Here is a 56,858-nt window from a genome sequence, read left to right as displayed (position 1 = left end):
GGGCAGCTCGACGTGCGCGCCCAGCAGCGGGTGCTCGTCCCGGCCGCCGGCCGTCCGCTTGGAGTGGTCCACCCAGTACGACTCGTGCCGCCACGGCGCCGGCGGGACGTCGATCACGCCGCCGTCCACGGGCGCCGTCACCGTGTAGCCGTGCGCCGCCAGCACGCCGAGCTGGGCGTGGAACGTCAGCGCGTCGTCGGTCTCCTGGCCCTTGCGCGCCTTCTTGAGCGTGTGGGTGACGAGCGCGCCGGTTCCGTCGAGCGTCTCGCCGACCCCGTGCGCGAGGATCGGGTGCGCGTTGACCTCGACGAACGTCCGGAAGCCGTCCTCGGCCGCCGCCGCGACCGCGTCCGTCAGCCGGACGGGGTTGCGCAGGTTGGCGGCCCAGTACGCGGCGTCCAGCGGCGCCGGTGCGCCGTCCGGCTCGGCGAGCAGGGCGCGCGGGTCGTCCAGGGCCGTCGTGTAGAGGCGGATGCCGTCGGCCAGCGGGGTGCCGGGCTCGGCGCCGATCTCGGCCAGTTCCGCGCGCAGGTCGGGGAGCAGCGGGTCGACCTGCGGCGAGTGGCCGGCGCCCTCCGCCTGCACCATGCGGGCCAGCCGGCCCTCGGCCCCGGCGCGTTCCACCACGGTCGCGATCTGCGTGGCGTCGCCGGTCACGACCGTCTGCTTCGGCGAGGAGTGCACCGCCGCGTACACCTCGGGCAGGTCGTGCGCGAGCCGCGCCACCTCGCCGGCGGACGCGCCCAGCACGGCCATCGAACCGCCGCCGACCAGCCGCTCCAGCAGCCGCGAGCGGCGGCAGATGACCTTGACGCCGTCCGCGGCGGTCAGCCGCCCGGCGACGACGGCCGCCGCGACCTCGCCCATCGAGTGGCCGATCACCGCGCCGGGCGTGATGCCGTACGACCTCCACGTGCGGGCGAGCGCGATCTGCACCGCGAACAGCACCGGCATCGTCTCGCCGGGACCGGCCGGCTTGCGGCCCTGTTCGAGCAGGTCCCAGAGCTCCGGGCCGCCCTCCTCCTGGAACAGCGCGTCCAGGTCGTCGATCGCCTCCGCGAACGCCGGCTCCTCCTCCAGCAGCCGCTGCGCCATGCCGGGGCGCTGCGCCCCGTACCCGGAGAACACCCAGGCGGGACGGCCCGGGACGCCGAGCGCCGTACCGGTCACGACGCCCGGATGCGGGCGGCCCTCGGCCAGCGCGGTCAGGCCGTCGACCAGCCCGACCCGGTCGCGCGCCGCCACGGCCGCGCGGGACCGGCCGCGCGCGCCGCGCCGGTGCAGGGTGAGCGCCAGGTCGGCGAGCCGGACGCCGTCGTTCTCGGCGACCCAGCGGGCCAGCACGCCGGCGTGCTCGCGGACCCGGTCCTCGCTGGTGTCCGACAGCGCGTACGTGCGCACCGAGACGGGCTCGTCCGCGACCTTCTGCGGCGGCGCCTCCTCCAGGACGACGTGCGCGTTCGTCCCGCCGAAGCCGAAGCCCGAGACACCGGCGCGCGCCGGGTGGCCGCGGTCGGGCCACGGGGTCTCCTCCGCGACCACCGCCAGCCGCAGCTCCTCGAACGGGATGTGCGGGTTCGGCTCCTTGAAGTGCGCGCTCGGCGGGATCGTCCGGTGGTGCAGCGCCAGGACGGCCTTGATGAGCCCGGCGATGCCGGCCGCCGACTCCATGTGCCCGAGGTTGGACTTGGCCGAGCCGAGCAGCAGCTCGCGACCGGGCTCGCGGCCCGCCCCGAGGACCTCGCCGACCGCCTTCGCCTCGATCGGGTCGCCGAGGAACGTCCCGGTCCCGTGCGCCTCGACGTAATCGACCTCGTGCGGGTCGATCCCGGCCGCCGAATACACTTCGCGCAGGAGCGATTTCTGAGCGTCAGAATTCGGCGCGACGAGCCCATTGGAGCGGCCGTCGGAATTGACGCCCGATCCCCTCACCACGGCCAGTACGCGGTCGCCGTCGCGCAGCGCGTCCGAAAGGCGCTTCAGCACCACGGCGCCGCATCCCTCGGCCCGCACCATTCCGTCGGCGGACGCGTCGAACGGCTTGCAGTGGCCGTCCGGGGACGTCCCGCCGGCCTGGTCGAACGTCATCGTGATCGTCGGCGACAGCAGCACGTTCACGCCGCCGGCCAGCGCCACGTCCGCCTCGCCCGCGCGCAGCGCCCGTACCGCCAGGTGCGTCGAGACCAGCGACGACGAGCACGCGGTGTCCACGATCATGCTGGGGCCGCGCAGGTCCAGCAGGTACGACAGCCGGTTGGCGATGATGCTGAGCGCCGCGCCGGTCGCGGTGAACGCCTCCAGCGAGGCCAGGTCGGCGGCGGTGAACGCCGCGTACTCGGGCGCCGAGACGCCCACGAAGACGCCCGTACGGCTGCCGCGCAGCCCGGCCGGCGCGAGCCCCGCGTGCTCGAACGCCTCCCAGGCCACCTCCAGGACGAGCCGCTGCTGCGGATCCATCACCGCCGCCTCGCGCGGCGTGATCCCGAAGAACCGCGCGTCGAACCGCGACACGTCCTCCAGGAACCCGCCGAGCCGCGTCGTCCGCGCCAGCAGGTCGCCGACCTCGGGCGATCCGTCGTCGAACGGGTCCCAGCGGCCTTCCGGCACCTCGCGGATCGCGTCGCCGGAGCCGGTCAGGAAGCGCCAGTAGTCGCCCGGCCCGTTGAGGTCCCGTTCCCCGCCCGGGAAGCGGCAGCCGATCCCGATCACCGCGACGGGCTCGTCGGACTCCGTCCGCCGGACGGGCTCCGGCGCGGGCGCCGCCGTCGCCCCGGACGCCAGCGCCACGGACAGCCTGTTGATCGTCGGGTGCTCCCAGACCAGCGTCGCCGGCAGGGCGCGGCCGAGCATCTGCTCCAGCTCCCCCGCGATCGCCACCGCGTCGCGGGAGCCGAGCCCGAACTCCTCCAGGGGGCGGTCGGGGTCGATCTCTTCGGACGTGATCCGGGAGCGGCGCGCGATCTGGTCGATCAGGTGCCGACGAATCGAATCCTCGCTGATCCGCGTCTGGGCCTGCGCGGCTCCGGAACGATCGTTGCTGTGCATGCGGGTGGATCCCAATCGTTCGAAGCGGAGGGACCACTTTGTCCCACGGTGCCCGGGACCCGATGCGCATCCAGACCACTTTTCTCATCCTGGGCTTGTCACGGCGATGACAAGACTCGTAAGTAACCAATGTGGCGTGATGGCATAGTTGGGCGTGCCCCGCGAAAGACATGGGGCGGTAACCGCTCGCAAGCGAATAGTGACAATACCCACAAGGGGGAAGCGGCGATTTTCCGGCCGGGAACGCGCCGCGCGTACAGGTGACCCGGGGCCGATACCGATGGGCGCTGGCGGTGGTCGCCGTCAGCGCGTTCATGATCACCATGGACAACACGGTGGTCACCAACGCGCTGCCCACCATCATCCGCGAGCTCGGCCTGTCCAACGCCGCCAAGGACTGGGTGGCCACCGCGTACATCCTGATGTACTCGTGCCTGATGATCGCGGGCGGCCGGCTCACCGACATCTACGGCTGCCGGGTCACGTTCACGACCGGCATGGTCCTGTTCACCGCCGCCTCCGCCGTCTGCGGGCTCGCCCCCGACGACAGCGTGCTGATCCTCGGCCGGGTCGTGCAGGGCGCCGGCGCCGCGCTCGCGATGCCCGCGACGCTGGTCATGGTCACCGTCGGCCGTACCGACAAGCAGCGCTCGCTCGGCACGATCGTCTGGGTCGGCGCCGCCGGCGGCGCCACCGCCCTCGGCCCCACCATCGGCGGCATCATCGTCACCCACTGGCACTGGGGCTGGATCTTCCTGATCAACGTCCCGGTCGGGATCCTGGTGATCTGCCTGGGCACGGTCGTGCTGACGTCCAAGGGCGAGAACCGCGACGCCCGCGTCGACTTCCCGGGCGTCCTCATCTCCGCGACGATGGTGTTCGCGCTGGCGTACGGGCTGGAGTCCGGCCGCCAGCTCGGCTGGGCCGACCCCGCCGTACTCGCTGTTTTCGCGCTCTCCGCCATCGCGCTGGTCTGCTTCATCGTGGTCGAGAGCTGGGCGCCCGACCCGATGATGAACCTGCGGTTCTTCCGCAACCGCGTCTTCGTCGGCGGCCTGCTGTCCCAGATGATGTGGGGCATCGGCTTCAACGGCATGATCTTCTACTCGGCCACGTTCCTGCAGCGCTACCTCGGCTTCTCGCCCACCGAGTCCGGCCTGGTCATGCTCCCCTCGGCGATCGCCGTCATGGTGATGACGCCGGTCTCGTTCTGGCTCGCCGCCCGCCTCGGCCCGCGCATCGCCATCGGCGGCGGCATGGCCGCGATGGCGTTCGGCATGGTGCTGTTCTCGCTGCTGCGGCAGGACGACGGGTTCGCCGAGCTGATGCCCGGCGTCCTCATCGTCGGCGTCGGCTCCGCCATGTGCATGCCTCTCGCGATGTACGTACTCAAGGCCGTCCCCGAGCAGCAGGCGGGCCTGGCCAGCGGCATCCTGAACGTCATCCGCGAGGTCTCCGGCGCGTTCGGCATCGCCATCGTCGGCCTGCTCATCCACGAGATCCCGCCCGAGGGCGCCGACGCCGCCGCCCTGGAGTCGTTCCGCCACGGCACCGCGTCCGGCCTGGTCCTCGGCGCCTCCCTCGTCCTGCTCGGCGGCGTGATCAGCGCGCTGACGCTGCCCAGCCGGCGCGGCTGGCTCGGCCCGAAGCACGGCCGCCACTCGATCGTCACCCCGCGCCCGGCCCCCGCCCCGCCGAAACCCCGCGAACCCGTTCCGGTGGGCGCCCCCGTCGCGGACCTCACCGCCGCGGACGCCGCGCCGCCGCGCCCGTCCGGCTCGGGTCTCGCGGGGAACGGGGCGCCCGCCGCGGGAGGCTGGTTCGACAAGGGACCGCCGCGGCAAAGTGACCTGCCGCCTGCACCGGGCGTAGGTGCGGGGCTGTATCCGCTCGGCGGTCCGCACCCGGACGTCCGACCGCAGAGCACAGCCAGGAAGCCGCGGGAGACCGCCCGCGACGGGGGCCTACCGGCGTTCCCACCGGCGGAACGGGCCGGGAACGGCCACACGCCCCGCGACGGCCTCGCGGTGGTCGCCGACGGGCCCGTGCACACCGCGCCCGCGCGGTATCCGGCCCGCCCGGCGGAGGGGGACGGCGGCGCCCGGGAGGAGTGGCCTCCGCCGCCGCCAACCGGGTGGTACCGGCCGTACGTACCGGACGAGGACGATGGCGAGGCGCGGCCGCCGCGCCGGGACGCCTGGTGAGGAGGGCGCCGTGAGCCGGACCGTGGTCATCGTGGCGGCGGGATCGCGGGGCGACATCCAGCCCTGCGTGGCGCTCGGCCAGGCCCTGGTGGCGCGCGGCGACCATGTACGGCTGGTGGCGAGCGCCCGGTACGCCGGGATGGTCGAGAAGGCCGGGCCGATGGAGCTGGCGCCGCTCACCGCCGACCCGACCGAGATCCTCGACTCCGAGGCCGGGCAGGAGCTGCTGGCCGGCGGCCGCAACCCGGTGCGGTTCCTCGGCGGCTTCCGGCGCATCCTCGGCCCCATGGCCGAACGGCTGCTGGACGAGTGCCTGGGCGCCGCCAAGGGCGCCGGCCTCGTGCTCGGGCCCACGCTGGGGATGCTGTCGCAGCACCTCGGGGAGCACCTCCGGGTCCCGTGGGGGCTGATCCACTTCCAGCCGAGCGAGCCGACCGGGGCGTTCCCGCATCCGTTCCTGCCGCAGACGCGCCGCCTCGGCCCCTGGGGGAACAGGCTCGGCTACCACGCGATCGAGCAGGTCGCATGGCAGCTCGGACGGCCGTTCATCAACCCGTGGCGCCGCGACGTGCTGGGCCTGCCGGGCCTGCCACTGCACGGATCCATGCGGCGGGCGCGGGCCGAGGGCCGTCCCGTACTCGCCTGTTTCAGCCCTTCCGTGGTGCCGCGGCCGCGCGACTGGGCGCGGTACGTCCACATGACGGGCTACTGGTTCCTGGACGAGCCGCGCTGGGAGCCGCCGCCGGAACTCGCCGCGTTCCTCGGCTCCGGCGCCCCTCCCGTGTACGTGGGTTTCGGCAGCATGCGCCCCAAGGATCCGGACGCGACGGACGCCCTCGTCCGCGCCGCCCTGCGCAAGGCAGGGGTGCGCGGCATCGTGCAGGGGGATCCCGGAACATCCGACGATGATGTGCTCGCCGTACGGGACGTCCCGCACTCGTGGCTCTTCCCGCGCATGGCCGCCGTCGTCCACCACGGCGGCGCGGGGACGACGTCCGCCGGGCTGCGCGCGGGCGTTCCCACGGTGGTCTGCCCGTTCTTCGGCGACCAGCCGTACTGGGCCGAACGCGTCGCCGCCCTGGGCGCGGGCCCGCCACCGCTGCCGTTCGCCCGGCTGACCGCGGACCGGCTGGCCTCCTCCATACAGAAGGCGGTGGGAACCCCTCGCATGGCCGAACGCGCCCGGCACCTCGGCGACCGCATCGCGTCAGAGGACGGCGTCGCCCGCGCCTGCGAAGTCCTCGACGGCCTCCGCTGACACCGGGCTAACCCTTGCCGGCCTCGGCGCTCAGTTCCGCGCGGGCCTGGAGGAGCCTGCCCAGCGCCATCTCGGATTCGACACCGGCGTTGCGGCGGCAGGTCCAGGCTTCCAGCGGAAGCCCGCCCATCGACCGCTGCTGCCATTGGTAGGCGCGCCGTCCGCCGGGAGTGAGGATCAGTTCGGCCTCCCTGCGAAAGCTCTCGAAGTCATCGAGATCCGGATGGTCGGCGTGGTCGCACGCCGGAGCCTCCTCGCAACGCCGTGCGGCGGCCTCGTGGGCGGCGATGATCTCGTCGAGGACCTCGACGGAGTCGACCCGCTCGGAGATGGCGTACCAGACCAGCGCGCAGTTGGCGAACACCAGGCCCGGCAGCTCCGGCGTGTCCCGGCGCGCGGCCTCCAGCAGCTCGCGGGCGGTGTCGACGAGGGTCTCGTACGGGTCGCTGTAGGGATGGTCGTAGACCACGTCGGCGAGGTACTCCAGCCCCGACCCGACGCCCGCGGGGATCCGGACGGGGACGTCGTCGAAGCTGCCCGGGGACACGGCCTCGGCCGCTGTCCGCGCGAACCCGGCGACATTGCGCGGGCACCTCCACCGGCCCGGATCGTCCAGGGCCGGCCCGGCGCCCGCGACCGCCAGCGCCATGTCCTCCGGCCGGACGTCCCAGTCGAGGTCCTCGTCGTCGAAGTCCGTCAGGTACGGGTGGTCGGCGTGGTCGCAGGGCGCGCCGTCCAGCCGCTCGGCCACCGCGCTCAGAGCCGCCACGACGGGCGCCGCATCGGGCAGCGGGTCGCCGTGCAGCCGGTCCGCCAGCGTGAGGACGCCCAGCACCCACGCCGGCGCGTACGGTCCCTCCGGATCAGCGTCCAGGTGGGCGACCGCTCCCCGCATCAGCTCGGTATACCGCTGCGAGAGCACACCCGACGTGTTGGCCCACTCGTCGGCGAGGGCCCGCCAGGCGTCAGCCGAATCCGGAACGTTCGACACATCGATTTCGGTCATGCCGCATCCGACGAACCCCCCACCACCCCGGTTCCACCCGCAGCCCGCGAGGCCCCCCCCCCCGTCGCCCCGCCGTGTTGACTCGTGGCGTGTCTCTCTCCCGGAGCACCGCGAAGGACGGACACGCCACGAGTCAACATCCGGGCAACCCGGCGAGGGCATGTGGTCCGCGTGGAGGTCCCGTGCGGCCGGCGCGGCGCCACCGTACCGGGTGTCCCGCGCCGCCGAGGGTCCGTACGGGCGTCACGTGCGGCAGCGCCGTGGACGGCTTCGGCGGGTGCTCCTGGCCTCCGCCCCCTGAGAATTTTCGGTCACCGCCCTTCTGTGCGGCGGCCGGAAGATCCCTCGTGCGGGCGAGGCGATCATGACCGCTTCGGTCGGGATACTGGGGAGATGTCGGGTCGGTTCCGTTTTTCGGGTCTTCGGCCGCGGGCGGGGGCCGGACGTCTCGTGGACGTACTGGTGGCCGCGGCGGTCGCCGTTCCGGTGTTCGTGCCGTTCGGTACGGCGCCGGAGGTGACGCCGTTCGGTGTGCTGTTCAACCTCGGTACGGTCGTGCCGCTGCTGTGGCGGCGGCAGGCGCCGTTCGCGGTCGCGCTGGTGGTGGCGTGCTTCGCGATGGGGGTGTCGCTGCATCACCGGCCCGGCCAGGTGTTGCAGTACGGCGCGCTGGTCGCGATCTACACGCTGGCCGACCTGGGGCGGCACCGCTGGCAGCGCTGGGGCTTCATCGCGGCGCTGATGGCGACGATCCCGCCGGGCGCGCTGCTCATCAAGGGCAATGACGCGGGCGAGTTCATGTTCACGCTGCTGTTGCCGATGACGGCGTTCCTGCTCGGCACGCTGGCGCGTACGGCGCGGGAACGGTCGGAGGCGCTGGTGGAACGGTCCGCGCAGCTCGAACGCGAGCGGGAGGCCGAGGCGGCGCGGGCGGCGGCGGAGGAACGCGCTCGCATCGCCCGCGACATGCACGACGTGCTCGCGCACGCCGTCAGCATCATGGTCGTGCAGGCCGAGGCGGGTCCGGTGGTGGTCCGTACCGATCCCGACCAGGCCGAACGCGTCTTCGAGGCGATCACTGACGCGGGCCGGGACGCGATGGCGCAGCTGCGCCGGATGCTGGGCGTGCTGAAGGAGGAGCAGGACGTCGGGGTGCGCGCGCCCGCGCCGACCGTCAGCGCGCTGCCCGGCCTGGTCGAGCACGTCGACCGCACCCATGTCCGCGTGCGGCTCATGGTCGAGGGCGCCGGCCGTGACCTGCCTGCCAACGCCGACCTGGCGGCGTACCGGATCGTGCAGGAGGCGCTCACCAATACGGTGAAGCACGCCGGCGCGCGGACGGCCGAGGTCCGGCTCCGCTGGACCGACCACGAACTGGAGATCACGGTGACCGACGACGGGCAGGGCCACGACGGGAGCGAGCCGGGCTGGCGGCGGGGCGGCGACGGCCTGATCGGCATTCGGGAACGCGCCGCGTCCTGCGGCGGTACGGCGCAGGCCGGTCCGTTGGAGGGCGGCGGTTTCCGGGTGCTGGCGCGCCTGCCCTACGCCGCGGCGGTGACCGCGTGATCCGGGTGGTGCTGGCCGACGACCAGGAGCTCGTCCGCAGCGGTTTCGCGATGATCCTGGACGCGCAGCCCGACATCGAGGTGGCGGGCGAGGCGGGCGACGGCACCGCCGCGATCGCCGTTGTACGCCAGCACGACCCCGACGTCGTGCTGCTCGACATCCGCATGCCTGGCCTGGACGGCATCGAGGCCGCCAAGACCATCTGCGCCGAGACGCGGGCCCGCGCGATCATGCTGACGACGTTCGACCAGGACGACTACGTCTACGACGCGCTGTACGCGGGCGCGAGCGGGTTCCTGCTCAAGGACGTGCGCCGCGACGACCTCGTGCACGCGGTCCGGGTGGTGGCGGCGGGGGAGTCGCTGCTCGCGCCGGCCGTGACCCGCCGCCTCATCTCCGACATCACGCGCAACCGCCCTCGGACCGGCACGACCGCCTCCGACCGCCTGGCCGTGCTGACCGAACGCGAGCGCGAGACGCTGAGCCTGCTGGGCCGCGGGCTGTCGAACGCCGAGATCGCCGCGGCCATGGTCGTCAGCGAGCACACCGTGAAGACGCACGTGAGCAACGTGCTGGCCAAGCTCGGCATCCGCGACCGCGTCCACGCCGTGATCGCCGCGTACGAGACCCGGCTGATCGAGCCCTCCTGAGAGGCCGCCCTCGCCTGGCCTCTCGCGGGGCGAGGACGGCCTCAACGCCTGACGGGCGGCTCCGTCGCGCGGGGGAGCCGCACTCGCGTCATCCCCCGCGCCACCGATGGCCGAAGACCGCTCGCGGCGGCGATCCGCCGCACCGGCCGTTCCCCCGAAGATCGAGAACGTCGAACAGCAGGTCTCGAACTCCGGGAGAACCCCCATGACCAGGATCGCGTACCACCTCGCCCCTGCCCTCATGCTCACCTACGGCGCCGTCCGGCTGATCGACGGCCGCGACGGCCAGCACGGGCCAGGCCCCGCCTGGACGATCGGGCACCTCTTCTTCCTCGGCTCCCTGCTGCTGTACGGCGCGGTCATCGCGGGCGTGCACGCCCGGATCCGGGCCATCGCCGGCGGCGGCAGAGCGCAGCGGATCACAGCGGGCGTCATGGCGGCGGTCGCCGCCTTCGGGCTGGTGACGTTCGTCCGCGTCGCGATCATCGACATCGTGGTCGGCCTGCAAGCCGCGGACCCGGCGGAGAAGAGCATGCTCGGCGACCGGTACGCCGACGTACCCGCCGTACTCCCCCAGGCGGTCTACGAGATCGGCCCGGCGCTGTTCATGGTGGGCCTGCTCGCGCTGCTCGTCCAGTACGCGGCCGTCGCCCCGGGCCGAAAGGCGGTGGCCGCTCTCAGCCCCGTCCTGCTCCTGGTCGCCTTCGCCGCCATCACGGCGAATCTGGACCTGCTCCCGGTCGGCGCCGGGCTGATCTGGGGCGCGCTGGTGCTCTCCGCCCGCGAGCGGGGCGCGTCCTCGCCCGTGCGCTCCGAGACCAGGGCTCGCGTCGCGGCCTAGCCCGTGACCGACGCCGCGGCCCGGAGCCGGTCCGGGCTCCGGGCCGCGGTGGCCTGCCCGTCAGCCGACGCGCTTCGCGCCGAGCGTCTTCATCATGGACGGCCACGCGGTGTGCATCTCGCGCTTCCAGTACCGCCAGGCGTGCCGGCCGTCGCCGTAGATGTGCGCGGTCACCGGAACGCCCTGCGCCCTCGCCTCCCTCGCGAACGCCTGGACGGTCGGGCCGATGGCGCGCTCGCTCAGCAGCCCGATGTCCCACGGGGCGAGGTTCTGGGAGTCCAGCGGGCCCGGCTCGCCCGTCGTACCGGACGAGACGTAGAAGCGGGTGCCCTTCATCCGGGGCAGCAGCTGGAGCGGGTCGTGGGCGTCCCAGTTGGCCTTGTCGATCCAGGGCAGGCCCCAGATCGCGTACGGGTCGTTGCCGTTGCCGCTGTTGATGAACATCAGCAGCGACGGGATGCCGGGGTGCCGCATCGACAGCACGCCGCTGAAGCACGCCGCGTACCGGAACATGCCCGGCGCCCGGCCCGGGTACGAGCACGCCCCCTGAGCGCCGGACGAGACGCCCATCGTGGCGCGCGACCCGCCCGCGTTGTAGTTCCGCTCGACGAGCTGGCGCACCTCCTGGAGGTGGAAGTCCTCCCAGCGGGGGGTGCCGCCCTTGCCGCCGTTCCACCAGTTGGTGTACGAGCCGTTGGCGCCCTCGGGCATCACGACCATGACGCCCCACTTGCTCGCCAGCTGCTCGATGTCGGTGCTGCGGGTCCAGGAGACCCATTCGTCGTCGCCGCCGTGGAAGGCGTACACGACCGGCCAGCTCTGCTGCGAGCCGTACTTCCAGCCCTTGGGAACCAGCACGCGCACGTTCTGCGACGAGCCGAGGGCCGGCGACTTCACCGTGAAGTCGAAGGCGGTCTTGCCCTTGTTGAGCCAGCGGTAGGCGGTGATGGCGGCTCCGCCGTCCGCCTTCTTGAATCCGGCGCTCGCGGCCGCCGGGAGCGCGGTCACGGCGGGGGCCGACGCGCCCAGGGCGGCGGCGGCGATCACCGCCCCGATCCGCCGGACGGCACGCCACCGGGTTCCGGTCGTCATTCAGCTTCCTCCACTGTCCCGCCAGCGCCAGCCTGAGCCGTCTGGGTCGGGAACGATCTCGCGTCTGCTACGGGTGCTGTGTCTGGGTTTCGGCTGCGGCGGCCCGTTCGCCCAGGGAGCCCAGGGGGCCTCGGGCGACGTGGCGGGGGGCGGGCCGTGCGGTTCCCCCGAAGTCTGCGGACGCCCGTCCCCCGGCGCGCCCGCCGCCGGATTCCCGTACCGCGGCCGCCCCGGCGCAGCCCCGCCGACTCCCGTCCCAGGCGGAACGGTCACGGGAACCTGCGGCGCGGGCCGCGCCCCCTCAGGCCGCGGGTGCGGCGCCGCCTCGGTCCGCGAGGACCACGGCGACTCCGGTGCCGCATCGGCGAGCGCCGGATGCGGCGGTGCGGGCGGCGGCGGTTCCGGGCGAGCCGGACTCGGCTGCTCCCGACCGGCGGGTGGCGGCGTTGCGAGACGGGCTGGATGCGGCGGGGCGGGCGGCGTCGGCTCGACGCGTTCCGGACTCGGCGGCTCCGGACGGGCGGGTGGTGGTGATTCCAGGTGGGCGGGTGGTGGGTCGTGGCGGGTTGAGCGGCGGCGGGGCAGGGCTGGGGTCGTGGCCGCCGCCATCGCGGGTTGCGGGGGCTGGGGAGAGGCCGTGGGGGTCTCTTCCCAGCGGAGGGCGTACGGGAGGGGCCGGTCCGCATTCTTCGACGCGCCCGCCTCGGGGAGGATGTCGCGTTCGCGGAGGTCCATGCGGGCGTGCAGGCCCGCGAGGGGGCGCGGCAGCCACCAGTTCGCCGAGCCCATGAACCGCATCGTGGCCGGGACGAGCAGCGACCGGACGAGGAGGGCGTCCACGACGACGGCGACGAACATGCCGACGCCGATCAGCTTCACGACCGTGATGCCCGCGAGGCTGAACGCGGCGATGACGACGAGGAAGAGCAGGGCCGCGCTGGTGATGATGCTGCCGGTGCGCTGCATGCCGACCGCGACGGCCGTCCGGTTGTCGTGGGTACGGTCCCATTCCTCCCGGATCCGGCTGAGCAGGAAGACCTCGTAGTCCATCGACAGCCCGAACACCACGGCCAGGATGAGGATCATGCTGGTGGCCTCGACGCCGCCGGTCGGGGTGAAGTCCAGCAGGCCGGCCAGATGGCCGTACTGGAACCCCCACACGATCGCCCCGAACGAGGCGCCGATGGACAGCACGTTCATCACGATCGCCTTGAGCGGCAGCACGATCGAGCCGAAGAACATGAACAGCAGGACGAACGTCGCGATCCCGACCGCCACCGCCATCATCGGCAGCGTGCGCAGCAGGCTGGACATGAGGTCCATCTGGCTCGCCGTGCTGCCGCCGACGTCGATGTGCATCGGGTAGTCGCCCTTGGTGAGGTCCAGGGCGCGCAGGCGTTTCACGAGGTCCTGGGCCTGCTTGGCCATCGGGTCGTACTTGTGCGTGACCGAGATGCGCACGCCGCCGTACGTGCCGGAGTAGCCGGTGAACTGCGCGTCCGTCACGCCCGGCATGCCCGCCAGGCGCTTGCGGAACGCCTCCAGGTACGGCGGGATCTGCTCGCCCCTGCCCGGCATCCAGTTCCGCGGGATGAGGTCGCCGGAGACGACGACGTCGATCGGCTCGGTGGAGCCGCTGGGGAACTCGCGCTTGACCGTCTCGACCACGGCCCGGGTCTGGCTCTCCTTGGGCAGCACGCGCGCGTCCACGCTGCTGAACTGCACGTTCAGGAACGGCTGGAACAGCACCCCGAGGATCACCACGACCACCGCGAAGTACGGGACGGGGTGCTTCATCACGCTGTGCCCGAGCCGGTACCAGAAGCCGCTGTCGGGGTCGCGCTCCGCGCGCTTGGAGCCGGGCCGCCGCCACGGCATCCGGCCGCCCTCGACCTTGGGGCCGAGCAGCGCCAGCATGGTCGGCAGGAGGACGGTCGCGCCGAACACCGCGACCATCACGGTCGCGATGCCGGCCAGCCCGATGGTCCGCAGGAACATCTGCGGAAACAGCAGCAGCCCGCCGAGCGCGGCCGACACGGTGATGCCGGAGACGATGATCGTCCGTCCGGCGGTGCCCATCGTGCGGGCCAGCGCGGCCTGCCGGACGGGGTCGAGGGCGCGCTTGTACGCCTTCTTGTCGGCGCGGCGCCGCTTGCGGTCGCCGATGCGTTTCCACGGTTTCCCGGGCGGCAGGCCGGCGGCCTCCATGCCGCGCGCCAGCTCCTCCCGGAACCGGCTCACGATGAACAGCGAGTAGTCGATCGCCAGGCCGACGCCCATCATCGTGACGACTTCCAGCGCGAACGACGTCACCGAGGTCAGGTAGGTGACGCCGTGCAGCACCGCCAGGCCGCCGACGATCGAGAACAGCGCGACGATCATCGGCTGGAGCGAGGCGACCAGCGCCCCGAACAGGACGATCAGCAGGATCAGCAGCGGCCCCGCGGTGATCATCTCGGCGCGGATGATGTCGGCCACCACCTGCTCGCCGAACTCCACCCCGAGCGGGATGTTGCCGCCCAGCTCGGCGTGCAGGCCGGGCGCCCGCAGCCGTTCCTTGACGGCCTCGTAGTTGGCGAGCTTGGTGACGTCGTCCGTGCCCTCAAGCTTGATCGACACGAACGTCTTGCGCCGGTCCTTGCTCGCGAACGGCGCCGCGTCCTTCGGCGCGAACGACCAGTACGAGATCAGCTCGGCGACCTGCTGTTTCGGCAGCCGCGACACCGTCGTGACGACGCTCGCCATGTAGCGCGGGTCGTCCACCGTCATGGTGTCGCTGCTGTACAGCACCAGCAGGTCGGGGTTGGTGCTGCCGAAATAGCTGGCGCCCAGCTTGGCCACCAGCGTCGACGATGCCTTGGGGTCCTCGAAGCCGCCCTGCTTGAACTTGCTGAAGACGCCGATGCCCCAGGCACCGGCGCCGGCCGTCAGCAGCAGGATCAGGACAAGGCTGACCCAGCGTCCACGGTGGATCAGACGCCCGAGCCCCGCCAGCATGGTTCTCCTGTTTTCAGTCGCGTCCGGCGATCCGCCGCGCGGTGCTCGGCAGCTCGCCGTCCAGGTACCGCGTCCTGGTCGCCGCACGAGCGATCTTGCCACTGGAGGTGCGGGAAACGGCACCCGGCTCCACCATCACGAAGTCGTGCACGCTCATCTCGTGCTCGACCGTGATCGCGGCCCGTACCGCGGCCTCGACCTCCTCCAGGTCCAGCCGGGCCAGCGGCACCCGCCGGTTGCGCTCGGCGACGACCACCAGCCGCTCGGTGCCCTCGCCCTGCACGGCGAACGCGGCGACATGGTCGGGCCGCACGGCCTGGTGCGCCTCCTGCGCGGTCAGCTCGATGTCCTGCGGGTAGTGGTTGCGGCCGTCGACGATGATCAGGTCCTTGATGCGGCCCGTGACGTACAGCTCGCCCTCGTGGACGACACCGTAGTCGCCGGTCCTCATCCACGGCCCGGCGGGCAGCGGGCCGGGTTCGGCCAGCTCGCCGCCGAACGTGTCCTGGCTGCGCTCGCTGTTCCGCCAGTATCCGGGGGCCGTGTTGGGGCCGTGCACCCAGATCTCGCCGACGCGGCCGTCCGGGAGCTCCGTGCGGGCCTCCGGGTCAACGATCGCGACCAGCTGCCCGATCGGGCGGCCGCAGGAGACCAGCGGGTTGCCGCCCTCCGCCGGGGTGAACGTCCCCTCGCGCAGCGCGTCCCGGTCCACTTCCACGATCCTCGGCGGGGCGTCCTCGGCCGCCGCCGTCACGAACACCGTCGCCTCGGCCAGCCCGTACCCCGGCGCCTGCGCGCCCGGCCGCAGCCCCGCGTCGGCGAACGCGTCCGCGAACGCCGACAGCGTCCCCGGACGGATCGGCTCCGCGCCGTTCAGGCAGGTCACCAGGCCGCTGAGGTCCAGCTCGGCGAGCTTCTCCGGGGTGGCCATGGACGCGACGTACTCGTACGAGAAGTTCGGCCCCGCCGTGTAGACGTTCTTGTTCGGCCGCGCCGCGATGAGCTCCATCCAGCGCATCGGGTTCATGATGAACGACACCGGATCGGTGTAGATCGCGTGGTCGCCGCGGACCAGTGGCAGCGCCATCGTCGCGATCAGGCCCATGTCGTGGAACAGCGGCAGCCAGCTCACCAGCTCCGGGTCCGGCCGCTCCGGCGCCCAGCCCGACCACAGCTGCGCCGCGTTCGCCGTCACGTTCCCGTGCGTGATCTCCACGCCGGCGGGCCGCCGGGTCGAGCCGGAGGTGTACTGGAGGTACGCGAGGTCGTCGAAGCCGATCGGCTCGTACGCCCAGTCGCCGTCCTCGACCTCGTCCGCGAACACGATCTCCCGCGGGCGCGGCACGTCATGGTCGGCGAGGAACTTCTCCACGTGCGGCAGCGCGTTCCGCGAGGTCGCGATCAGCGCGGGCTCGGAGTCGGTGTACGCGCCGATCAGCCGGTCGGCGTGCCCCGGCAGGTCCGGCGAGAACAGCGGAACCGCCACGATCCGGGCGTACATCGCGCCCAGCATCGTCATCATGTACTCGAGCGTCTGCGGCAGCAGCAGCGCCACCCGCTCGCCCGGCTCGGCGGACGCGCGCAGCCGCGCCGCCGTCGCCCGCGCGCGCCGGTCCGTCTCCGCCCAGGTCAGCGTGATCTCGGCGCCTGCGGGGTCCAGCGAGTAGTCGACGAACGTGAACGCGGGGGCGTCCGGCTTCTCGGCGGCCCAGCGGGCGATCCGCTCGATCAGCGGGACACGCCCCGTTCCGCCGGGCTGAAGTTCGGGGAGCAACGAGCCCAGTGCCATGGTCCAACTCCTGGGTGGTGGGCGTGCCATGCCCGGGCGCCCGTGGTTCCGCCCCCGGCATGAACGATCGTGCAGCGAGAAGCTACCGGATGGTAGAAGGGGAAGGTATTGGTCCCCGTGAACATTCGGCCGCGACCGCTTTGTCACGGAGATGACAAGAAGGATCCCGCCGCCCTGTGCGCGCCGGCCTTCACTCCTCGCCGTCCTCGCGCGCGGCCCTCTCCAGCGCCAGCCGCCTGCGCGCCAGCCCGGCGCACGCGGCCAGCCACAGCAGCACCGCCTCGCTGACCAGCACGATCCCGGCGACCGTGGCCCAGTCCGTCCCGCGCTCCCCCTGCTCGACCGGCGACACCAGCGCCACCTCCTCGCCGGGCGCCGGCGCGGTCGAGGGCGCGGGCCACACCATCGGCGGCAGCGAAGGCAGTGGCCCGAGCGACGGCACGCCTCCGTTCGGGGAAGGCGGCACCCCGGCCGGACTCTCCGGCTCCGGCGACGACCCCGGCGGCACGGACGGCGTCGTCCCAGGCCCCTTGGGAGACGGCGAGGACCCCGACGGCACAGGCGGTGCCGCGCCCGGCCCCTTGGGAGAGGCCGAGGGATTCGACGGTGCCGGTGGCATCCCGGCGGTGTCCTCCGGCCGGGTCGGCGGGCCCGATGGCACGGGCGGCGTCGCGCCGGGGCCCTCGGAAGAGGAAGGGGGACCGGGCGGGGCCGGCGGGTGGGTGGCGGGTGGCGTGCCGGCGAGGTCGGACGGGTCGGGCGCGGTGGAGGGCTCGGGGAAGGGTGACGGGCCTGATGGGCGCGGGGTGGACGGGCGCGGCGGGGCGGCGGGGGCGTTCGGCTCGCCTGTGCCCGCGCCTCCGGTGGTGGGCGGGGGCGACGCGGCCGGGCGCGGGGATGACGTGGACGATTTCGGTGTCGACGGTCGTGGGTGGGGGCGTGGTGAGGACGTGGCCGGTGAAGTGCCTGGGCCGAGTTTGGTGGTGGCCAGCGTCCTGGGGGCGTTCTTCGCCTTGAGGGTGGCGGTGAGGCGTGCGGGGGTGCCGGGGCTCGTCACGTAGACGGCCATTTCGAGGGTGCGTGGCGTACGGAGGTCGCCCAGCGGGCAGCGCAGGCGGCTCGTTCCGGACGGGACGCAGCCCACCGGCGGCGCGGCCCACGAGAGCGGGTCCGGCGCGTGGAGGAGCACGGTGGCGTCGCGGGCCACACCTCCGTGCGAGCGGACGCGCAGGGTGTACGAGTGGAGCGGGCCCAGCCGTTCGGTGTGGCTGAACGAGGCCGCCAGGCGTACCGTCCCGGCCGACGCGGGCAGGGCGGGCAGGGCGGGAGGGCCGGCGAGGGCGGCGAGCATGAACGCGGCGGTGACCGCGCCGAGGCGCCGGAGCGTTCGAGCGCGCGTCCGCCTCGTGGTGGTTCGACCCCCCGCTGGCACCCGTTCCCCCTGACGGTCGGCGGCTGCCCTGGGGGACGGCACCGTACATCTTGGGCGTAGGCAGTTATTACCAGCGGACACGGAGCGTAACGTCCGAGCCGCCTTTCGTACAGCGAAAGCGGGACTCCGTAGAATCGGGGGATCGCGACGAGAGGAGGGCCGGTGGCGGAGGCCGTGCGGTCCCTGGAGAGGGCCTTCGAGCTGCTCGAACACCTGGCGGACGCCGGGGGCGAGATGGCCCTGTCGGAGCTGACGGAGGTCTCCGGGCTGCCGATGCCGACGATCTACCGGCTGATGCGGACGCTGGTGAACCGCGGCTACGTCCGGCAGGAGCCGTCCAAGCGGTACGCGCTGGGACCGCGGCTGATCAAGCTGGGCGAGGGGGCGGGCCGGCTGCTCGGCTCGTGGGCGCGGCCGGCGCTGACCCGGCTGGTGGACGAGGTCGGCGAGACGGCCAACATGGCGATCCTGGAGGGCGACGAGGCGGTCTACGTCGCGCAGGTGCCGTCCCGGCACTCGATGCGGATGTTCACGGAGGTCGGCCGGCGGGTCCGGCCGCACTGCACGGGCGTGGGCAAGGCGCTGCTGTCGCAGCTCCCGGAACGGCGCGTCCGCGAGATCCTCGGCCGTACCGGCATGGAGCCGCAGACGCCCAACACCTTCACCGATCCGGACGCGCTGGTCGCCGAGCTGGCCCGGATCCGCGAGCGCGGGTACGCCGTGGACGACGAGGAGCAGGAGATCGGGGTCCGCTGCGTCGCCGTGCCGCTGCCCGGGGCTCCGGCCCTCACGGCCCTTTCGGTCTCGGGCCCGTCCGCGCGGATGAAGCCCGAAACGGTCGACGATGTCGTGCCCGTCATGCGGGACGTCGCGAAGCGCTTCGCCGCGGACCTGCGCCCCGGCCCGGCCTGATCCGCGGCCGCGCACGGTAAGCACACACGGAAAAGGCCGGCCGCCCGGAGGCGGCCGGCCCGGAACGGCGGCGGATCAGGTGACGACGTCGCCGATGACGACCTTCGGGCGGCCGGTGCGCTCCCAGGTCACGTAGTCGCCCGCGGAACGGACCAGCACGGCGGCCAGCCAGAGCGCCACGCCGGTGTCGTCGGCCAGGCCGACGAAGGGCACCAGGATCTCGGGTACGACGTCGAGCGGCGAGACGATGTAGACGAGGCCCAGCGCGAGGAGGCCGAGCGTCTTGTACGACATCCCCTTGTAGTCGCCGCGCAGGGTGGCCTTGAGCATCCGCGGCACGGCCCGGACGCGGTCCGCCAGGCCGGGCGCGTCCGGCGCGAGCGTCTCGCTGTAGATGTTCCAGGCCCGCCCGGCAGCGGCCGCGCTCCGCTTGCTGTTCACGGGCACTCCTTCCGACAGAGGTGGGGGCGCGCCCCCGCTGCGCCCACGTCTGGTTAAGACGCCACGGGGGGCCGGGTTGTTCCTGCCAGAAGCGACCTAAATAAGGTGATTTGGCAAGATCGGGGGGAAGATCACCGTGAGAAATCCACGGTACGCCCGCCCGCGTTACCAGGGGTGAGGTGTCCGTCACTCTCCCGGGTGAGACATGGGGATTCCGCCGCATTTTTCGGTGGCCGCTGAAAGCATGGTGGTCGGGAGGGCGCCGTCTCCCCACCCAGCACGACTGCCGAGGAGCTGACGCAGAACATGAGCGGCGAACGCCCCACCCCGCCCGACGACGGCCGGCCCGTGCCGGGGACCGCCGCGGGCACCGCGTACTTCGCCCTCCCGCCCACGGCGGTCGACGCCCGCCCGGCGGGCCCCACCCGGCTGGTCGTGGGCTGGCCCGGGTTCGACCCGCCGCGCGGCGCCGGCGCGCTCGCCGCCGCCGTGCCGATGACCGGCGTGCCGACCTGGCGGGTGTTCCTGGAGCTTCCCGGCACCGGGCCGGGGTTCGACTCGGCCGGGCTGCTGGAGACGGCGGGCCTGGAGGCGTACGGGACGGCCGTCGAGCGCGCCGTCGAGCACCTGCCCGCCGTGCTGGCGGACGTCCGCCGCGACCTGGGGATCGAGGACGGGCCGGTGGCGCTGGCCGGGTTCTCGGTCGGCGCCACGGTCGCGCTGCTCGCGCTGGCGCGCGGCGCGGTGCCGGTGAGCGCCGTGGCGGCGGTGTCCCCGATCATCTCGCCCGCGCTGGCCGCGAAGCCCATGGAACGCCGGTCCGGCCGCGACCGCGACTGGGACGGGGCCGCCGCCGCGCTGGCCGGGCGGCTCGACCTGGCCGCGCACGCCGCGCGGATCGCGGAGGCCGGCGCGCCGCTGCTGTTCGTGGGCGGCGCCACCGACCGGGTGACGCCGGCGCGCGAGATCACCGCGCTGTGCGACCTGCTGCGCCAGGAGGGCGCGGGCCCGGTCGAGACGGCCACGTTCCGGATGGGGCACGCGCTGGCGGCCGAGCCGGGCACCGATCCGCTGCCGCCGTCCACCGAGGCGGTACGGGTGGACGCCGCGCTGACCGACTGGTTCCGCGAGCGGCTCGCCGAGGTCCTTCCGGAGCCCGCCGGGGCCGTCGAGTCGTCCGTGCCCGCCGCCCTGGAGATCGCCGGCAGCGTGCACGCCGCCGTCGAGACGGTGCTGGACCCGCCGCCCGCCCGCAGCCCGATGGGCGCCGGGCCGCCCGCCGACCTGCCGCCCGCGGGCCCGCTCCCCGCGCCGGCGAGCACCGAGCACGAGTCGGCGCAGGATCCGGCCGGTACGGACACCGCGGGCGGCGAGTACGGCGGCGGGTACGGCGATCAGGTGCGCTTGAGCACCTGGTAGCGGACCGGGATCACCCCGGCTCCGGTGCCGCCGACCTTCTTCATGGCCGCCCGGGACAGGTCCAGGCAGCGGCCGCCCGCGTACGGGCCGCGGTCGTTGATGCGCACGGTGACCGAACGGCCGTTGTTCTTGTTGGTCACCCGCACCTTGGAGCCCATCGGCAGCGTCTTGTGCGCCGCCGTCAGCTCGCTCGGGTCGAAGCGCTCGCCGCTGGCGGTCATCTGCCCCTGCCAGTAGTACGACGCCTCGCAGGAGCCCGACCGCAGGACGCGGTAGGCGGGCTTCTTCTTCTTGGGCTTGGGCTTCGGTGCGGCCGTCTTCCGCGCCGGCTCCGGCGTCGGCTCCGGGCTCCTGGTCCCGCCGCGGCTGGCGCGGGACGGGGTGGCGCGGGGCGGGTCGGCCTGCGGTGTCACCGCGCCGGGCGCGGCCTGCGAGGCGCCGGCCTTCTTCGCGGAGTCGCCGGGCGCGACGGCGGCCAGTGCCCAGGCACTGGCCGCGAGTACCGCCACGGCGACGCCGGAGGCGATGAGAATCGAGCGCACGCGAACTTTCGGGCTATGGGAACCCACAGAGTGTCCTTCGATCGGGGACAGGGCCCCGGACGCCCGGCATGTTCGGGCGACTCCTCTCGGTCCCCGAATCGGTGCCGCCGTGCGCGCGGGCCCGCCCTCCCGGCGGTCGCCCGGCGCGCCTTCCGCTCAGCGCGGTCACGGCGTCCGGTCGGTGCGGCGTCTCATCTGTTCACTTGGATCGGGCCACGCGGTTCACGTGGCCGTCAGTGGTCGTCATCGGAGGCCGCACACAAGTCCCAGACCGTACGTCGTGTTCCGAGCAGATCAAGCCGTAGGGCCACTCTTTGTGGGTTTTGTCACCCGTATTTTTGCGGTTCGCTACTGATCGGAAACGCAGCGTCACCCGCCTTGAAGATCGTCTTTACTGTCGGCCGGTCGCCGATCACTGATCAATAAATCCGCCCATTCTCCGAAAAATACGAACGGGCGCCCCGCGGCAAGCGGGACGCCCGTGCGACGGGTGCGGATCAGCCGACCAGCGGCAGGCCGTTCATGCCGCCGAAGACGCCGGACGGCGAGGGGATCGCGGCCCCCGCGTCGGCGTGCGTCGCCGCGCCGTCCACCAGGCCGGTCGCGTTCTCGGCCAGGCCGGACGCGTTCCCCGCCAGCCCCGACGCGCTCTCGGTGAGGCCGGACGCGGTACGGGCCAGGTCCGCAGGCAGCAGGCCGCCCGTCACGGAGCCGGCGGCCGGGTCGGGTACGGCGCGGTGGGCGGGCCGGGGCACCGAGGCCCCCTTCGAGCCGGTGGCGCCGGTGGCGCCGCCGACCGCCGGCAGGCCCGGCATCTGGCCGAGCTGCCCGGCGACCAGATCGTTCACCGTGGGCAGCACGCTCTCGGTGAGGCCGCCGGCGCCGGCCGGCGCGGGACGCGCGGTCGCGCGGGCGGCCCTGGCGTTGTCGGTCTTGCAGCGGACCACGCCGTACTCGCGGGCGACGCCGGTCTTGTCGACCAGGCTCACGGCCGAGACGGTGAGGTCGTCGGCGGTCCGGCGGACCTGCTTGTTGAGGATGATGTTCTCGACCCCGCCCTTGTTCGGGCCGGGGATGCGCAGGTTGGCCGGCGGCTTCGCCGGGATGCCCGGCAGCGCGCCGCCGAGCGCCCCGTCCTGGGAGATCGTCGTGGCCCCGCTGAGGACGCCGTCCAGGTCGGCGTTGCACTGGGCGTCGAGACCGTTGAACGACAGGTCGCCGTGCCCGGTCCGCAGGACGCCGGGGCCGAGGGCGGAGCGGGCGCCGGCCGGGTGGACCTTCGCGCGGCCGCGGCCGGTCTTGAGCACGCCCTCCACGGTCGACTCCGGCAGCCGGACGGTCGGGTGGGCGGCGTCGGCCACCTGGGCGGGCACGGTGCCGCCGGCCGCGTCCTGGAGGAGGTAGGCGACCGGCCCCGCGTCCGCGCGGGCGGGCGCGGTGGCCATCGAGGCGGTGAGCGCGACGGCCAGCGGCGCTATCACGGTCATTTTCAGTACGGAACGGTTCATCTTTCCCCCCGGGGTTTCCTCGTTCATCGACCGGGGACGGTAGTACAGACCGATTCACCGTACCGAGCAATTCCGAAAGGAATACTGAACCGAAACGATAATCTACGGGGAAGGGAGGGCGCTTTATGGGGGAAATGCGCGGCATCTGGCGCGAAACAGGGGCGCCCGGAGCCGCTCCGGAACGCCCCCGCCGCCGGCCGGTCCGCCCGGCCCCGGTTCGTCCCCGTTACTCGGGTACGCCGCCGAGCGCGATGGCCTCGTCGACCTCCTGCTTGCGCGCGGCCAGTTCCCGCTCGTACCGCTCCTCGTCGACCTTCTCCGCGATCTCCTCGTCCTGGCGCATCAGGACCTCCAGATCGGACTTGGCGTTGTCGAGCACGCCCATGTCGGCGTACGCGGCCTGCACCTTCTCCCCCCACAGCCCGACATCACGGACACACGGAACGATGCGGCTGAAAAGCAGCGACTGGTAGAGCGTGAACATGTCGGAATGCTCGACGTACTCCATGCAGCGGTCCAGCGGGAGCCCCAGCCGCTCGAAGACCTCGCGGCCCTTGAACCGGTCGCGCATCAGGTAGCAGCCCTCGACCACGAACTCCTCGCGCTCCGCCCGCTCCTTGTCGGTGAGCTCGGCGTAGTAGTCCTTGAGCGCGAGCCGGCCGAAGGCGACGTGCCGGGCCTCGTCCTGCATGACGTACGCGAGAAGCTGCTTGACCAGCGGATTCTGGGACATGTCGCGGTAGAGCCCGAACGCCGCCAGCGCCAGGCCCTCGATGAGGACCTGCATGCCGAGGTAGGGCAGGTCCCAGCGGGAGTCCTCCAGCGACTCGGCCAGCAGCTTGGCCAGGTCCTGGTTGATCGGGTAGTACATCCCGATCTTCTCGTGCACGAACTTCGTGTACAGCTCGACGTGGCGCGCCTCGTCCATCGTCTGGGTGGCGGCGTAGAACTTGGAGTCCAGGTCCGGAACGCTCTGCACGATCCGCGCCGACACGTTCAGCGCGCCCTGCTCACCATGGAGGAACTGGCTGAACAGCCACGAGCCCTGGTGCCGCCCGTACTCGTCGCGTTCCTTCTGGGTCATCTTCTCCCAGATGTCGGAGCCGAACAGCGGGTTGAACTGCTCGGGGAGCTGGGCGACGTTGTTGGGGTCGACCTCCAGGTCCCAGTCGATGCGCTTCTGGGCGTCCCACTGCTTGTCCTTGCCCTTCTGGTACAGGCTCAGCAGCCGGTCGCGCCCGCCGTCGTACTCCCAGGTGAAGCGGGTGTCCCCGCTCATCGAGACGTTCCAGGTGTCCGTCGGGACGGGAGTCGAATAGAGGTCGTAGGAACTCACGGGGAAGCCTCCTCGAAGCGTGGCGCCGCTCTGCGCCGCCGGTGTGGTACCGCCCACCGCTTTACATGCCTTCGTAACATGTAAAGCCCAGCGAAGGCCATACCTAACCACTCACGGATCGCTCGGGACTTACGATCAAATGATGCGACTCGTCTGCGCTGTACTTGTCTGTGCCTTTCTGACCGGGTGCACGGGCGGTACCTCCGGCGACGGAGACGGCGACGGTTCGGCGCCGCCCCGGCGCGGTACGGCCGCCACGACCGCGCCGTCCACGAGCGCGCCCGCCGCGGCCCCGTCCCCGAGCGAGGGGTGCGGGAAGGCGGCGGCGGACGGGCGGCGCACCTTCGGCGGCCGCTCCTACCTGCTGAAGCTGCCGGCCGGGCACGGGCGCGCCCCGGCACCGCTGATCGTCGACCTGCACGGGCTGCACTCCACGGCGTTCCAGCAGGCGCTGTACGGCCGGGTCGCCAACGCCGGCGCGGCCCGCGGCTTCATCGTGGTCGAGCCGGGCAGCGCGCCCGGGCGCGAGGGCTGGAAGCTGCCCGGGATGCCCGGAGGCTCCGCGGACGTCGCGTACATCGGCGAGCTGCTCGACCACCTGGAGAGCACGCTCTGCGTGGACCGCTCGCGGGAGTACGCGACCGGCTTCTCCAACGGCGCCGGGCTCGCGATGGCGCTGGTCTGCGGGCTGCGCGGGCGGCTCGCCGGGGTCGGCGCGGTGGCCGGGTCCAACCTCGCCCGGCCGTGCGCGGAGGCGCGGCCGACGCGGATCCTGGCGTTCCACGGCACGGCCGACCGGATCGTCCCGTACGGCGGCGGCGAACCGTTCGGCGGCGACCGCACCCGCGTCCCCGCCTGGATGCGCCCGGCGGACGGCGCGTTCGGCCTGCCCTCCGTCACCTCCCTCGCGGGCGGCTGGGCCCGGGCCCTCGGCTGCGGCAAGGGCGAGCGCTCCCGCCCGGCTAGCCGGATCGTGCGGCTGAGCCATCCCGGCTGCGAGGGCGGCGCGCGGGTGGAGCTCTACACGGTGGACGGCGGCGGGCACACCTGGCCGGGCTCGTTCCCGCTGGGCGGCGCGGGCGTGACCACCACGGAGATCGACGCAACGAAGATCATGCTCGACGCCTTCACCGCCGCCCGCTAGCGGTCACGGTCAGCGGGACTGGAGGGCGTCCAGCGCCACCGCCTGCGCTATCACCAGGCGGCGGTCCAGCGCGGGGTCCTTGATGTCCACGACGTAGCGGTCGCGGAACGCGATCTTCTTCTCGACCGAGAACGCGAGCCGGTCCCCGGCGTAGAAGTCGAAGTGGTACGGCCACGCGAACGGGATGACGTCCACGAACGGGATGAACCCCCACACCCGGCGCACCACCGCCACGACCTGGTTGCGCTCGCCGCCCGTCAGGACGGCGTGCCCCGGCTGCTCCAGATGCCAGGTGGAGGACAGCAGGGAGCGCTTGAAGTCCTTGCGGAAGAGCCCGATCGGGCGGCCGACCTCGTCGGTCACGTCGTACGCGGACGCCAGGTCGATCCGCTTGCGCGCCTTGAAGCCGAGGATCGGGCGCAGCTTGTCGGTGTCGGCGTACAGCGTCACCTGCTCCTTGAACGCCAGCCGCTTCTGCTGCGCGAACGCGGCCAGCTCGCCCTCGGACCCGTCCGGGGCCTCGGTGTGCACCTCGTACTGGTTCACCATCGGGCGCAGCCGCTGCCGCACGAGGAACCGGGTCTGCTCCTGGAGCTTCTGGGGGTCCACGCGGGCACCCTTTCCTTACGCGAGCGGGATTGAGGTCAGTCTTCCTGGATGTACGCGGCGAGGTAGGCGTGGATCAGCCGCTCCGCCTCGGCGAGGATCTCCGGGTCGCCGTCCGCGTCGCGGCGGAAGGCCATCTTGAGCACGGCGTCGCCGGCCTCCACCGCGACCGCCAGCGCCCGCGCCAGCTCGGGCGTGTCACCGATCCCGAAGGTGTCGACGACGACCCCGCGCAGCCGCCCGGCGACCACCGAGTTGTTGTCGGCGGCGTCGTCGAGCAGGTTGACGTCGGCCACGTCGCCGAAGCGCAGCTCGCGGAAGCCCGGCACGGTGCGGTGCATGTCCACGAAGATCTCGATGATCGCGCCGACGGTGCCGGTCCAGTCGGCGAAGCCGCCCTGGCCGAGCCGCCGCGCGACCCGGTCGCCGAACAGCTCCAGGTTGCGCAGCGCCAGCGCCTGCGCGACCGCGCGCTTGTCCGGGAAGAACTGGTAGACCGAGCCGATCGCGACCTCCGCCCGCTGCGCGATCCGGGTGGTGGTGAGGCCGTCGTAGCCGTCCTCGTCGAGGATCTCCGCGCAGGCGTCGAGCATCCGCTGGACGCGGGCGGCGCTGCGGCGCTGGGCGGGGCGGCGGCGGAGCGGAGTGCGGATCTCGGTCACGTCCCCATTGTCGCCTTTCCCGGCGCGATCACGGCACGATCGACATCTCCCGGACCGCGGTCAGCGATCTGCCGCACCGGCGTCCGGCCGTTCCGGGTCCGCGGCGGCTCGCGCCCTGGCCCGCCGGAGCCGGTCGCGATCGCCGGCCAGCCGGCCGAGCCGGGCCAGGTTCCGGGACGTCCCGGGCGCGAACCGCGACAGCAGCCGGACGGCCTGCGCCTCCGGCGTGACCGGGACCAGCGGCCGGTTCTCGCGTACGGCGCGCAGCACGGCCAGCGCGACGCGCTCGGGCGGGTACGCCCGCCGCCGGAAGAACCGCGCGGCGCTCTCGCGCAGCTCGGCGGCCGTACCGGAGTCCATGCCCACGTACCGCGCGTGCCACATGATCGGTGTGTCGATCACGCCGGGGCAGATCACCGAGACGCCGATGCCGAGCGGCTCCAGCTCCACCCGCAGGCACTCGCCGAGCTGGAGCACCGCCGCCTTGGTCGCGCCGTACGACGCCATCCCGGCGGTCGGCGCGAACGCCGCCATCGACGAGATGTTGACCAGGTGGCCGCCCTCGCCGCGCTCGGCCATCTGCCGCCCGAACAGCCGGCAGCCGCGGTAGACGCCGTCCAGGTTCACGCCGCGGATCCGCGCCCAGTCCTCCTCGGAGGTGTCCAGCAGCGTCCCGGCGACGCCGATCCCGGCGTTGTTCACCACGACGTCCGGGACGCCGAAGATGTCGCGGACGTACGCGGCGAACCGCTCCATCCCGTCGGCGTCGGCCACGTCCACCCGGTAGACGTGCGCCTCGCCGCCGTGCCCGCCGATCTCGTCGGCGGTGTGCTTGGCCGCGCCCTCGTCGATGTCGGCCACGACGACGCGCGCGCCCGCCGCGGCGAACGCGTACGCGGTGGCCTGGCCGATGCCGCTGCCCGCGCCGGTGACGACGGCGAGCCGCCCGCCGAAGTCCCGGCCGGGCCGCGCGGCCGCCCGCGCCCGGGCGAGCGGCGACGCCTCCTCGGGCGGGCCGCCGCGCTCGACGTGCTCGACGAGCTCGGTCACCCACCGCGCCACCAGGTCGGGACGGCTGCGCGCCACCCAGTGCCCGGCGGGCGCGCGCCGCACGTACAGGTCGGTGGCCTTGCCGCGGGCCGAGAGCAGCAGGCCCTCGCCCGCGTAGCGGTCCCTCGTCGGCACGATGATCTGGACGGGCACGTCCGTCCGCCCCTCGCCCGTGTCGCCGCGCGGGCGGCCCATGTTGGCGCGGTAGAGGCCGAGCCCGTTCAGCGCGTCCCGCCGCATCGTGGGCGCCGGGTGGCCGGGGCGCGGCTCGGCGCCCTCGGCCAGGACGAAGCCGCGCTCGAACGTCCAGGGCAGGACGCGGGCGGCCAGCTCGCCCACGCGCGGCGCCATGAACACCGGCATGTACGCGCTGCGCCGCGCCTGCCGCGCCACCTCGGCCAGCCCGCGCGGGCCCGACCGCGCGCGGCCGCGCACCCAGTCCGCGGTGTGCTGCCGCGCCGGGCCGGAGATCGAGGTGAACGAGGCGATGCGGCCCGCGAGCCGGTCGCCGGTGACGGCCTCCCAGCCCTGCACCGAGCCCCAGTCGTGCCCGACGAGGTGGACGGGCTCGGACCCGGCCACCGCGTCGAGCACCGCCTCCAGGTCGCCGACCAGCGTCTCGACGGCGTAGTCGAGCGGGTCCTCCGGGGCGGTCGAGCCGCCGGCGCCGCGGACGTCGTAGGTGATGACGCGGAACCGGGCGGCGAGCCGTTCGGCGACCTCGTCCCACACCGCGCCGGTGTCCGGATAGCCGTGGATCAGCACGACGGCGGGCCGGTGCTCCGCCTCCCGTTCCCGTACCGCCAGCTCCACCGTCCCGGACCGCACCCGGTGCTCCCGCATCGCAGCTCACCCCGCCGTCGGCTCGCGTCGCCTTTCTGCGAACGTACGCCGCCGCGCCCGCCCCTCCAAGACGCCGTCAGGCCGCGGCCTCGCACCAGGGGCCGCTCATGGCGCCTCCTCCAAGGGGATCATCAGTTGCGTCACCAGCCGTTCCGGCGGGGTCGTCCGGGGGTCGGACAGGTAGACCTCGCGGAGCGCGCCGGCCGGGGTGCGGCCGTGGTCGCCGCACCAGGCGAGCAGCGCGTGCGCGGTCAGCGGGATCTGGTCGTACGGGCCGGTGTGCGTGGCGGCGGCGAACGTCCCGCCGGGCAGCACCTCGTCGCCGTCGCGGTCGCCCGCCACGACGCCCACGGTGAACTCGTCGGCGAGGTCCAGCGGGAACAGCCCGACGAGCGGGCCGTCCAGCGGCGCGCCGTCCAGCAGGCCGAGGAGGCGGGCCACGCAGCGCGAGGTCACGGCGGCGACCGTCGGGACCGTCGCCACGTCCCGTACGGCCACGACCCGCCGCGCCGGCTCGCGCGTCACCGCCACGGCCGCGGTCGGCAGGCCGCCGGCCAGGACGCGGTCGAGGGACGCCAGCGCGCGGCGGCGGCGTTCCAGGTCCGCCTCCATCCGGTCGCGGACCTCGGCCAGCGCCGCCGCCGGATCGTCCCCGGCCAGGACCCGGCCGATCGCGGGAAGCGGCACGTCCAGGGAGCGCAGCAGCCCGATCGACAGCGCGTCCCGTGCCTGGTCCGGCCGGTAGTAGCGGTAACCGGAGTCGGGGTCGGTGCGCGCCGGGACCAGCAGCCCCAGCTCGTCGTAGTGCCGCAGCTGCTTGACGCTCAGGCGGCACAGCCGCGCGAACCGCCCGATCGGGAGAAGATCTTCGCTCACGTCCCCAAGCTTGGGGCCTCCCTCGGTGTGAGGGCCCGGCCGGGGCTAGGACGGCCGCGCGGTGAGCCCTCCGGTGCAGGAGCGCAGGCCCTTCCAGCGCTTGAGCTCGGCGGCCCCGGCGGCGCCGGTGAGGAGCCGCGGCAGTCCGCCGGAGATCCGGGCCGGCTTCCACTTGTCGGCGGTGACCTTGCCGTCCTGGACGCGCAGCACGAGGACACCCGAGTTCGCCGTCTGCCCGTTCGCGGAGTAGAAGACGAAGTTGCCCAGGCCGTAGTGGACGTACGCGCCGCCCATGTAGCCGCCGCCCTGCGGGATGTGCGCGTGCCCGCCGACGATCACGTCCGCGCCCGCGTCGGCGAGCTGCTTGGCCAGCTGCCGCTGGACGGGCGTCGCGCACGGCTCCAGCTCGGCGCCCCAGTGCAGATGGACGATCACCACGTCGGAGCCCTTGGCGGCGTCCTTCACGGCCTGCACCATCCGCGGCACGTTCTTCGCCGAGGCCAGCCCGCCCTTGGTGTCCGTCGCCGTCCACGCCGGGATGAGGTGGTCGTCGAGCACCTGCGTGGCGCCGACGATCGCGAGGCGGTTGCCCTTCACCGTGACCCGGTGGGCCTTGTACGCCTCGTCGGCGTTCCGGCCGATGCCCACGGTCGGGAACCCGGTGCTCCTGATCGCGCGGAGCGAGTCGCGCAGCCCGGAGTCCATGTAGTCCATGCCGTGGTTGTTGGCCATCGAGGTGACGTCCACCCCGGCGGCCTTGAGCGCCTTGAGCGCGGACGGCGGCGCGCGGAAGGCGAACTCCTTGCCGGGCGCCTTCGTGCCGCCGGTGGTGATCGCGGTCTCCAGGTTGACCATCGACAGGTCGGCGGCGCGCAGCGTGCGGGCGATCGGGCCGAGCGCGGTCGAGGGGTTCGCGAGCCGGGGCCGCAGGATCCCCTCGAAGTGGACGTCGCCGCCGAACGCCAGCGTGATCGGCTGCTTGGCCGGCGCCGCCGGGGAGGCCGGGGACGAGGCGGCCCGCCGGGGCTGCTCGGTGGCGCCCTCCGCCTCCGGCGTACCTGAGCCGCCACCGCCGCACGCGGCGAGCGCGAGCGCGGCGGCACCGCCCAGCGCCGTCATGACGACCGTGTTCCTGCGCATCCCGGGGACCCCTTCGTCGCTGTGTCCGGGACAGCATGCCACGAGGGGGCCGGCTGTCCCGCCCCTCCTCCCGGAAATCACGGACCGTGAACGTTCCGGATCCACGTGAAACATCGGCGCGGCGGTCAGGCCGGGGCGGGGCGGACGTCCGCGCAGCTTCGGAGGGATTCCCACCGGCTCCGGGCCTGCTGCGCGGCGGCCCCCTCCAGCGGCTGCGGAACGCCATTTCCGATCACCGCGGGTGACCAGTCCGCCTTCGGGACCCGCGTCGCCTTGCCCCGCGGATCGAACGTCAGGGTGAGCACGCCGCTCTGCGCCGTCCGGCCGCCGGAGTTGTAGAAGAGGAAGTTGCCGAGCCCGTAATGGACGTACTTCCCCTTGAGGTAGCCGCCCGCCTGGAGGACGTGCGCGTGGCTGCCCACGATCGCGTCGGCGCCCGCGTCCGCGAGCTGCGCCGCCAGCTGCCGCTGCACGGGGGTGGCGCACGAGTTGAGCTCCTGGCCCCAGTGCAGGTTGACGATCACGATGTCGGCGGCCTTGCGGGCGGCGCGCACCTCCTGGACGAGCCGCGGCGCGTTCTTCGCGGACGCCAGCCCGGCCTTGGCGTCGGTGGCCGTCCACGCCTGGACCAGGTTGTCGTCCAGGACCTGCGTGGCCCCGATGACGGCGACCCTGGAGCCCTTCACCGTGACCGTGTACGGCTTGTACGCCTCGGCCGCGTTCCGCCCGATCCCCACCAGCGGCATCCCCGCCCGGCGCCCGGCGGCGAGCGAGTCGTTCAGGCCGGTCTCGCCGAAGTCCATGCCGTGGTTGTTGGCCATCGTCGCCACGTCCACCCCGGCCGACCTCAGCGCCCGGAACGCGGTGGGCGGCGCGCGGAAGGCGAACTGCTTGGGCGCCTGCGTCCCGCCCGCCGTGATCGCCGTCTCCAGGTTGACCATGGCCAGGTCGGCGCCCTTGAGCCGTGCCGCGATCGGGCCGAACGCGGTGTCGGGCGCGGCGTCCAGCCGGGCCCGCAGCACGCCCTCGAAGTGCACGTCGCCGCCGAACGCCACGGTGAACGGCCGCTTCGGCGCCGCCCGTTCCCCGTTCCGGCCGGTACCGCCGTCGTCGCGGGACATCACCGCCACGGCCGCACCGGCGGACAGCAGCGCCGTACCGGTGACCACCGCCAGCCCGGCGGCGAGGGCGACGGACCGGCCGCCCCGGCCGCGGCGACGCCGTTCGCTCACGCTGCCTCCTCGGAGGGGGTTGTCAGTGCCCGGTAGGACGCCGGGCACAGCGATGAAGTTCACAACAAACCCGCAGATGGCGGGCATGACGCAGATCCAGGGGTCCGCGAAGACTTGGATCATTCGTTAACTTGAATCATTCGTGTTTATGCGGGTACGTTGTCGGCATGACCGCATCCCGAACCCCGACCGCCGCCGCCGAGCTGCGCGGCGCCGGCCTGCGGGTGACGGCGGCCAGGGTCGCCCTCCTCGACACCGTCCGGCAGGGCGGCCACCTCGGCGCGGAGACCATCGCCGGCCGCGTGCGCGAGCGCGTCGGCCACATCTCGCTCCAGGCCGTCTACGAGGCCCTGCACGCGCTCACCGCGGCCGGGCTCGTACGGCGGATCGAACCGGCCGGCGGCCCGGCCCGGTTCGAGGGGCGGACCGGCGACGACCACCACCACCTCGTGTGCCGCGAATGCGGGGCGGTCACCGACGTCGACCGCGTCGCCGGCCGCGCCGCCTGCCTGGAACCGGCGCACGCCGCCGGCTACCTGATCGACACGGCCGACGTCACCTTCTGGGGCCTGTGCCCGGCCTGCCGGCCGCACGGCACGGGGGACCGCGGCTCCACGGCGAGCACTCTCGCGGCCCCGCCGACCACCTGAGAACCAACGCACCAAGGAGATACCGCGCGATGACCGAGCGGCCCACCACCACGACCGACGCGGGCGCCCCCGCCCCCAGCGACGCCCATTCGCAGAGCGTCGGCCCGAACGGCCCCCTGCTGCTGCAGGACCACTACCTCATCCAGAAGATGGCGCACTTCAACCGGGAGCGCGTCCCCGAGCGCGTCGTCCACGCCAAGGGCGGCGGCGCGTACGGCGTCCTGGAGATCACCGAGGACGTCTCCCAGTTCACCCGCGCCAAGCTGTTCCAGAAGGGCGCCCGCACCGAGTCCCTCGTCCGGTTCAGCTCGGTCGCCGGCGAGCTCGGCAGCGCCGACGCCGGCCGCGACCCGCGCGGCTTCGCGATCAAGTTCTACACCGAGGAGGGCAACTACGACCTCGTCGGCAACAACACCCCGGTCTTCTTCATCCGGGACCCGCAGAAGTTCTCCGACTTCATCCACTCGCAGAAGCGCCGCGCCGACAACCACCTGCGCGACAACAACATGCAGTGGGACTTCTGGACGCTGTCGCCCGAGTCCGCCCACCAGGTCACCTGGCTCATGACCGACCGCGGCACCCCCGTGTCGTGGCGGCACATGAACGGGTACGGCTCGCACACCTACCTCTGGTACAACGCCGCCGGCGAGAAGTTCTGGGTCAAGTACCACTTCAAGACCGACCAGGGCATCAAGAACTTCACCGCCGAGGAGTCGGAGGCCCAGCACCCCGACGTCCACATCAGCGACCTCTACAACGCCATCAAGCGCGGCGACCACCCGTCCTGGACCGTGCAGGTCCAGATCATGCCGTTCGAGGACGCCGCCGACTACCGGTTCAACCCGTTCGACCTCACCAAGGTCTGGCCGCACGCCGACTACCCGCCGATCACCATCGGCAAGTGGACGCTGAACCGCAACCCGGAGAACTACTTCGCCGAGATCGAGCAGGCCGCGATGGAGCCGGCCAACTTCGTCCCCGGCATCGGGCCGTCCCCGGACAAGATGCTCCAGGGCCGCCTGTTCTCGTACCCGGACGCGCACCGCTACCGCATCGGCGCCAACTACCTGCAGCTGCCGGTGAACGCGCCGAAGGTGCCGGTGCACTCGTACAACTTCGACGGCGCCATGACGTACCGGAACCCCACCGACCCCGTCTACGCGCCCAACAGCGTCGGCGGCCCGGTCGCCGACCCCGAGCTGTGGAAGGGCGAGTCGTACGACGTCGCGGGCGAGATCGTGCGCAGCGCGTACACCCTGCACCGCGAGGACGACGACTACGTCCAGCCCCGCGCCCTGTGGGAGAAGGTGCTGTCCGACACCGACCGCGACCACCTCGTCCACAACGTCCTCCTGCACGCCAACGCGCCGGAGGTGACGGCCGAGATGAAGCCGCGCATCGCCGAGTACTGGCGCAACGTCCACAAGGACCTCGGCGACCGCATCGCCCAGGGCCTCGGCCTCGACGCCTCCTGACCGCCCCGGAAACCCGCGGGGAAGGCCCCGGCCCGTTCCACGGCCGGGGCCTTCCCGTTCCCGCCGCCGGCGCGGTTCGGGGACAATGATCCCGAACCGGGGGTGTGGACATGAGTTTCCGGCTGGCGGCGTACGCCGTGTGCATCGAGGACGGGCGCGTCCTGCTCGCCCGCTACGTACCGCCGACGGGCGAGACCAACTGGACCCTTCCGGGCGGCAGGGTCGAGCACGCGGAGGACCCGTTCGACACGGTGATCCGCGAGGTCGCCGAGGAGACCGGCTGCGAAGCGGAGGTCGAACGCCTGCTCGGCGTGGACTCCAGGGTGATCCCCGCCGCCGAGCGCAACGTCCCCGGCGGCCCTGAGCACCACAACGTCGGGATCTTCTACCAGGTCCGCATCACCGGCGGCCGGCTCCGCCCCGAGCCGAACGGCGCGACCGCCGACCCGACCTGGACGCCGATTCCCAGCGTCGCCGCGCTGCGCCGTTCCTCGCTCGTCGACGTCGGCCTCGCCCTGGCGCGGACCCTCCCGCCGACCGGCCACGTCCCTCCCGTCCCGGTCGGCGGCCCGGTCCAGCACTGAACGCCGGGCTTGACCTTGACGCTGCGTCAACTTCTAGCCTCCCGGCCATGCCGATCAACGTTCTCGACACCTACTCCGCCATGAAGCGGATCCTGTCGGCCCCTGCCGCGGACCGCACCGAACTGCTGCGTTCGATGCTGGAGCTGAACAGGGGCATGTACCGCTACCAGCCCGGCGAGCTCGACCTGGTGGCCCTGCACCTCCAGTCGTCCGGGTTCCCCATCGACCGCGACGAGGAGCGCTGCCTCGACGCCCTCGAAACCCTGGCGGCGGCCGGGGCCTGGGAACGGATGCGGCGCGCGCTCGACGAAGCCCTGGCCGTACTGCTGGAGGCGGCTCCCGGACTGGAGGCCCCGGACATCACCGTGCTGTTCGTCCTCGGCGATCCGGGTGACGAGCACTTCATGGGGCCCTGCAAGGGACTGACCGGGTTCGGGGGCATCTCGGGCCACATCTCCATCACGCTCTGGCCGTACCCCGAGAACGTCGAGCGGCTGGAAGCCACCGCCGTCCACGAACTGCACCACAACCTGCGATGGAGCCCGGGCGGCGTCGTATGGGACCCGATGACCGTCACGGTCGGCGAGCACATCGTCGGCGAGGGCCTGGCCGACGCCTTCGCCCGGCAGCTCTACGGCGACGAGCTCGGCTACGCCCGCATCGGCGTACCGCACCTGCACGACGACGAGGTCTTCGCCAAGGTGCTCACCGGACTCGACGTGACCGGCATGCAGAACTTCACCGCCTGGGTGCACGGCGACCCCAGCGCCGAACGCTTCGGGCTCACCCCGGTGGGGCTGCCGATGGGCGCCGGGTACGCCGCCGGCAACCGGCTCGTCGACACCTACCTGGCGGCGACCGGACTGACGGCGGCGGAGGCCCTGCACACCGGCAGCACGGAGATCATCGCGGCCACGCTCCGCCGGGAGTGACACTGGAACGATGGAATGGACGATCCAGGAACTCGCGACCAGGGCCGGCGTCACCAGCCGCACCCTGCGGCACTACGACCGCATCGGGCTCCTGGCCCCGTCCCGGGTCGGCGCGAACGGGTACCGCTACTACGGCCCCGCCGCCGTCGCCCGGCTGCAGCGGATCCTGCTCATGCGCCGGCTCGGGATGGGCCTCCCCGCCATCGCCGGGGTCCTGGCCGACGAGGTCGACGCCCTCGACGGTCTCCGCACCCACATCGCCGAACTGGAGGCCGAACGCGACCGCCTCGACCGGCGGATCGAGTCCGTACGCCACACGCTCGAAGCCCTGGAGGCCGGCGCGGAACCGCGGATGGACGTCATGCTGATGGGGTTCAACGACCACTACAAGGACGAGGTGGTCTCCCGCTGGGGCGAGCGCGCGTTCCAGGTCAGCAACGACTGGTGGCACCGCAAGACCCTCGCCCAGCAGCAAGCCTGGAAGCGGGACGCCGAGGACCTCGTCGCCGCCTGGACCGCCGCGGCAAGGACCGGCGACCCGCCCGCGTCGGAGCACGCCCAGTCGCTCGCCGCCCGGCACGTCGCGTGGCTGAGCCGCATCCCGGGCACCCCCACGGCGGACGGCGACCGCGAGCGCTCGATCGAGATGGTGAAGGGCGTGGGCGACATGTACGTCGACGACCCCCGCTTCGCGGGCATGTACGGCGACGCCGCCGGCGCCACCTACGTCCGCGACGCCCTGAAGACCTACGCCGAGACCCGCATGTGACCGCGAGCACGCCGCACCCCTTCTGGGACGCACCGTTCGCCCCGGCCCGTCCCGTTGTCCGCCGTTGACCAGGCAGAAGGCAACAGGTCAACGGCTTGCCACGACAGCCGCCGACCGGCTGGGCTTGAGCCGTACGCACGCGATACGCAGCCCGGACCGACGGGCCGCGGACCTCATGAGCGTGGCATCTGGCCGCGCGCGGCAGAGAGGGGCCATGGTGGGCAAGCACGGGGACCCGGCGGAGAAGAACGGCCACAAGCCGGACAAGCCGATTCCGCCGCCGAACAAGGACGACAAGGGCGACGGCAAGCGAGGGAAGTGACCGGCTGATGGAGGACGTCACGCGGCGCGCCGACGCGCTGATCGAACGCCTGGCGGCCGCCGGCTGGCTGACGCGGGACGCGGTGAAGGCCGCGCTGCGTGACGTTCCCCGGCACCTGTTCGCCCCACCCGTGGCGTGGACCGGCGACGGCGAGCCGGTCGGGGAGAGCGCCGACCCCGAACGCTGGCTGGACCTGGTCTACGGAAACGAAGCGATCATCACCCAGCTCGACGACGGAGCCACCGATCTCGCCGCCGGTGCGGGCCGCTTCACCTCGTCGCTGTCAGCGGCGAGCACCGTGGTCTCGCTGCTGGAACTGCTGGACGTCGAGACGGGTCACCGGATCCTGGACGTCGGCACCGGCACCGGCTGGACCGCCGGTCTGCTCGCACGCCTGGTCGGCTCGGAGAACGTCACCAGCGTGGAGATCGACCCGGTGATCTCGAAGTCCGCGGCCGCGAACCTCGAACGAGCGGGCTACCGGCCCCGGCTGATCGTCGGGGACGGCGCGCTGGGCTGGGCACCGGCCTCCGTCTACGACCGGGTGCACGCCACATGCGCGGTCGCCCGCGTACCGTACGCGTGGATCGAGCAGACCCGGCCCGGCGGTGTGATCGTGACTCCCTACGACCCGGGCTTCGGCTCCGGCCACGAACTGCGGCTCGTGGTGATGCCGGACGGAACGGCGGTAGGCAGGTTCACCGGTCACGCCTCGTACATGATGATGCGTGCGCAGCGCCATCCCTCGTGGGACACCGCGGATCTGCGGGCCGCCCGTTCCACGACCGCGGTCGATCCCCGCACCATCGGTTACGCCCCTGCGGGCGCGGACCTGGCGATGGGGGCGGCACTACCGGGCGTGTGGGCCAGGGGCGTACACGACGGCGGTCGCTACACGTTGCGGCTGCGCGCACAGGATGCTTGGGCCGTCGCACGCTACGAGCCCGGCCGCGACACCTACGAGGTCGAGCAGGCCGGAGAGCGGCCGCTCTGGGACCTGGCGGTGTCCGCCTACTTCGACTGGGTCGCCCGCCGCAGTCCCGGCCGCGACCGCTTCGGCCTGACGGTGACGCCCGCAGGCGACGAGGTCTGGCTGGACATGCCCGGCAGCACCCCTTGAGCTCGGCGAGCGCGGGCACGGCACCGCGCCGCCCCGTTCAGCCGAGGGTCTCCTCGGACGCGTCCGGAGCGCAGAACTCCCGATACGCCTCGTACAGCTCGGCGGCCTCAGGTACGTTCCGTGCCTTGACGGCCGTGAGGACCTCGGCCGCCCGCCAGTAGTTGGAAGGCACCAGGCGCCCGCTCGTCACCGCTTCCAGCGCCGTACCGGCCGCCCCGTCGGGCTGACCGGCGGCGATCTGCGCCAGGGCGAGGTCCAGCCGCGCGGACGCCGCCGCTCAACCCGTCCGAGTGCCCGTTCACACGTCCTCAGAGGCGGTCGCGGGCGTCGGTGAGCGCGGACTTGTACTCGCCCAGCCATTCGGCGCCCGCCTGGTCCGCTGGTATGCCACGTAACCCGGCCTCCAGCAGCGCCGAAGCGTCGCCGTACTCTCCGATCTCTCGGTGCACCATGCCGATGTTGAGCTGGAAGAACGGCTCGGAGTACCAGTAGACCGGCGGTGGTGGCTCGATCGCGTCCGCGGCCTGCTCGGCGGCCGAGTCGAGCAGCCGCCGCGCGTCCTCCGTCTGGCCGAGCGCCGCGTACCCCTGGGCTGCTTGAAGCCGGTCGAAGGTTCGTTGGACCGAGTGCCCGCCAGGAGTGGCGAGCGCGGCGGACGATGCGCGTACGACCGCGCGGGGCCGGCCCTGCTGCCGCGCCACGTATCCCCGGAAACTCGTCGCGATGGCCGCGACGGTGCCGTCCTGGAATTCGTCCGCCAGCTCCTCGCCCTGACCGAAGAGGTTCAGTGCGTCAGCATCTCGCCGGAGCGCGGCATGCAGCCATCCGCTGAAGACGGACCACTCGGCCACGATGCGGCCGAGCCGGTCGCGCAACGGCCCCGACGCGTCCCGCAACACGGCCATGATGCCGTCGAGTTGAGCCGCGACCGGAGCGAGCAGGATGGCGGCGCCCACGGTGTCCTCCAGCCGCCGCTGGGCGGCGAGCACCGTGGCGAGAGCCTCCAGTGCTCCGGCGTCCAGCCGGGACGGGTGTGCGGCGACCAGGCGGACGCGCTCCTCGTCCTCCGGTGTGAGGCTCTCCTTGACCGCTCGCCGGGCGGGTGCGGAATCCGCGAGCGCCGCGAGTTCGCCGTCCGCGTGGAGGGCGTCGTCCAGCAGTCGGGCGAGCTTGGGGGACGGGGGCTTGAGATCGCGCGAGACGCGGCTGAGATGGCCGACGTCGTAGAAGGTGATCGCCGCCAGCTTGCGCAGCGACGTGTGGCGCTCGGCCATGAGCGCTCGCATCTTCTCGCCGAACGTCATCACACTTGCCGCCGTTTCGCCCCGGTGTGACCCGTTGTCTGGTGTTGACCAGGCCGGAAGGCAACAGGTCAACACCTTCCACGTTAACCGTCGATGGGCTGGCCTTGTGGTCGTACGCACACAGAGAGCGGCCCCGGGCGGTGGTGGAACACCGGTGACCGGGGCCTTGATCCGACAGGAGGCGTCGGACCCATGGCAGACGTTACAACCGGGCGGCTGGCCGCGCTGGGCGCGCACCTCGGCACGAGAGGGTTCGTGGTTGACCTGACCGCGTACGGGCTGCGCGTGACCGATCCGGAGGTCGCCGGGTGCTGCGAGCACGTTCCGCACGCGGCGGACACGATCACGTGCCGGGCCCGGCGGGACGACGGTGGCCGGATGTGGTTCTTCACCTCGTGGGGCGAGCCGGTCGCCGAGGCGGAACGGATCATCGATGCCGCGCTGGCCGTGCGCGGGATCCTCAAGCGCCGGGCGGGCTCGGAGGGCGGGCGATGACCGCGACGGTACTGCGGGCACCGTGTGCCGAGCGCGATCGTGCGGCCGCCGAGCTGGCGCACCGGTTCCCCGGGGTGTGCGCGTGGTGGGGGTCGCACACCCGGTGCTGGTGGGCCGTCGCCCAGGATCGGTACGGGCGCCATCGCCTGGTCGAGGCGCCCGACCCGGTCGAGCTGGGGCGGGCCCTCGCCGAGGCGGGCGTCCCTGTACGGCCGGTCGTGCCTCGGTACGCGCGTCAGGTCGTGCCGATCGGCGTGGCCGGGCGCGAGGTGTGCCGTCCCCGTCCGGCCGCGTCGCCTCGCGTGGCGCCGGGGCGTGCTTCTCCTCGGCCCGGCCGGTTGCGGGAATTGTGGGGGAGGCTGTTCGGGGATGGGAACCATCCCCGTCTACTTCGGAGGTGATTGCCTGGCTTCGGCGATCGGGGCAGGGTTGGCGGGGTCGGTGGGACGCGTCATGATTGGGTCGGTCCCGGTCACGAGGAGTGCTTGATGGGCAGCCGTACGGCGTTTCGCACCTGTCCCCTCTGTGAGGCCCTCTGCGGCCTGGAGCTGACGCTGGACGACTCGGGCGCGGTGACCCGGGTGCGCGGCGACCGGGACGATCCGCTCAGCAAGGGGTTCATCTGCCCGAAGGGCGCGACGCTCGGCCGGCTGGACGGGGATCCGGACCGGCTGCGGGCGCCGCTGGTGGACGGGGCCGAGGCCGGCTGGGACGAGGCGTTCGCGGTCGTGCGGCGGCGGATCGCCGAGGTCGTCGGGAAGTACGGCAAGGACGCCGTCGCCGTGTACATCGGCAACCCGACGGCGCATTCGGTGGCCGGCCCGCTCTACGGCGGCGCGCTCATCAAGGCACTCGGGACGCGGAACGTCTACACGGCGAGCACCGCCGACCAGATGCCCAAGCATGTGAGCTGCGGCTACATGTTCGGCGACCCGCTGGCGATCCCGGTGCCCGATCTGGACCGGACGTCGCACCTGCTGATGCTGGGCGCCAACCCGCTGGAGTCGAACGGCAGCCTGTGCTCGGCGCCGGACTTCCCCGGGCGGCTCAAGGCGATCGCGGCGCGCGGCGGCAAGGTGACGGTCGTCGACCCGCGGCGGACGCGGACGGCGGACCTGGCGGGCGAGCACGTCTTCATCCGGCCGGGCACCGACGCGTACCTGCTGATGGCGCTCGTCCACACGCTGTTCGCGGAGGACCTCGCGGCGCCGGGGGAGCGCCCCGTGAACGGGCTGGACGATCTGCGCGCGCTCGTCGTGGACTTCTCCCCCGAACGGGTCGCCCGGGTGACCGGCATCGACGCCGGGACGATCCGCCGGATGGCGCGGGAGCTGGCGGCGGCCGAGACGGCGGCGGTGTACGGCCGGATCGGGACGTGCACGCAGGCGTTCGGGACGCTCAACAGCTGGCTCGTGGACGTCCTGAACGTCCTGACCGGCAACCTCGACCGCGAGGGCGGCGCGATGTTCCCGCGGGCGGCGCACGTGCCGGTCTACCGGAAGCGGCGGCCGTTCACGACGGGGCGGTGGCGCAGCCGCGTGCGGGACCTGCCCGAGGTGAACGGGGAGCTGCCGGTCGCCACGCTGGCGGACGAGATCGAGACGCCGGGCGAGGGGCGGATCCGGGCGCTGGTCACGATCGGCGGCAACCCGGCGCTGTCGGCCCCCGGGTCGGAGCGGCTCGACCGGGCGCTGGCCGGGCTGGAGTTCATGGTCAGCGTCGACCCGTACCTGAACGAGACCACCCGGCACGCGCACGTGGTCCTGCCGCCGCCGCGGCCGGTGCAGACGCCGCACTACGACGTGTCGCTGCTGGGCCTGGCGGTGCGCGACTACGTGCGTTACTCGGCGCCGATCGTCCCGCTGGAGGACGGGCGCCCGTCGGAGGCGGCGATCCTCGCGCGGCTGGCCGTGCTGGCGTCGGGGATGGACGGCGACCCGGACGCCCTCGACGAAATGATCATCGGGTCGACGCTGGGCAAGGCGGTCGCGATGACCGGTTCGCCGGTGGAGGGCCGGGAGCCGGACGAGCTGCGCAAGATGCTCGCCGACGACGGCGGCACGCTGACGGAGCAGCGGCTCGACATGATGCTCCGCCTCGGCCCGTACGGCGACGGGTTCGGCGCCGACCCGGCCGGGCTGACGCTGGCGCGGCTGCGTACCGAGCATCCCCACGGGCTCGACCTGGGCGCGCTGCGGCCGCGGCTGGACGAGGTGCTCTGCACGGCCTCGGGACGCGTCGAGCTGTGCCCGCCGTCGTTCGCCGCGGACGCCGACCGGCTGCGCGCGGCACTCGACGGCGCGGCGGACGGCATGCTGCTGATCGGGCGGCGGCACCTGCGTTCCAACAACAGCTGGCTGCACAACGTCCCGGAGTTGGTGCGCGGGTCCAACACGTGCACGCTCCAGCTCAACCCCGCCGACGCCGAACGCCTCGGGCTGGCGGCCGGCGACCTCGTCCGCGTGACGTCCCGTGCGGGCACGCTGGAGGCCGTCGCGGAGCCGACCGACACCGTGATGGCGGGCGTCGTCAGCCTGCCGCACGGCTGGGGTCACGGCCGCGACGGCACGCGTACCCGGGTCGCGGCCGAGCACGCGGGCGTCAACGTCAACGCCGTCACCGACGAGAACGAGATCGACCCACTGTCCGGCAACGCCGTGTTCAACGGCGTCCCCGTCACCCTCGAACCCGCCTCCTGATCAGGTGCGGCCGGGCGCGAGCCGGCCGGCGCACTCGATCTCCGCGCGGATGGCCGCGCACAGCTCTGCGGGCGTGTCGGCCTGGACCAGCAGCCGGCAGCCCGCCCGCAGCTGCTCGATGGTGAGCGGCTTGGCGGAGGTCCGGAACGCCCACCAGCGGTGGGTGCCGCTGCGCCAGGCCCCCCATCCCGGGAAGCGCGTCTCGATCTGCGTGATCAGCGCCGTGTCGGGGGTCGCGGGCTCCGGCGGTGCCGCCGGAGGTGAGGGAACGTCCATGGGCTCGGCTCGTCCGGTCGCTTGCGGGCCATTTCACTGTAGGCCAAGCCTCCTGTGCCGAGAAGGCAACGGTCCTGTGGCGCCGCCGCGCCGGATCGGCGCCGGATCGATGCCGGTTTAAGGCGGGTACGCGCAGGTAGGTATCCACCACTGTGGGTGCCCGGCACACCCGGCGGGCCGGCCCGATGTTCTCCCGGGTGGTCAACAGGAGAAACCGGCGGCTAGGGTCGCAGGAGCGTCCCGTTTACGGCCGTCCTCATCGACTTCCGGACGCGCACCCGAAGGAGGGGCATGAACCGAAGGGCGAGCAGGATCTTCCGGCGCGGTTCGCGGCCGCAGGCCGGGGCCCATCCGGTGGACCTGGCCGACGGCCTGGAGCACGCCCACGGCCTCGACCGTACGATCCGGACGCTCTCGACGGCCGTGCAGAAGGTGCTGCGGCCGGGACCGCTTAAGGACGCGCTGCACGGCGTGCCCGTGGGCCACCCGGCGCATCCGCCGCTGACGGACGTGCCGATGGGGTGCTGGATCTCGGCCGGCGTGCTCGACCTGGTCCCCGGGACGCACCGGGCCTCGCAGGCGCTGATCGGCGCCGGGCTGGCCGCGGCGGTCCCGACGGCGCTGACCGGGATCGCCGACTGGAGCGCGCTGCACCGCCAGCAGCAGCGGGTGGGGCTGGTGCACGCGGCGAGCACCGCGACGGCGACGCTGCTCTACTCGGCCTCGTTCGTGGCGCGGGCCCGCGGCCGCGACGGCACGGGCCGCGCCCTCGGCTACGCGGGCCTCACCGCGCTGTTCGCGGGCAGCTACCTGGGGGGACACCTGGCGTTCCGGCAGGCGGCCGGGGCCAGCCACGCCGACCAGGTCGCGCATCTCGTGCCGCTCGGCTGGCACGACCTGTGCGCCGAGTCCGAGCTGCCGGACGGCTGGCCCGTCCAGCGCCGGCTGGGGTACATCAGCCTGTTCGTGCTGCGCGACGGCGACGACATCCACGTGCTGACGGACCGGTGCAGCCACCTCGCCGGCCCGCTGCACCAGGGCCGGGTCGTCGGCGAGGGCGACGACCTGTGCGTGATCTGCCCGTGGCACGGCAGCACGTTCCGGGTCGCGGACGGTTCGGTCGTGCACGGCCCGGCCACCGGGCGGCAGCCGTCGTTCGAGAGCCGCGTCCTGGAGGACGGCACCGTCCAGGTGCGTCCGATCGGCTAACGAATACGAGACGCCATCTCGCTTGACGAGATCAGATCGGCTGTCCTACGGTTGCGGAAGATCCTCCACAGCCGGGAGCACGCCATGATCCGAGACGCCTCGCAGGGCCTTGGACCGGCGGTGCGCGGCTACCGCGAGCCCCTGCGCGTCCGTCCCCCGCGCACCGGCATGCGCCCCGGCACCGCCGCGGGCAACCCGCAGACGCCCTTCTGACCAGGCACGTCCGCAGCCGTTCCACCACGGCCGCGGCGTCCCGTCCGCGGCCGCCTTTCCTCCCCGCAGAGCGAGGCAGCATGTCCACGACCGTCGACCTGTCCCCGATCTCCGGCCCGTCCGCCTGGCGCGGCGACGAGCTGGCCGGCTCCACCGACTGGATCCACCACCTGACCGGCGCCGAGCGCACCGAACTCGAGACGCTCGGCCGCCGCTTCGTCGCCGACGACCCCGACCTCCGCACGGTCACCGCCGCCGACTACCCCATCGACGCCTGCGCCGGCCTCATCGAGGAGTGCGCCCGGGAGATGGACGCCGGCCGCGGCTTCGTGCTTGTCCGCGGCCTGCGGACCGAGGAGTACGGCGACGCCGTCGCCGGCGCGATCTTCTACCTGATGGGCCTGCACCTGGGCACGCCCATGTCGCAGAACCAGTTCGGCGACGTCCTCGACCACGTCATCGCCACCTCCGACAAGACCCTGGACGACCCGACCGCGCTGCCGTCCCGGGTCCGCGACCGGCTGCCGTTCCACTCCGACAGCTCCGACGTCGTCGCGCTGATGTGCCTGCGCGGCGCCCGCGCCGGCGGACTCAGCAGCCTCGTCAGCGGTACGGCGATCTACAACGAGATCCTGGCCCGCCGCCCCGACCTGGCCCCGCTGCTGTTCGAGCCGTGGCACTGGGACTGGCGCAAGCAGGACCCGGACGCCCCCGCCGACACCTACGAGTCCCCGATCTGCTCGTACGTGGACGGCATCTTCAGCACGTACGCCGGCAGCTCGATGATCTTCTCGGCGCAGGACTACCCCGAGGTGCCCCGGCTGACCGAGGCCCAGATCGAGGTCCTGAACCTCTTCGACGAGATCGCCCAGGAGCCCGGACTGGCGCTGGACATGGACTTCCAGCCCGGCGACGTCCAGTGGCTCCTCAACTACGCGGCCCTGCACTCCCGTACCGGCTACGTCGACCACCCCGAGCCCGAGCGCCGCCGCCACCTGCTGCGCCTGTGGCTGCGCCGCGACGTCGGCCGCCCGCTCGTGCCCGGCTTCGGCAAGACCGTCATCAAGGCGGGCAACGAGGAGGACAAGCACCTGCCCGGCGGCCGCTTCCAGATCGCGAAGGCCGTCGTCCCCAACTACGACTGGGGCCTCTGAGGCCCGCCCGCCGGCCCCGTGCCCGGTGAACCTCACCGGACGGGGCCGGGCGGCGTCCCCTCGGCCTTGAACGCCCACTCCTGCCACGCGTACTCGTCATCCGCCAGCACCAGCGTGTTCCAGCCGCCGCCCAGGCAGTGCGGGCCGCCGTGCAGGCGGGACACCAGCTCACGCCACAGGTCGCGGTCCTCGTGTTCGAGCAGCCGCGCCGCGTCCGCGACGACGACGCACTCCCGCAGCGAGGCCGGACGATCGCCCAGCGCGTCCGTGAAGTCGCCCCAGCCCCGCGCCGCCGCGTACGGCAGCCGCAGCGCGGCGACGAACTGGTCGACGGCCCTGGCGGCGGTCGTGCACGCCGACCCCAGCACCAGCCGCACCTCGACGTCGGGACCGGCACCGCCGAACGCCGCGTCCAGGACCATTTCCAGGCGCTGGACGAGGACGTCGACCCGGTACGCGGGCACCACCGCGGTGATCATGGTGCCGCGCTCCGCCGTCACCCGGGCGACGAGATCCTCGATGCTCTCTCCGGCCATGTCTCATTGTGCGGGATCAGCGGGCGCGGTCGTAGACCATGGCGAGCTCGCCGAGCTTGCCGGTCTCCTGCTGGGAGAGCGTCCACCGGGTGGCCGGCAGGCCGTCCTCGAACAGCCGCCGCCCCCCGCCGGCGATCTCCGGGAAGACCATCAGGTGGAGCCGGTCGACCAGGTCCGCCGCCAGCAGCGGCTTGATGAGGCCGGCACTGCTGTTGACGAGGATGTCGCCTTCGCCGGACTTCTTGAGCTCGGTGATGACGTCCGCGACGGGTCCGTTCACCACGCGGGTCCGCTCCCAGGGCGGCTCGGTCAGGGTGGTCGAGAAGACGACCTTCTCCGTCCCGACCAGCCACTTCGCGTATCCGCGGTCGCGCGGATCGGCCGACTCGTCCTCGGCGAGCGGCGCCCAGTAGCCCATGAACCCCTCGGCGTTGTTCCGGCCGAGGACCGCCGTCGTCGCGTCCCGCCAGATGCCGGTCATGTGGTCGCGCGCGACCTCGCTGCTCACGTACGGGGCGAACGCCCCGAAGTCGCCGGGCCCGTCGGGGCCGTGGTAGCGCCCGTCAAGGGTGAGGCTCAGGTTCGCGGTCACCCTGCGGCCGGACTGCTGCGTCATTGCGTGCTCCTTGAGTCGGTGTCGTGCGATTCCGCCGCCATGACGGCCGCGAGGCGATCGAGGCTCTGGCCGAAGCCGATCTCGATGCCCGCGACGAAGTCAGCGGAATCGACCATGCTGTCGGTGATCCGGTAGTGAACGTCCAGGTCGGTGCCGCCGCCGGTGTCCCGGAGCGCGAGATCGACATGTGCGGTGAAGGCCGTGCCGCCGTCGGGCAGCAGCGGGGAGAGCCGGTAGGCGAGGCGCTCGCCGGGACGCACGTCGACGACGACACCCTCCGCGTACCCGACGACCGGCTCGGTGCCGCCTTCGTCCTCGACGTCGCGGTACTCCTGAACGATCCGCCCGCCGCGCCGCGCCTCGAACACGAGCTTCGAGACGCGCAGGTCGTCGGGCGTCCACCACCCGGCGAGCAGGGCCGCCTCGGTCAGCTGGCGCCAGACCAGCTCGGGACGTCCCGCCAGCGTCCGCTGGAACCTGAACGAGCGGCCGTCCGCCCAGCCTTCCTCCTGCGCGGCACTCCGCTCCGCGTCGAGGCTCGCCCCGTACCGGTCGAAGGTCTCGCGCGGCCCGCCGGCCCGTTCCGCCGTGTCGGCGAGCCCGCTGAGCACTCCCGCCAACTCCCGCAACGCGCCAGGTTGCAGCGCGTACACGCGCCGCTGCCCGGAACGCTGCGACGTGACCACCCCGGCCCGTTCAAGCGTCTGCAGATGCTTGGTCGTCTGAGGCTGCCGCGCCTCCGCCAGCCGCGCGAGCACGCCCACCGGGCGCGGCCGCTCGGCCAGCAGACACACGAGCCGCCAACGGGCCGGATCAGCCAGCGCGGCGAGAAGGACGTCCATGGCAAGAAGTATTCTCTAGGACGAATATTCGTGTCAAGGAATAGCTTCGGGAGCCACGCGCGGCGGGCACTCGCGGCGGCGGCCTGACCGGGGCGGGACGAGGCGCGGGCGCGTGGACGTCCACCGGCCGGGAGATGACGCACCAGCCATGATCAGCACTCCGAACCGGGCCTCGCATCTCCCCTCCGCCGTCAGGCGGGGTGCGCGGGCGCGGCTCCCAGAGCTCGAATCGCGAGATCGATCGCGATGGTCAGGCGCTCCAGATCGTGGCCGGCGCGCTCTCGCACCCGCAGGCCGAGCACCGTCGTGAACAGCGACTCCACGGCTCCGTCGATGTCGAGATCGGTGGACAGTTCGCCTCGCTCCCGCCCCTCGGCCAGCACCGCACGCAACGCCTGCCGGGTGACCGTGAACGCGGCCTCGATCCGCTCATGGACCTGGTCGTCAGTGGTGCCGAGTTCGGTGGCGGTGTTGACCACGAAGCATCCGCGGCCGGTCGTGCCGTCGGCCGGGCAGGTCACCAGCCACAGCATCCATTCCCGCAGCACCTCACGAACCGGACGGTCACTCGCATCCAGACGCCGGCGGGCCTGCGTCGACTCGGTGGCCCGGTAGTGGTCGAGCGCGCGCAGAAAGAGCGTGTGCTTGTCCGTGAACGTCCGGTACAGGCTGCTGGGCGTCAGCTTCAGCTCGTCCCCGAGGTCACGCACCGAAGTGGCGTGGTAGCCGCGCCGCCAGAACAGCTCGGTCGCCGACGTGACCGCGTTCTGCTCGTCGAACTGCCGGGGGCGTGCCATGGGCTCACCTTACCCAATTTGTGGAGCGATCGCTCCCATACTAGGGTCCCCGATATGGGAGCGATCGCTCCCAAATGCGTGGAGGAGGATCCGTTGACGACCGCAGAACAGACCCCCACCCAGACACGGGAACCAGGGGCCCCGGGTAAGAGTCGCTGGCTGGCGGTGTCAGTAGTGACTCTGGGCACCTTCCTGCTGGTGACCGCCGAGCAACTGCCGATCGGTCTGCTGACCTCCGTGGGGTCCGCGCTGTCGGTCTCCGAGGGGACGGCAGGGCTGATGGTGACGGTGCCCAGCATCGTCGCCGGGTTCGCGGCACCGCTGGTCCCGATGATCGTCGGGTCGCTTGACCGCCGCATCCTGCTGCTCGGACTGATGGCGCTGATGACCGTCGCGAACCTGGGCTCCGCTCTGGCGCCGAACTTCGCGTCGCTGGTGGGCTTCCGGGTGCTGGTCGGCATAGCGATCGGCGGCTTCTGGGCGGTCGCCGCCGGCCTGGCGGTCCGGCTCGTCGCCCCCGCGGACGTGCCACGTGCCACCGCGGTCATCTTCGGCGGCGTCGGAGCCGCGAACGTGTTCGGCGTCCCGCTCGGCACCCTGGTCGGTGACCTGACCGGCTGGCGCATCGCCTTCTCCTCGCTCAGCGCCCTGGCGCTCGTGACCCTGATCGCACTGCTGGCGGTACTGCCGAGGCTGGTCGCCTCCCAGCCCATCCGGCCCAAGCTGCTGATGGAGCAGCTCCGCAACCCGGGCGTGCGCGTCGGCATCATCGCGACGGTGCTCCTTGTGTTCGGCCACTTCGCCGCTTACACGTTCGTGAGCCCGGCACTGCAGAAGCTGTCGGGGATCGACGAGCACCATGTCGCTCCGCTGCTGTTCGGATTCGGTGCGGCCGGCATGATCGGCAACTTCGTCGCCGGTCTGGCGCTCTCCCGCCGCGTGCACCGCAGCGCGCTGACCATCGCAGTGGCCATGACGGCCGCGATGCCGCTCTTCCTGCTGCTGGGCCAGACCGCGATCAGCGGTGCCATCCTGCTGATCGTCTGGGGTCTGGCCTTCGGCGGCGTGTCCGTGGGCCTCCAAACCTGGATGATCAAGGCCGCTCCGCAGGCCGTGGAAGCCGCCTCCTCGCTGTGGGTGGCGGTGTTCAACCTGTCCATCGGTTTCGGCGCGCTGGCCGGCGGCGTCATCGTCGACACGCTCACGCTCCAGGGCGTGCTCTGGCTCGGTGGCGCCTGCGCCTTGCTCGCCGCCCTGGCGATCTGGACCGCCCGCAGCGACCACGCTCTGCGATAACAGAGATCCACTCGGGCTGCCCCGGGCACCGGAGAACGACCCCCAAGGCCCGGGCAGCCCGCAGTTCCAGAAGCGACGCCGAACAGGCCCTAATGCTGGAGAAGTCGCCTCAGCCAGCCTCGCGGAGGCGGTGCGGCGCGCGGTCTTGGCGGCGGCCGCCTTGCCGGTGCAGGCCGAGGAGTTCGGGGCGGCCTGGCAAGGTCGGGGCGCGGACGCGCGTAGCGGGGGACGTGCGGGGGCGCGTACAGCTCGTGCAGCCGTTGTGCCATTTCGGCCGGGTCGCGGGCCTCGATCAGGTGGTCGCGGCCCGTCCGGTCCCTGGCGACGGCCCACCACGACCTCGTGTACTCGCCCCACCAGGCGCACACCCAGGGAAAGCGGTGTCGCAACCCGGCCACCGCGCGAGCAGGATCGATCCCAGTGACCGCGTACGGCGTCAGCGGCGTCATCCCCCGGCTCCCGCACGCGTCCCGCGCGCCAGGATCCCGCGGATCACCAGCGCCGCTTCGATGAACCGTCCCGCCTCGGCGACCGGCTCGCCCGCCGACGTGAAGAACCACATCCGGCCGCCGTCGTCCCGCCGCGCCCGGCAGTCGATGAGCACGGGGTCCGCCGAACTCCGGCCGGTCACCCGCAGCCCGCGCGCGGTCGGCTCGACCGCCAGCCCGCGCGCACCCAGATGCGCGCCGAGCACGGCGAGCGGGTCACGTTCAGGCGTACTCTCGTCCATGGGCCAGACTCCTCCCCATCACGTCCCTGCGTGCGGATCCGCACACGGAGCGTCACGGTAGAGCCGCCGGAACCGGATGTGTTTCCGTACGGAAACCCTTGTCAGATCAGGTTCATGCGCCACGCCAGACCGCGCAGGTCGCGCCCGGCGGCCCGCTCGTACAGGTCGGCCACCAGCTCCCTGACCATGGGGTTGTTGTGGACGCGAGCCGCCGAGAGGTGTTCGGCGCGGCGCAGTTGCCGGACGGCCTGCGCGTCGCGGCCGAGCATGGCCAAGGCCCTGCCCTGCTCGATCGCCAGCGCGGCCCTGCGGCCGCGGTTGGCCAGCGCTTCGACGTCGACGGCCGCGGCGGCTTCGAGCGCGGCCGCCGGTTCGTCCGCCTCCACCGCGAGCATGGCCTTCCACGTGCCGACGTTCGCCGGCCCGAAGCTCTGCCAGGCGCCCGCGCGCTCGCCGGTACGGCGGGACATCCGCTCGGCCTCGGCCAGCCTGTCGGCCGCGTGCCCGTGTTCGTGCCGGACCCGGTGGGCGAGAGCCGCCGAAAGCTGCAACATGCCGTAGACCTCCTGCCCGAGGCGGTCGTCCCCGAGCCCGCCTTCGAGCGCGTCCGCCGTACGGGCGGCCTCCCTCAGCGCACGTCCCAGCGAGGCGGCCGGGCGCGCGTGCGCCTGGACGAACGCCGCCGCTCCCAGCATGACGGGATCATCCAGCCGTACCGCGGCCTTCCGCGCACGATCGGCGGCGATCCACGCCAGGTCGACCTGGCCCAGATGGCGAAGGAGGAAGGTCGTACACGCGCAGACATCGATGAGCAGCCGCAGCGCGATCGTCCGCGCGCGCTCGTCCCCGGTCGTCGCGTGCACATGCAGCTCCGCCAGCGCGGGCGGGAGCACGGCGGCGAGCCCGGCGTAGTCGGCGGCCAGCCGCCGTTCCTCGATGGGCCCGGCGGTGAGGTCCGCGAGGTCGGCCAGCGGCCGTACGGGCACGTCGAGCGGATCGTCCAGGGACGAGTCGAGAAGGGCCTCCCGGAGCCGGACGATGTCCCCGTACGCCCTGGCCTGGGGGCGGATGGCCGGAACGGGCTCGCCGAGCAGGTCGGACGCCGAGACCTCCAGAGCCTCGGCCAGGGCGCGGATGTCGCTTCGCCGCTCAAGCCGCGTCCGGCCGTTCTCCACCTTGGAGAGCCACCCCTTCGAGCGGCCGGCCAGCCCGGCGAGGGCGTCCAGCGACAGGCCCCGGTACAGCCGTGCGTTGCGCACGTTCTCGCCTATGCGGGGCGTGCCGTCGTCAGCGTGTCCGGTCATGGGCCCACCTCATCGGGTCGTTCCGCCCCCGCCGTCCACGGTACGCGGATTGTCCTGGTGCGGTGACGCAGGATAGGGAGTCCTCGACCATCCGTGTTTCCGTACGGAAACCCTTGGCGCGGGGTGAAGACCCGGCGGCGGATGGCGAGGGTGTGGAGGGTGGCGGCCGGGACGCACAGCCAGTAGAGGGCGGCGCCCAGTGTCGCGCCGGCGGGCTGGGCGTACGGGCCGCCGTGGAGGACGAGTGCGCCCATGGGGAGCACGAAATAGACCGCGCAGGCCGTCCACAGGGCGAGGGTCTTGAGGCGGACGGCGGCGAGGAGGAACGCCATGTACGTGCCCATGCCGAGGGTGTAGACCGGGCTCAGCGCCCACAGGTAGCTCGCGATGGCGCGCGGCGGTCCGAGTCTGGGTACGTCGTCCCGGCGCCGCATGGCTCAACTGTCGGCGACGACGGCGTCCGGGTCCAGGTTTCGGGTCAGGGCCGCGTAGACGCGGGCGTACGCGGCCAGGGCGGGGAGGTCGAGTACGTCGCGGCGGGGGTCGGCCGGGGACGGGCGGGCGGACGGGCCCAGGCGGACGGTGTCGATGCCGTGGGCTCGGAGGACGACGCCGTCGGTGGATCCCGTCCAGTTCTGGATGGGCGGGGGCGCGGTGCCGAATTCGGATTCCCAGGCCGCACGGGCGGCACGGACGACCGGGGCGCCGGCGGGAGTCGCGGCGGCGGGGTGGACCTCGTCGACGTCCACGGTGACCGTGCAGGTGGACAGGGGGCCGTTCGCGCAGGCGGACTCGATCGCGGAGCGGAGGGACGCGGCGATCTCGTGCGGGTCGGCGCCCGGGACGGTCACGGCGTAGATCCCGGCTTCGAGGAGGGCGGGGAAGAGGTCCGGCTTGTCCGGGCGGCCGGAGGTGAGCGAGCCGATCCCGGCGGCCGGGCCGACCTGGGTGCCGGGGGCCGTGTGCGCGCGCAGGTAGGCCGTACGCCAGCGTTCGACGGCCTCGATGACCGAGCCCGCGTGCGCGATGACGCCTCCGGGCGGGTCGGCGGACTCGCGGGCCAGGACGGCGCCGTGCCGGCCCTGGACGCGTACGCGCAGGTAGAGGGCGCCCGGCTCCTCCCACAGGAGGGTCGGCGGACCGCATTTGGCGACGACGGCGGCGGGCGGGCGGGGCGCGGTGGCCAGGTAGCGGTCCAGGCCGGTCGTGCGGGGGCTGACGGCGCGGTGCGTGCCGGAGCCGGCGAGGAGGAGGCGTACGGGGATGCCGCGGGCGGTGGCGGTGGTGAAGGCGGCGAGGGCCGCGGCGGCGGGGGCGCGGGCGACCCCGAGGCCGAAGCCTTCGACGTGGGCAGGGGTGACCTTCAGGGGGGCGGGGGCGTCCGCGCGGGCCGTGATGGGGCCGTCCTCGTGCGGGTCGCCGCTGAGGGACGTGTCGAGGTGCGAGTAGAGGAGGACGCCGGACGGGTCGCCCGCGTACAGGTTGGCGCCGCCGTCGCCGTACGGCTGGACGGTCCACTCGATGGACGGCCAGCGCGCCGCGCACCAGGAGGCGAGGTGCGCGGCGGCGGCCGACTCGCGGCCGTAGGGGGCCGGGACGCCGTCCAGGACCCGGAGGGCCTCGACGATGGTGTTCAGAAACGGCCCCAGTCGTCGGCGGCCGGGCGCCACACGTCGATGTTGCGCGGGTCCGGCGGCATCCGGCGGGGGCGGTGGGTCTCGTGCTCCTCCGGCGTGAAGACGCGGTGCCGGTCGCACAGCTCGTAGCGCGGGCCGTGCGCGGGGTCGTGCATGTAGAACGCGATGGACGTCGACGCCGAGTGGTTGACCAGGTCGGACGCGATCGGCTCGCCCTTGTACAGCGCGCGGGCGCGGGCGCGCATGACGTGGTCGAAGCTCTTCATCGCGAAGCAGAGGTGCGCGACGTAGTGCTCCTTGTTGTTCTGCAGGGCGAGGCTGTGGTGGTAACGGTCCTCGCAGCGCAGGAACGTGGTGGAGCCGACGATCTCGTCGGACGGCAGGAAGCCGAGGACCTCCGTGTAGAACTCCAGCGACTCCTCGTACCTCGCGGTGGCGATGAACGGGTGGACGAGGTCGACCGGGCGGAGTTCGGTCAGCGGCGGCTCGGCGTACTCCAGGAAGCCGGTGAAGAGCTCGACGATGAGGCCGTTGGGGTCGCGGACGGCGAAGCCGTCGTCGCAGAGGTCCTTCTGGCGGTCCTGGAGTTCGAGGATCTCGTGGCCGGCGCCGGCCACGCGCTTGCGCAGGTCGGCGAGGACCTCGGCGTCCTCGACGCTGTAGCCGACGGCGCTGGTGTGGCCGGTCGCGCGGTCCGGGGCGCTGATCAGCTCGATGGAGTGGTGTTCGAGGTCGGCGCGCAGGTAGGCGTACTCGTCGGTGCGGTGTTCGAGCTGGAGCCCCACGTGGTACTGGAGGAACTCGATGGTGCGGGCCATGTCGGGGACCTCGACGCGGGCGTACTCCAGCCCGTACGGGCCGCGCGGCCGCCCCGCCCGCGCGCCGGTCTCGTAGCTGACGATCGTCTGGGCCTCGACGACGGGCCGCCAGCGTTCGCGGACGAACCGTTCGTGCGACTCGCTCTCCAGGTACGCGCGCAGGTCGGTCTCGGTGTCGAACCGTACCGAGAACGCGTGCGTGTACGTGGTGTCGCGGGTGCTGATGTTGCGGCCGAGCGAGAAGTCCCGCATCGCCGGGTAGCGCTTGGGGAAGGAGCGCAGCTCGTCCAGCACGGACTCGGCCGTCTCCGCGGGCACGTCCGGGCGGAACCGGAACGCCAGGGTGTGATTGATCATCGGGTTCCCCCAGAAGATGGATCAGAGGATGAAGCTGAGCCGGGCTCCGGCCGGCAGGTGCTCGTGGCCGAGGATCGAGCGGCGCAGCCGGAAGCGCAGGCCGCCGTCGCCGGGGACGAGCAGGTGGTCGTAGCGGCCCACGTACGCGTCGAACTCGCCGTCCCGGGCCCGGTGGACGATGAACGCGGCCGTCACCCGGAGCAGGCCCGGCTCGTCGTGCTCGCGCAGCCGGACGTTGGAGATCATGCGGTGGGTGCGGGACGGCGGGTTCTCGGCGTGGGCCTTGCGCGACTTGAGCCGCTTGACGCGGGCGCGCAGCAGGTCCCAGTCGTCGCAGACGAACGACCCGGACGCGTGCGGCGAGGTGCCCGTCCAGTCGGTGGCGGGGATCTCGAAGCGGGCGCCGGGCTCGAACAGCGCGAGCCAGTCGTCGTACCGCCAGGCGTCCAGGAGGTCGGCCTCGGCGTAGAGGAAGTCCTCCACGTCCGCCCGGGTGGTCGTGAGGACGGTCATCGCACGTTCCTCCCTTCGAGGAAGCGCTCCGGGCGGGTGCCGGTGACGGCCAGGCCGTCCGGTACGCCGAGCGCGCCGGCCCAGTGCCGCCAGAAGCCGCGCATCGCGCCCTCGTCGATGGAGCGCCCCTGGACGCCCTTGACCTCGTCGACCATCCCGCGGGACATGTCGCTGAAGTCGTACTCGGGGCGGGCCTCGGCGGCGGTGGCCTCGATGCCGCGCTGCACCGCCTCGTACGCCTCGATGTCGTCGGGGGTGGCGAGGCCGCCGGGGCCGACGAAGCTGACCATGGTCTTCATGCGGAGCGCGCGGGTGTCGGCGTCCTCGCCGCGCGGGGCGAGCTGCCAGGCGCGCACGTCGGTGCGGCCGGGTTCGACGGGTTCGAGCTGGCGGATCGACAGCCCTTCGAGGTCGAACAGCAGCAGGTTGGGCCAGACGAAGAGGATGTGGCTCTCGTCGGCGACGTAGCGGGCGCGCTCGGGGCCGAGGCGGCGGTCCATCTCGGCGCGGTGCGCGGCGGTGCGGGCCTTCTCGGCCTCGCCGAAGCGCGGCTCCCACAGCATGCTGATCCGGCCGCCGTGGCCGGTCAGGACGAGGAGGGAGTGGCCGTTGCCGAGGTTGTAGGCGTACTGGTCGTCGTCGGTGACGGCGAAGCCGGTCTCGCGCAGGTAGCCGACGAACGTGTTGTGCGTGGGGGAGAAGTGGTAGCCGTCCATGGCGTTCTCGACGGCGAGCTTCCAGTTGCCGCGCACGCCGTACAGCTGGGTGCCGGGCAGCACCTCCATGCCCGCCGCGTGCTGCTCGCGGATCATCGTCATGTAGTCGGCGGCGTCGCCGAGGTGGTGGAGGAGCGGCGGCACGTCGGGGTCGAACGCGACGAACACGAACCCCTCGTGGATCTCCAGCCGGGGGACGGAGCGCAGCCGCATCGAGTCGAGGAAGCCGTCGCCGGCGGCCTCGTAGGCGTCCTTGCCGGGGATGGCCGCGACGTCGCCGTTGTTGCGGAACGTCCAGGCGTGGTAGAAGCACTGGAACAGCTTGGTGGAGCCCTCCCTCTCCCGGCACAGGACCGTTCCACGGTGCGGGCAGGAGTTGAGGAACGCGCGCACCGTGCCGCCGGAGTCGCGGCAGAAGATCAGCGGCCGGCCGCCGAGCGTCCTGGTCTTGAACGCGTTGGGCTCGGCGACCTCGGTCTCGTGCCCGAGGTAGAGCCAGGTGCGCGCCCAGATCCGGTCCCGCTCGGCGCGGAAGACCTCGTCCGAGCGGTACGCGACGCGGTTCACGCGGAACGTCAGCGCGTCCCAGTCCTCGACGACCAGCCGGCCCGGCAGTCCCGCACCGTTCGGCTCGGGCATCGGGCTCACCCCCTCCAACGCGGCAGCGTTAACCTGGTGGTTATAACAATGCGAGATGGCATCTCGTATCGTGGGTAAAGAGTCGCCCAGCGGCGATCACCGTGTCAAGACCGGACCGGCGCCATCCGTTCCGGGTTTGACGACCTACATCCCAGTTGTCATGATTGCGTCTCGCAATAAGAGACGGCGCCGAACGCTTTCCGCGGCCCCGGCCCACCACCGGAGGCCCGCCCCGGCGCCATGTTCCGGATGGCCCGCCGCCGCGGCCCGGCCCATGATGAGATGGCGGGTGATGCCGCCACGGCGCGCCCAGGGCGGAACGCGGCCGATGGCCGAGGCAGAAGCGAGGAACCGATGGCAACGAGCACCGCACGAGACACCACGGCCGAGGGCTCCCCGTCGATCCAGACGGTGCAGCGCGCCGCGCTGATCCTGGACTCGTTCACGGTGGGCCGGCCGCACCTGAGCCTGAACGAGATCACCGCCCGGCTCGGCGCCAGCAAGGCCACGGCGCACCGGTACACCAAGGCACTGCGGGCGGCCAACCTGCTGCGGTACGACGACCGCACGGCGCTGTACTCGCTGGGCCCGCAGGTCCTCACCCTCGCCGCCGCCGCGCGCGCCGCGCTGCCGATCGTGACCGCCGCCGAGCCGTACATGGACCGGCTGGTCAAGACCGCCGGCCAGACCGTGGTGCTGAGCATCTGGGACGGCGAGTCGCCGACCGTCGTGCGGTCCGCCGACAACACCGAGCACCTGATCCGGATCAGCGTCCGGGTCGGCTCCCGGCTCGACCCGGCGTCGTCCGCGCAGGGCCGGGTGTTCTGCGCGTACCTGCCGCCCGAGCAGGTCCCGGCGCTGGCCAAGCTGCTGCGCCGCTCCCCCGAGCTGCGCGAGGAGGTCGCCTGGATCCGCGAGCACGGCCTGTCGGTCAACTCCCCCGCGCAGAACGGCGTGCACACCATCGCCGCCCCCGTGTTCGAGGGCGAGTCGATCATCGCGACGATGGCGATCGTGGGCACCACGGTCGACGTCCCGCGCCAGGTGGACTCCCCGATGGCCCGGGCGCTGCTGGAGGTGACCCAGGAGCTGTCGCAGCGCCTCGGCTCCCCGGGCGCCGCTCTCGGCGAGGCGGGCTAGCTGTACTGACCCGGGAGGTTGCGAACGCGGTGGACACGGTCGGATGATCTTGAAGTGAGGGAGGGCCTCCGGGTTCGGTGTGGATTGCGACATCTACGCCGATCGCCAGGAGGCCCTCATG

General features: G+C 72.8%; 51 protein-coding genes (1 of these 51 running past the window's edge). 21 read left to right on the top strand and 30 right to left on the bottom strand.

Going from position 1 to position 56,858, the window contains the following annotated elements; all coding sequences use genetic code 11:
* Positions 1-3,045, bottom strand: partial view of an SDR family NAD(P)-dependent oxidoreductase gene (locus ACA361_RS38725; RefSeq protein ID WP_375020117.1) — the start only. The gene continues 3,540 nt to the left of window position 1, outside the view; only the first 3,045 of its 6,585 coding nucleotides appear in the window; the start codon lies at positions 3,043-3,045; its stop codon lies off the left edge, out of view.
* Between the two features lie 260 nt (positions 3,046-3,305).
* Between ACA361_RS38725 and ACA361_RS38720 the strand changes: the two genes are divergently transcribed.
* Complete coding sequence (locus ACA361_RS38720) at positions 3,306-5,249, top strand: DHA2 family efflux MFS transporter permease subunit (RefSeq protein WP_375020116.1); 1,944 nt, start codon at positions 3,306-3,308, stop codon at positions 5,247-5,249.
* A gap of 10 nt (positions 5,250-5,259) precedes the next feature.
* A complete protein-coding gene (locus tag ACA361_RS38715) occupies positions 5,260-6,507 on the top strand; it encodes a glycosyltransferase (RefSeq protein WP_375020115.1) in 1,248 nt (415 codons plus the stop codon).
* Between the two features lie 7 nt (positions 6,508-6,514).
* Here the strand turns inward: ACA361_RS38715 and ACA361_RS38710 are convergent, their stop codons facing one another.
* Entirely contained in the window at positions 6,515-7,513 is a 999-nt protein-coding gene (locus ACA361_RS38710; protein WP_375020114.1) for a hypothetical protein, read from the bottom strand.
* Between the two features lie 450 nt (positions 7,514-7,963).
* Between ACA361_RS38710 and ACA361_RS38705 the strand changes: the two genes are divergently transcribed.
* From ACA361_RS38705 to ACA361_RS38695, 3 genes are all read left to right on the top strand, one after another.
* Positions 7,964-9,082: a sensor histidine kinase gene (locus ACA361_RS38705; RefSeq protein WP_375020113.1), complete on the top strand. Its 1,119-nt coding sequence runs from the start codon at positions 7,964-7,966 to the stop codon at positions 9,080-9,082.
* Positions 9,079-9,732 carry a response regulator gene (locus ACA361_RS38700; protein WP_375020112.1) on the top strand — a complete coding sequence of 218 codons (654 nt, stop codon included), beginning with the start codon at positions 9,079-9,081 and terminating at the stop codon, positions 9,730-9,732. Before ACA361_RS38705 ends, ACA361_RS38700 begins: the two co-directional genes overlap by 4 nt.
* 205 nt (positions 9,733-9,937) lie before the next feature.
* The gene (locus ACA361_RS38695) at positions 9,938-10,573 is read left to right on the top strand and encodes a hypothetical protein (RefSeq protein ID WP_375020111.1); all 636 of its coding nucleotides are present in this window, start codon (positions 9,938-9,940) and stop codon (positions 10,571-10,573) included.
* Positions 10,574-10,633: 60 nt separating this feature from the next.
* Here ACA361_RS38695 and ACA361_RS38690 read toward each other — a convergent pair whose 3' ends face one another.
* The 4 genes from ACA361_RS38690 to ACA361_RS38675 all read right to left on the bottom strand — a co-directional run bounded on the left by ACA361_RS38690 (position 10,634) and on the right by ACA361_RS38675 (position 16,857).
* On the bottom strand, positions 10,634-11,665 hold the full coding sequence (locus ACA361_RS38690; RefSeq protein ID WP_375020110.1) for an alpha/beta hydrolase: 1,032 nt from the start codon (positions 11,663-11,665) through the stop codon (positions 10,634-10,636).
* On the bottom strand, positions 11,666-14,662 hold the full coding sequence (locus ACA361_RS38685) for an MMPL family transporter (protein WP_375020109.1): 2,997 nt from the start codon (positions 14,660-14,662) through the stop codon (positions 11,666-11,668).
* Between the two features lie 13 nt (positions 14,663-14,675).
* A complete protein-coding gene (locus tag ACA361_RS38680) occupies positions 14,676-16,451 on the bottom strand; it encodes a fatty acyl-AMP ligase (protein WP_375020108.1) in 1,776 nt (591 codons plus the stop codon).
* A 190-nt stretch (positions 16,452-16,641) separates the two neighbouring features.
* Positions 16,642-16,857, bottom strand: coding sequence for a hypothetical protein (locus tag ACA361_RS38675; RefSeq protein ID WP_375020107.1), 216 nt, complete (start codon positions 16,855-16,857; stop codon positions 16,642-16,644).
* A gap of 1,188 nt (positions 16,858-18,045) precedes the next feature.
* Here ACA361_RS38675 and ACA361_RS38670 point away from each other — a divergent pair.
* Positions 18,046-18,795 carry an IclR family transcriptional regulator gene (locus tag ACA361_RS38670; protein ID WP_375020106.1) on the top strand — a complete coding sequence of 250 codons (750 nt, stop codon included), beginning with the start codon at positions 18,046-18,048 and terminating at the stop codon, positions 18,793-18,795.
* Between the two features lie 75 nt (positions 18,796-18,870).
* On the opposite strand, the gene ACA361_RS38665 is transcribed toward ACA361_RS38670, so the two are convergent.
* A complete protein-coding gene (locus ACA361_RS38665; RefSeq protein ID WP_375020105.1) occupies positions 18,871-19,236 on the bottom strand; it encodes a YkvA family protein in 366 nt (121 codons plus the stop codon).
* 306 nt (positions 19,237-19,542) lie between these two features.
* On the opposite strand from ACA361_RS38665, the gene ACA361_RS38660 reads away from it, so the two are divergent.
* Entirely contained in the window at positions 19,543-20,655 is a 1,113-nt protein-coding gene (locus ACA361_RS38660) for a hypothetical protein (protein WP_375020104.1), read from the top strand.
* Here ACA361_RS38660 and ACA361_RS38655 read toward each other — a convergent pair.
* The 3 genes from ACA361_RS38655 to ACA361_RS38645 all read right to left on the bottom strand — a co-directional run bounded on the left by ACA361_RS38655 (position 20,631) and on the right by ACA361_RS38645 (position 24,041).
* On the bottom strand, positions 20,631-21,197 hold the full coding sequence (locus ACA361_RS38655; protein WP_375020103.1) for a septal ring lytic transglycosylase RlpA family protein: 567 nt from the start codon (positions 21,195-21,197) through the stop codon (positions 20,631-20,633). The two genes, ACA361_RS38660 and ACA361_RS38655, sit on opposite strands and share 25 nt — an antisense overlap.
* A 497-nt stretch (positions 21,198-21,694) precedes the next feature.
* Positions 21,695-22,684, bottom strand: coding sequence for a hypothetical protein (locus ACA361_RS38650; RefSeq protein ID WP_375020102.1), 990 nt, complete (start codon positions 22,682-22,684; stop codon positions 21,695-21,697).
* A gap of 247 nt (positions 22,685-22,931) precedes the next feature.
* Positions 22,932-24,041 (bottom strand): ferritin-like domain-containing protein, encoded by a 1,110-nt coding sequence (locus tag ACA361_RS38645; RefSeq protein ID WP_375020101.1) that lies wholly within the window; start codon positions 24,039-24,041, stop codon positions 22,932-22,934.
* 142 nt (positions 24,042-24,183) lie between these two features.
* Between ACA361_RS38645 and ACA361_RS38640 the strand changes: the two genes are divergently transcribed.
* Positions 24,184-25,185 (top strand): alpha/beta hydrolase family esterase, encoded by a 1,002-nt coding sequence (locus tag ACA361_RS38640; protein ID WP_375020100.1) that lies wholly within the window; start codon positions 24,184-24,186, stop codon positions 25,183-25,185.
* A gap of 9 nt (positions 25,186-25,194) precedes the next feature.
* Here the strand turns inward: ACA361_RS38640 and ACA361_RS38635 are convergent, their stop codons facing one another.
* From ACA361_RS38635 to ACA361_RS38610, 6 genes are all read right to left on the bottom strand, one after another.
* On the bottom strand, positions 25,195-25,794 hold the full coding sequence (locus tag ACA361_RS38635) for a hypothetical protein (protein WP_375020099.1): 600 nt from the start codon (positions 25,792-25,794) through the stop codon (positions 25,195-25,197).
* A gap of 35 nt (positions 25,795-25,829) precedes the next feature.
* Positions 25,830-26,453 carry a TetR family transcriptional regulator gene (locus ACA361_RS38630; RefSeq protein ID WP_375020098.1) on the bottom strand — a complete coding sequence of 208 codons (624 nt, stop codon included), beginning with the start codon at positions 26,451-26,453 and terminating at the stop codon, positions 25,830-25,832.
* 60 nt (positions 26,454-26,513) lie between these two features.
* Complete coding sequence (locus ACA361_RS38625) at positions 26,514-28,346, bottom strand: SDR family oxidoreductase (RefSeq protein WP_375020097.1); 1,833 nt, start codon at positions 28,344-28,346, stop codon at positions 26,514-26,516.
* Between the two features lie 105 nt (positions 28,347-28,451).
* A complete protein-coding gene (locus ACA361_RS38620; protein WP_375020096.1) occupies positions 28,452-29,222 on the bottom strand; it encodes a MerR family transcriptional regulator in 771 nt (256 codons plus the stop codon).
* 45 nt (positions 29,223-29,267) lie between these two features.
* Positions 29,268-30,362, bottom strand: a complete 1,095-nt coding sequence (locus ACA361_RS38615) for a CapA family protein (RefSeq protein ID WP_375020095.1) — start codon at positions 30,360-30,362, stop codon at positions 29,268-29,270.
* Between the two features lie 125 nt (positions 30,363-30,487).
* Positions 30,488-31,594, bottom strand: a complete 1,107-nt coding sequence (locus tag ACA361_RS38610; protein WP_375020094.1) for a CapA family protein — start codon at positions 31,592-31,594, stop codon at positions 30,488-30,490.
* 167 nt (positions 31,595-31,761) lie between these two features.
* Between ACA361_RS38610 and ACA361_RS38605 the strand changes: the two genes are divergently transcribed.
* The 6 genes from ACA361_RS38605 to ACA361_RS38580 all read left to right on the top strand — a co-directional run bounded on the left by ACA361_RS38605 (position 31,762) and on the right by ACA361_RS38580 (position 37,446).
* Positions 31,762-32,244, top strand: coding sequence for a Fur family transcriptional regulator (locus tag ACA361_RS38605; protein WP_375020093.1), 483 nt, complete (start codon positions 31,762-31,764; stop codon positions 32,242-32,244).
* 29 nt (positions 32,245-32,273) lie between these two features.
* Entirely contained in the window at positions 32,274-33,719 is a 1,446-nt protein-coding gene (locus ACA361_RS38600) for a catalase (protein ID WP_375020092.1), read from the top strand.
* A gap of 110 nt (positions 33,720-33,829) precedes the next feature.
* Complete coding sequence (locus tag ACA361_RS38595) at positions 33,830-34,303, top strand: NUDIX hydrolase (protein ID WP_375020091.1); 474 nt, start codon at positions 33,830-33,832, stop codon at positions 34,301-34,303.
* A gap of 47 nt (positions 34,304-34,350) precedes the next feature.
* Positions 34,351-35,235 (top strand): DUF2268 domain-containing protein, encoded by an 885-nt coding sequence (locus ACA361_RS38590; RefSeq protein ID WP_375020090.1) that lies wholly within the window; start codon positions 34,351-34,353, stop codon positions 35,233-35,235.
* 10 nt (positions 35,236-35,245) lie between these two features.
* A complete protein-coding gene (locus ACA361_RS38585) occupies positions 35,246-36,004 on the top strand; it encodes a MerR family transcriptional regulator (RefSeq protein ID WP_375020089.1) in 759 nt (252 codons plus the stop codon).
* A gap of 329 nt (positions 36,005-36,333) precedes the next feature.
* On the top strand, positions 36,334-37,446 hold the full coding sequence (locus ACA361_RS38580) for a methyltransferase domain-containing protein (protein WP_375020088.1): 1,113 nt from the start codon (positions 36,334-36,336) through the stop codon (positions 37,444-37,446).
* 37 nt (positions 37,447-37,483) lie between these two features.
* Here the strand turns inward: ACA361_RS38580 and ACA361_RS38575 are convergent, their stop codons facing one another.
* Entirely contained in the window at positions 37,484-37,636 is a 153-nt protein-coding gene (locus ACA361_RS38575) for a hypothetical protein (RefSeq protein WP_375020087.1), read from the bottom strand.
* Between the two features lie 118 nt (positions 37,637-37,754).
* A complete protein-coding gene (locus tag ACA361_RS38570; protein ID WP_375020086.1) occupies positions 37,755-38,720 on the bottom strand; it encodes a hypothetical protein in 966 nt (321 codons plus the stop codon).
* Between the two features lie 222 nt (positions 38,721-38,942).
* On the opposite strand from ACA361_RS38570, the gene ACA361_RS38565 reads away from it, so the two are divergent.
* Positions 38,943-39,245, top strand: a complete 303-nt coding sequence (locus ACA361_RS38565) for a hypothetical protein (RefSeq protein ID WP_375020085.1) — start codon at positions 38,943-38,945, stop codon at positions 39,243-39,245.
* Between the two features lie 488 nt (positions 39,246-39,733).
* Entirely contained in the window at positions 39,734-41,944 is a 2,211-nt protein-coding gene (locus tag ACA361_RS38560) for a molybdopterin oxidoreductase family protein (protein WP_375020084.1), read from the top strand.
* On the opposite strand, the gene ACA361_RS38555 is transcribed toward ACA361_RS38560, so the two are convergent.
* Positions 41,945-42,220, bottom strand: a complete 276-nt coding sequence (locus ACA361_RS38555) for a hypothetical protein (protein ID WP_375020083.1) — start codon at positions 42,218-42,220, stop codon at positions 41,945-41,947.
* Between the two features lie 291 nt (positions 42,221-42,511).
* Between ACA361_RS38555 and ACA361_RS38550 the strand changes: the two genes are divergently transcribed.
* From ACA361_RS38550 to ACA361_RS38540, 3 genes are all read left to right on the top strand, one after another.
* The gene (locus ACA361_RS38550) at positions 42,512-43,429 is read left to right on the top strand and encodes a Rieske 2Fe-2S domain-containing protein (RefSeq protein WP_375020082.1); all 918 of its coding nucleotides are present in this window, start codon (positions 42,512-42,514) and stop codon (positions 43,427-43,429) included.
* Between the two features lie 84 nt (positions 43,430-43,513).
* A complete protein-coding gene (locus ACA361_RS38545) occupies positions 43,514-43,642 on the top strand; it encodes a hypothetical protein (RefSeq protein ID WP_375020081.1) in 129 nt (42 codons plus the stop codon).
* Positions 43,643-43,722: 80 nt separating this feature from the next.
* Positions 43,723-44,796 (top strand): TauD/TfdA family dioxygenase, encoded by a 1,074-nt coding sequence (locus ACA361_RS38540; RefSeq protein ID WP_375020080.1) that lies wholly within the window; start codon positions 43,723-43,725, stop codon positions 44,794-44,796.
* A gap of 32 nt (positions 44,797-44,828) precedes the next feature.
* On the opposite strand, the gene ACA361_RS38535 is transcribed toward ACA361_RS38540, so the two are convergent.
* The 4 genes from ACA361_RS38535 to ACA361_RS38520 all read right to left on the bottom strand — a co-directional run bounded on the left by ACA361_RS38535 (position 44,829) and on the right by ACA361_RS38520 (position 47,587).
* Entirely contained in the window at positions 44,829-45,332 is a 504-nt protein-coding gene (locus tag ACA361_RS38535) for a hypothetical protein (RefSeq protein WP_375020079.1), read from the bottom strand.
* A 16-nt stretch (positions 45,333-45,348) separates the two neighbouring features.
* On the bottom strand, positions 45,349-45,948 hold the full coding sequence (locus ACA361_RS38530) for a dihydrofolate reductase family protein (protein WP_375020078.1): 600 nt from the start codon (positions 45,946-45,948) through the stop codon (positions 45,349-45,351).
* Positions 45,945-46,790, bottom strand: a complete 846-nt coding sequence (locus ACA361_RS38525; protein ID WP_375020077.1) for a metalloregulator ArsR/SmtB family transcription factor — start codon at positions 46,788-46,790, stop codon at positions 45,945-45,947. The genes ACA361_RS38530 and ACA361_RS38525 overlap by 4 nt, the downstream gene beginning before the upstream one ends.
* 191 nt (positions 46,791-46,981) lie before the next feature.
* Entirely contained in the window at positions 46,982-47,587 is a 606-nt protein-coding gene (locus ACA361_RS38520) for a TetR/AcrR family transcriptional regulator (protein ID WP_375020076.1), read from the bottom strand.
* A 174-nt stretch (positions 47,588-47,761) separates the two neighbouring features.
* On the opposite strand from ACA361_RS38520, the gene ACA361_RS38515 reads away from it, so the two are divergent.
* A complete protein-coding gene (locus ACA361_RS38515; protein WP_375020075.1) occupies positions 47,762-48,883 on the top strand; it encodes an MFS transporter in 1,122 nt (373 codons plus the stop codon).
* Between the two features lie 445 nt (positions 48,884-49,328).
* Here ACA361_RS38515 and ACA361_RS38510 read toward each other — a convergent pair whose 3' ends face one another.
* The 7 genes from ACA361_RS38510 to ACA361_RS38480 form a co-directional block, all read right to left on the bottom strand.
* Positions 49,329-49,613 (bottom strand): hypothetical protein, encoded by a 285-nt coding sequence (locus ACA361_RS38510; RefSeq protein WP_375020074.1) that lies wholly within the window; start codon positions 49,611-49,613, stop codon positions 49,329-49,331.
* Between the two features lie 101 nt (positions 49,614-49,714).
* Complete coding sequence (locus ACA361_RS38505; RefSeq protein ID WP_375020073.1) at positions 49,715-50,917, bottom strand: helix-turn-helix domain-containing protein; 1,203 nt, start codon at positions 50,915-50,917, stop codon at positions 49,715-49,717.
* The gene (locus ACA361_RS38500; protein WP_375020072.1) at positions 50,914-51,351 is read right to left on the bottom strand and encodes a hypothetical protein; all 438 of its coding nucleotides are present in this window, start codon (positions 51,349-51,351) and stop codon (positions 50,914-50,916) included. The genes ACA361_RS38505 and ACA361_RS38500 overlap by 4 nt, the downstream gene beginning before the upstream one ends.
* Before the next feature lie 3 nt (positions 51,352-51,354).
* Positions 51,355-52,587, bottom strand: coding sequence for a hypothetical protein (locus ACA361_RS38495; protein WP_375020071.1), 1,233 nt, complete (start codon positions 52,585-52,587; stop codon positions 51,355-51,357).
* Positions 52,551-53,729 carry a Dabb family protein gene (locus tag ACA361_RS38490; RefSeq protein WP_375020070.1) on the bottom strand — a complete coding sequence of 393 codons (1,179 nt, stop codon included), beginning with the start codon at positions 53,727-53,729 and terminating at the stop codon, positions 52,551-52,553. Before ACA361_RS38490 ends, ACA361_RS38495 begins: the two co-directional genes overlap by 37 nt.
* 21 nt (positions 53,730-53,750) lie before the next feature.
* A complete protein-coding gene (locus ACA361_RS38485) occupies positions 53,751-54,242 on the bottom strand; it encodes an aromatic-ring-hydroxylating dioxygenase subunit beta (RefSeq protein ID WP_375020069.1) in 492 nt (163 codons plus the stop codon).
* The gene (locus ACA361_RS38480; protein ID WP_375020068.1) at positions 54,239-55,597 is read right to left on the bottom strand and encodes an SRPBCC family protein; all 1,359 of its coding nucleotides are present in this window, start codon (positions 55,595-55,597) and stop codon (positions 54,239-54,241) included. The genes ACA361_RS38485 and ACA361_RS38480 overlap by 4 nt, the downstream gene beginning before the upstream one ends.
* 354 nt (positions 55,598-55,951) lie before the next feature.
* Here ACA361_RS38480 and ACA361_RS38475 point away from each other — a divergent pair, with 354 nt between their 5' ends.
* Positions 55,952-56,737 (top strand): IclR family transcriptional regulator, encoded by a 786-nt coding sequence (locus ACA361_RS38475; protein ID WP_375020067.1) that lies wholly within the window; start codon positions 55,952-55,954, stop codon positions 56,735-56,737.
* Positions 56,738-56,858: the final 121 nt, after the last annotated feature.

The sequence above is a fragment of the Actinomadura sp. 21ATH genome, assembly GCF_041951345.1.
GTDB lineage: Bacteria > Actinomycetota > Actinomycetes > Streptosporangiales > Streptosporangiaceae > Spirillospora.
The sequence above is the reverse complement of the archived record's forward strand: the minus strand, read 5'-3'. Positions and strand labels throughout refer to the sequence as shown.

Coding starts and splice junctions, on each gene's coding strand:
- ACA361_RS38490 (WP_375020070.1), bottom strand. CDS start 53,729: ATGATCAATCACACCCTGGCGTTCCGGTTCCGCCCGGACGTGCCCGCG.
- ACA361_RS38675 (WP_375020107.1), bottom strand. CDS start 16,857: ATGGTGTGGCCCGCGCCCTCGACCGCGCCGGCGCCCGGCGAGGAGGTG.
- ACA361_RS38475 (WP_375020067.1), top strand. CDS start 55,952: ATGGCAACGAGCACCGCACGAGACACCACGGCCGAGGGCTCCCCGTCG.
- ACA361_RS38685 (WP_375020109.1), bottom strand. CDS start 14,662: ATGCTGGCGGGGCTCGGGCGTCTGATCCACCGTGGACGCTGGGTCAGC.
- ACA361_RS38545 (WP_375020081.1), top strand. CDS start 43,514: ATGATCCGAGACGCCTCGCAGGGCCTTGGACCGGCGGTGCGCGGCTAC.
- ACA361_RS38570 (WP_375020086.1), bottom strand. CDS start 38,720: ATGGCCGAGCGCCACACGTCGCTGCGCAAGCTGGCGGCGATCACCTTC.
- ACA361_RS38605 (WP_375020093.1), top strand. CDS start 31,762: ATGACCGCATCCCGAACCCCGACCGCCGCCGCCGAGCTGCGCGGCGCC.
- ACA361_RS38480 (WP_375020068.1), bottom strand. CDS start 55,597: ATGCCCGAGCCGAACGGTGCGGGACTGCCGGGCCGGCTGGTCGTCGAG.
- ACA361_RS38580 (WP_375020088.1), top strand. CDS start 36,334: ATGGAGGACGTCACGCGGCGCGCCGACGCGCTGATCGAACGCCTGGCG.
- ACA361_RS38680 (WP_375020108.1), bottom strand. CDS start 16,451: ATGGCACTGGGCTCGTTGCTCCCCGAACTTCAGCCCGGCGGAACGGGG.
- ACA361_RS38560 (WP_375020084.1), top strand. CDS start 39,734: ATGGGCAGCCGTACGGCGTTTCGCACCTGTCCCCTCTGTGAGGCCCTC.
- ACA361_RS38505 (WP_375020073.1), bottom strand. CDS start 50,917: ATGACCGGACACGCTGACGACGGCACGCCCCGCATAGGCGAGAACGTG.
- ACA361_RS38530 (WP_375020078.1), bottom strand. CDS start 45,948: ATGACGCAGCAGTCCGGCCGCAGGGTGACCGCGAACCTGAGCCTCACC.
- ACA361_RS38650 (WP_375020102.1), bottom strand. CDS start 22,684: ATGACCGTGATAGCGCCGCTGGCCGTCGCGCTCACCGCCTCGATGGCC.
- ACA361_RS38600 (WP_375020092.1), top strand. CDS start 32,274: ATGACCGAGCGGCCCACCACCACGACCGACGCGGGCGCCCCCGCCCCC.
- ACA361_RS38585 (WP_375020089.1), top strand. CDS start 35,246: ATGGAATGGACGATCCAGGAACTCGCGACCAGGGCCGGCGTCACCAGC.
- ACA361_RS38510 (WP_375020074.1), bottom strand. CDS start 49,613: ATGGACGAGAGTACGCCTGAACGTGACCCGCTCGCCGTGCTCGGCGCG.
- ACA361_RS38710 (WP_375020114.1), bottom strand. CDS start 7,513: ATGACCGAAATCGATGTGTCGAACGTTCCGGATTCGGCTGACGCCTGG.
- ACA361_RS38625 (WP_375020097.1), bottom strand. CDS start 28,346: ATGCGGGAGCACCGGGTGCGGTCCGGGACGGTGGAGCTGGCGGTACGG.
- ACA361_RS38555 (WP_375020083.1), bottom strand. CDS start 42,220: ATGGACGTTCCCTCACCTCCGGCGGCACCGCCGGAGCCCGCGACCCCC.
- ACA361_RS38595 (WP_375020091.1), top strand. CDS start 33,830: ATGAGTTTCCGGCTGGCGGCGTACGCCGTGTGCATCGAGGACGGGCGC.
- ACA361_RS38525 (WP_375020077.1), bottom strand. CDS start 46,790: ATGGACGTCCTTCTCGCCGCGCTGGCTGATCCGGCCCGTTGGCGGCTC.
- ACA361_RS38500 (WP_375020072.1), bottom strand. CDS start 51,351: ATGCGGCGCCGGGACGACGTACCCAGACTCGGACCGCCGCGCGCCATC.
- ACA361_RS38540 (WP_375020080.1), top strand. CDS start 43,723: ATGTCCACGACCGTCGACCTGTCCCCGATCTCCGGCCCGTCCGCCTGG.
- ACA361_RS38590 (WP_375020090.1), top strand. CDS start 34,351: ATGCCGATCAACGTTCTCGACACCTACTCCGCCATGAAGCGGATCCTG.
- ACA361_RS38520 (WP_375020076.1), bottom strand. CDS start 47,587: ATGGCACGCCCCCGGCAGTTCGACGAGCAGAACGCGGTCACGTCGGCG.
- ACA361_RS38695 (WP_375020111.1), top strand. CDS start 9,938: ATGACCAGGATCGCGTACCACCTCGCCCCTGCCCTCATGCTCACCTAC.
- ACA361_RS38640 (WP_375020100.1), top strand. CDS start 24,184: ATGCGACTCGTCTGCGCTGTACTTGTCTGTGCCTTTCTGACCGGGTGC.
- ACA361_RS38615 (WP_375020095.1), bottom strand. CDS start 30,362: ATGCGCAGGAACACGGTCGTCATGACGGCGCTGGGCGGTGCCGCCGCG.
- ACA361_RS38660 (WP_375020104.1), top strand. CDS start 19,543: ATGAGCGGCGAACGCCCCACCCCGCCCGACGACGGCCGGCCCGTGCCG.
- ACA361_RS38550 (WP_375020082.1), top strand. CDS start 42,512: ATGAACCGAAGGGCGAGCAGGATCTTCCGGCGCGGTTCGCGGCCGCAG.
- ACA361_RS38565 (WP_375020085.1), top strand. CDS start 38,943: ATGGCAGACGTTACAACCGGGCGGCTGGCCGCGCTGGGCGCGCACCTC.
- ACA361_RS38535 (WP_375020079.1), bottom strand. CDS start 45,332: ATGGCCGGAGAGAGCATCGAGGATCTCGTCGCCCGGGTGACGGCGGAG.
- ACA361_RS38485 (WP_375020069.1), bottom strand. CDS start 54,242: ATGACCGTCCTCACGACCACCCGGGCGGACGTGGAGGACTTCCTCTAC.
- ACA361_RS38690 (WP_375020110.1), bottom strand. CDS start 11,665: ATGACGACCGGAACCCGGTGGCGTGCCGTCCGGCGGATCGGGGCGGTG.